Raw genomic sequence first — 55686 nt, forward strand, 5'->3', positions numbered from 1 at the left:
CCGCCGCTGACGTGATCCACTCCTGGGCCATGCCTTCCTTCGGCGTCAAGCAGGATGGCGTTCCCGGTCGTCTGGCCGAGCTGTGGTTCAAGGCTGACAAAGAAGGCATCTACTTTGGCCAGTGTTCCGAACTCTGCGGCAAGGATCACTCCTATATGCCGATCACCGTCAAAGTGGTCAGCCAGGAAGCCTATGACGCATGGCTGAAAGGCGCGATCGACGAATACGCTGGTCTGCCTCAGTCTTATCAGGTCGCCTCTAACTGAGGTTTCCTTTGAATTCCTGACCCCGGCGCTTGAGGGAGCGTTGAGGGTGAGGTTCTAAAACAAAGCAATGCGCAGATCCCTGCGCATTTCTGGTCGACAAAAGGGTCAACGATGAGCGACGCAAGCATCAACGCCAGCACACCCCGTGAAGACGAGGCCAGCTTTGGCGATTATTTCGCCCTGCTAAAGCCGCGGGTGATGTCTTTGGTGGTTTTTACCGCCTTTGTCGGGCTGATGGCAGCCCCGGTGGGTGTACATCCGGTGATTGGTTTTTGTGCCGTGCTGTTCATCGCCATTGGCGGTGGTGCTTCTGGCGCGCTGAACATGTGGTGGGATGCTGATATCGACCAGGTGATGAAACGCACCAAATCGCGCCCCATTCCTGCCGGTAAGGTCGAGTCGGGCGAAGCACTGAGCCTCGGCCTGGCGCTGTCGGGGATGTCGGTGATCATGCTGGCGCTGGCGACCAATGTTTTTGCCGGTGCCTTCCTGGCCTTCACCATCTTCTTTTATGTGGTGGTCTACACCATGTGGCTGAAGCGGGCGACGCCGCAGAACATCGTTATTGGTGGCGCGGCCGGAGCCTTCCCGCCGGTTATCGGCTGGATCGCCGCCACTGGCACCATGTCGGTGGAACCCTGGCTGATGTTTGCCCTGACCTTCATGTGGACGCCGCCACATTTTTGGGCCCTGTGCCTGTTCATGCGCTCGGATTACGATGATGCAGGTGTGCCGATGTTGACCGTGACCCATGGTCGCCCGGCCACACGGGTTCATATCCTGGTCTATACAATCCTGCTGGCCATCCTGGCTGTTGGCACCTCTTTCTCGGGAATCGGTGGACCGATCTACCTGGCCGTGGCCGTGGTGATGAACGCCCTGTTCCTGCTGGGGGCCTGGAAGATTTCGCGTCGCAACGAAGTGATGTCCGAAGAGGATGACTTCAAGGTCGAGCGCAGCTTTTTCAAACTCTCGCTGCTTTACCTGTTTTTGCACTTTGGTGCGATTTTGGTTGAAGCCAGCCTGAAACCCTACGGGCTGGGAGGCTGGTAAGATGGCTCTGAAAAAAGAACATGATCTGCACAAACGTCGCTTTGGCCGCAATATGGGTGTAGGCCTATTGCTGGGCAGCTTTGTGGTGCTGGTCCTGGCCCTGACCATGGTCAAGGTGACCTCGAACGGCTTTCAGTTCCCGCAAACCCAAGGCGAGCAGGACTGATGGCAATGCAGGGCCCACAAAAAACGGTTGTCCAGCTGGTGGCGGTTGTCATCACCATGGGCGCGCTGTCCTGGGCCTCGGTTCCGTTTTATGACTGGTTTTGCCGGGTCACCGGCTTTGGCGGCGTCACCGGCGTTGCCACTGCGGGCTCTGATACTGTTCTGGATCAGACCATAACGGTGCGCTTTGATGGCTCCAAAGAACGTGATTTTGCATGGGAGTTCAAACCCGTGCAGCGCGAGATGGAGATCAAGATCGGCGATACCGGTCTGGCCTTTTATGAAGCCTACAATCCAACGGATCGGCCCATTGCGGGTCAGGCTTCCTATAATGTGACGCCCTATGCGGCGGGCGCATTTTTTGAAAAAATCGACTGCTTCTGCTTTACCGAGCAGGTGCTGCAACCGGGGGAGCGGGTGGAAATGCCCGTGACCTTCTTTGTCGACCCGGAAATCGTAACCGACCGGGACGGAAAATTCGTGCATACGATAACGCTTTCGTACACGTTTTATGAAATCGATCTGCCCGAGGGCTATGCCGCTCTCGATACCGGGGAAAACACCGGGGCAGATCTAACCACGAACCAGGCCGACGGGTGAGGGACACTTAAATGGCGCACGCTAAAAATCACGATTTTCACATTCTTCCTCCATCGATTCTGCCACTTATGGCAGCGCTTGGTGGTTTCATCATGCTCTTCGGTGCGGTTCTTTGGATGCAAGGGATTACTGCATTCATGTTCTGGGGTGGCTTGGCCATGGTGCTGTACATCAGCTACGCTTGGTGGGCCGAGATGGTTGTTGAGGCCCGTCAGGGCGATCACGCCCCCGTCGTTCGCATCGGGCTGCGCTACGGCTTCATCCTCTTTGTGATGTCCGAAGTGATGTTCTTCTTTGCCTGGTTCTGGTCGTTCTTCAAACACGCCATCTACCCGATGGAGAGCTACATCGGCACCGAATATGTGGCCCCTGCGATCCACGCGGTTGACCCGTTTCACCTGCCGCTGATCAACACACTGGTACTGCTGCTGTCCGGCTGTGCCGTGACCTGGGCGCACCACGCGCTGGTACATGACAACGACCGCAAGTCGTTGATCCAGGGCCTGTCCATCGGTATCGTTTTGGGCATCTTCTTCACCGCGCTGCAGGGCTATGAGTACTATGAGCTGCTGGCCCATGATGGTTGGAAATTTGGCGAGGACGAGTTCTACTCGAACTTCTTCATGGCCACCGGCTTCCACGGTTTCCACGTTCTTCTGGGCACCATCTTCCTCATCGTTTGCCTGGTCCGCGCGATGAAGGGTGATTTCACCCCCGAGCAGCACGTCGGTTTTGAGGCCGCGGCCTGGTACTGGCACTTCGTTGACGTTGTCTGGCTGTTCCTGTTCTTCGCAGTCTACCTCTGGGGCACCTCGGGCATGTAAGATGCCATATGTGTCCGGTGGAATGTACCGGGTACATGTTTGAGGTTTCAAAACCGGAAAACAGACCGTATCAAGCACAGCGCATGGGGCAACTCATGCGCTGTTTTTTGTGGCAACGGAACTGACATGCAGCGACTGATCTTCCTTTCTGTCATTGGCGGGCTGGGTCTGGCGACCCTGCTGGGGCTTGGTACCTGGCAGGTTCAGCGTCTGGCCTGGAAGCAGGCCGTGCTGGATACCATCGAGACCCGTGTTGCCGCCTCCCCTGTTGCTGTTCCGCAAAACCCAACCGAGCAGGACGACCGCTACCGTGCCGTTTCTGCTGCGGGAGAGCTCGGCGGTAAGGATCTGCATGTGTTCTGGGTCACTAAGAATGCCGCCACCGGCTACCGCGTGATTACGGCCCTGGAACTCAGCGATGGGCGGCGCCTGCTGCTGGACCGGGGATTCATCCTGGCAGCCGAAAAGAACTCCGCCCGCAGGTCCGGGGCTGTATCGGTGACAGGCAATCTGCTCTGGCCGGACGAGGGCGATTGGACAACGCCTGCGCCTGAAGTTGATGCTAATATTCTATATGCCCGCGATGTCGCTTACATGGCCTCTCGCCTGGACACAGAGCCAGTTTTGATTGTTGCGCGCAGCATCTCACCTGAGACATCCGTGACACCACAGCCCGTGTCGACTGCGGGCATCCCAAACAACCACTTGCAATATGCGATCACCTGGTTTTCGCTGGCCTTTATCTGGGCCGCGATGACCGCCTCTTTCCTGTGGCGTTCCCGCGCCAAATCCGAAGGCTGAAGCGATGAAATATATCTCTACCCGTGGCCAGGCGCCCGAGCTGACATTTGAAGAGGCGATGCTGACCGGTCTCGCCCGCGATGGTGGGCTTTATGTTCCTGCCGAGATTCCAACACTTAGCCGCGATGAGATCGCCGCCCTGTCGGGGCTCTCTTATGAGGAGACCGCCTTTCGGGTGATGAAGCCCTTTATTGGCGATTGCTTCACGGATGAAGAGTTTCGCGGCATCATTTCCCGTGCCTATGCGGGTTTTAACCATGCCGCCCGCGCGCCGCTGAAGCAGCTGGCGCCAAATCATTTCCTGCTGGAGCTGTTCCACGGCCCAACCCTGGCCTTCAAAGACTTTGCCATGCAGCTGATTGGTCAGCTGTTTCAGGTGGCGCTGGAGCGTCGAAATGATCGCGTAACAATCGCCGGGGCCACCTCGGGCGATACTGGCTCTGCCGCGATGGAGGCCTTTCGTGGGCTCAGCAATGTCGATGTCTTTATTCTTTATCCCCACGGCCGTGTGTCCGAGGTTCAGCGTCGCCAGATGACCACCCCTGCGGACAAGAATGTGCATGCCTTGGCTCTGGACGGCGATTTTGACGATTGCCAGGCACGTGTCAAAGACATGTTCAACCACTTTGACTTCCGCGACGGCGTTAAACTGGCTGGGGTGAACTCGATCAACATCGCCCGGGTTCTGGCTCAGGTGGTCTATTACTTCTCCTCCGCTGTCAGCCTCGGCGCGCCGGAACATGAGGTGAGCTTTACCGTTCCCACCGGTAACTTTGGCGACATTTTTGCGGGCTACATTGCCAAGCAGATGGGCCTGCCGATCAAGGATCTGGTGGTGGCCACCAACCAAAACGACATCCTGCACCGCTGCCTGGAGGGCAAAGGCTATCATAAGGGCGATACCGTGCCGTCGATCTCTCCCTCGATGGATATTCAGGTCTCGTCGAACTTTGAGCGGGCGCTGTATTTTGCCTATGATAAGGACGCAAGCGCCGTGGCGCAGCTGATGGAAGAGCTGAAGTCCGGCGGATTTGAGGTCAGCCAGGGCGCCATGCAGGCGCTGTCGGAGACCTACAAATCCGGTCGCGCCTCGGAAGAAGAAACCCTGGCGACTATCAAATCCGAGGTTGCTGCCTCGGGGGAACTGCTGTGCCCCCATGGCGCGGTGGCGGTAAAGGTCGCGGCAGAGCAGCGCGAGGCAGATGTGCCGATGATTACGCTGGCAACAGCCCATCCCGCCAAGTTCCCGGCAGCGGTTGAAAAGGCCTCCGGCCAATATCCGGACTTGCCGACCCGTATGGCCGATCTGTATGAGCGAGATGAACGGGTTAGCCAGATCGCCAATGATCTGACTGCAATCGAAGACCATATCAGAAAGAACATCGCATAATGAGATCTATTCAGTGAGCGTCCAACAGCATCAACTGGCCAATGGCTTTCGCATCGTGACGGAGGCCATGCCGGGCTTGCAATCTGCCTCGATCGGGATCTGGGTCACCGCTGGTGGCCGCAATGAACGGCTTGAACAGAATGGCATCGCGCATTTTCTGGAGCATATGGCCTTTAAGGGTACCGAGAAACGCTCGGCCCTGCAGATCGCCGAGGCGGTTGAAGATGTGGGCGGCTATATCAACGCCTATACCTCTCGTGAAGTAACCGCCTATTACGCGCGGGTGCTGAAGGATGATGTGCCGTTGGCATTGGATGTGCTGGCGGATATTCTGCGCAATCCGGTGTTTGACCCGCGTGAGATCGAAGTCGAGCGTGGGGTGATCCTGCAGGAGATCGGTCAGGCACTGGATACGCCGGATGATGTGATCTTTGACTGGCTACAGGAAGAGAGCTACCACAATCAGCCGCTGGGACGCACTATTCTCGGTCCGGCAGAACGGGTCAGTGCCTTTAACCGCGATGACCTGACGCAATTCGTCAAGGAACACTATGGCCCTGGCCAGATGATCCTGTCGGCGGCTGGCGCGGTGGATCACGCAGAGCTGGTCAAACTGGCTGAAGATCTGTTTGGCGATATGGAGGCGCGGCCATCACTGGTGATGGAACCGGCCTCTTTCACCGGGGGCGAGGCGCGCCATGCCAAAGATCTGGAGCAGGCGCATTTTGCCCTGTCCTTTGAAAGCCCAGGCTATCGTGACGACGCCATCTATACCGCACAGATCTATTCGGCAGTGATGGGCGGGGGCATGTCGAGCCGCCTGTTCCAGGAAGTGCGTGAAAAACGTGGGCTGTGCTATACGATCTTTGCCCAGGCTGGCGCCCATGCCGATACCGGCAGCACCACGATCTATGCGGGCACCTCTGGCGATCAGGTCGAGGAGCTGGCTCATATCACCGTGGATGAGATGAAACGCGCCGCATCGGATATGTCAGATGCGGAAGTCGAGCGGGCCCGCGCCCAGATGAAGGCAGGCATGCTGATGGGGCTGGAAAGCCCTACCAACCGGGCCGAACGTCTGGCGCGTCTGGTGCAAATCTGGGACCGGGTGCCTGCGCTGGAAGAGACGGTGAAATTGATTGATGCTGTCAGCACCGAAGATGTGCGCACCATGGCAGAACAGCTTGCGGTGCACGCGCCAGCGGCAATGGCGCTTTACGGGCCTGTTGAAGGGGCTCCAAGCCTCGCGGCACTTCAGGAGCGCCGTGTTGCCTGATGCTGCTGGGCCGTCGCAAACTTCGACTTGAGACCGAGCGGCTGACGCTGCGCCCTCCGGTACATTCGGATTTTCAGGCCTGGGCGGCACTGCGGTTGCAGAGCCGTGATTACCTGACGCCCTGGGAGCCGGCCTGGGCCTCGGATCATCTGGGACGCAAGAGCTTTACCAACCGGGTCTACTGGGCGCAGCGCTCGGTCTCGGCGGGCACTGCTGTGCCGTTGTTTCTGATCCGGCGCGAGGATCAGGTCATTGTCGGGGCGATCACCCTGGATAATATCCGCCGAGGCCCGGCTATGGCTGGGACGCTGGGCTACTGGACCGGGCAGCCCTTTGGTCGTCAGGGTTACATGCGTGAGGCCATAGGCGCCGTAGTGCACTATGCATATGGCAAGCTGGATCTCAGCCGGATTGAGGCCGCCTGCCTGCCGGAAAACGCAGCTTCTCGCGGCTTGTTGGAGAAATCCGGGTTCAAATATGAGGGCGTAGCCCAGTCCTACCTGCAAATCGGTGGGCGCTGGCGCACCCATGTGCTCTATGCCGCGCTGCGCCATGATCGCCGGGGGCGTACTCAGGCAGGCTAGTTCTTGTCCTTGCGGTGCTGGTCTTTCAACTGGCACAAGTGGATCGGTAAGCGGCAGCGCTCCCGCCTCTTCCGCGACAGCCTCAGCCCTTTCGGCCCGGGGCTGTCACTCAGAGTTGGGCCGGGCGCCGCGCTGGCGCGCGGCGCGGTTGCGCCCCTTGGAAGCCCTCGGCGTGGATTCTCTAGCTGGCTCTTCTGGGGTGGGGGTGCTGGAATGACTTGCCAAGGCGCCGCGGATTGGGGATGCAAGGGGATGAGCTATAGATCCGCCGATACCGCCTTTGCCGACAGTTTGTCTTCCTCTTTGCCTGAGGGCGTTTTAGCACCCTGCGCACCCAGATATCTGGAGGAGCCGCGTGGACGTTACCAAGGGCAGGCTGGCGTATTGGCCAAACCAAACAATGTCGCAGAGGTCGCTACTTTGCTGAGGGCAGCAAATGCTGCCCGGGTGCCCGTGGTGCCCTATGGCGGCGGTACCGGGCTGGTGGGGGGGCAGGTGAAACCGGTAGGGGCTGCCCCCCTGGTGCTCTCACTCGAGCGCATGGCCAAGATACGGGCGGTCTACCCGCAGGAAAATGTCATCTTGGCTGAGGCAGGGGCGATACTGGCGGATGTGCAGCAGGCCGCTTTGGCTCAGAAACGATTGTTCCCACTGTCCCTGGCGGCAGAGGGCACCGCGCGCATCGGTGGCAATCTGGCGACCAATGCTGGCGGGGTGAATGTGCTGCGCTACGGCAATGCGCGTGATCTCTGCCTGGGGTTGGAGGCGGTTTTGCCAAATGGCGAGATCTGGAACGGTCTGACACGTCTGCGCAAGGACAACACGGGCTATGATCTGCGCAACCTTTTGATCGGCTCGGAGGGCACTCTGGGGGTAATCACGGCAGCGGCACTGAAGCTGTCTCCGATTCCGGCGCATCAAGGCGTGGCCGTCTTTGTGGTGCCCTCGCCCCAAGCGGCAATTTCACTGCTTGCGCTGGCACGGGATCAATTGGCGGAAGCGGTAAGTGCCTTTGAACTGATGCATCGCCAGGGGCTGGAGTTTCTCGCTGAGCATCTGCCGCAACTGCGACAGCCCTTTGCTCAGGCGCCGGAGTGGTCGGTACTGCTGGATCTGGGGCTGGCGCGCGGACAGGATCCGGTTGCGGCTCTATCGGATCTGTTTGAAGCAGCCGTTGAGGCCGGGCTGGCCGAGGACGGGGTGATTGCGCAGTCGAAAGCCCAGGCAGATGCGCTATGGGCGGTACGCGAGCAGATCCCGGAGGCCAATCGGTTGGTCGGTTCGATCTCAAGTCATGATATCTCGGTGCCGATCTCGGAAATCCCTGATTTTATTCGACGCGGCAAAGAAGCAATAGCAGCCCTGGGCGAAGGCGATATGCGGATCAATTGTTTTGGCCACCTCGGGGATGGTAACCTGCACTACAATGTCTTCCCGGGACATGGAAAATCCCGCAGCGACTACGAGGGGCTGCGCGGTGCGGTGAAATCCGCGGTGCATGATCTTGTGCAGGACATGGGGGGCTCATTCAGTGCGGAACATGGGGTGGGCCGGATGAAGGTTGCGGATTTGCAGCGGTATGGCGATCCGGTGAAGATCGCAACGATGCGCGCCATCAAACAAGCCCTGGATCCACGTGGAATCATGAACCCCGGCGCGGTTCTTCCCTCTGAAGATATCTAGTATCAAGAAAGGGAGGGCTCCCGCGCAGCCTGCTCCCTCCAATCAGGAGGAAGGGCTGCTTGGGCCGGGCGCCGCGCTGACGCGCGGCGCGCCTTTTTGGCTCAATGAGCCAAAAAGGCCATGCCCAACGGGAAGGGATCCATTTTAATGGAGACCTGACGGGCGGGAGGGCTATGCCTTTGAGGGCATAGTGACCAATCCGCAGGTAAGGAGCTCTTCTTGGACAGTTCTGACCTATTCGCCTTCGAACTCGCATAGAACATGCACGTCCATACCAAGGTCTTCCAATACCTTGCGGCCGCCTAGATCTGGCAGATCGACGATGAAGGCGCAGGAAATGATCTCTCCGCCCAGCCGTTCGATCAGTTTGATACCAGCGGAGGCGGTGCCACCCGTGGCCAGCAGGTCGTCTACCACCAGGACTTTCTCGCCGGGTTGGATCGCATCTTCGTGGATCTCAACAATGGCCTCACCATATTCCAGTTTGTAATCCTGGCTCAGGGTGCGGCCCGGCAGCTTGCCCTTCTTGCGGATCGGTACAAATCCGACACTCAGCTGATGGGCAATGGCCCCGCCCATGATAAAGCCACGGGCCTCGAGGCCAACCACCTTGTCGATCCGTTCTCCGGCATAGGGGTGCAACATCTGGTCGATGGCCATGCGAAATCCACGGGGATCAGCAAAAAGCGTGGTGACATCGCGGAACATGATGCCCTCATGCGGGAAATCAACGATGGTGCGGATATAGTCTTTCACAGAAGTCTTTTTGGGCATGGAGAGGCTTTCTCTTGCGTGGCGGATCTGGGCCCGATGGCTGTAGAGCGGTCATAGACTGCCAATCAGGTCCCGGCCAGCAGGGTTTGGCGCAAGGGATCACCGCTTGCAAGGGGCAAGCGGTGATCAGGTTCGAAATGTCAGGCTGCTGGGCGGCGCAGCAGCGCAGTGGCCAGACCCATGGCGACCAGGGCAGCACCGCCAACCCGGGTCAGATTGGCAATTGCTTTGGGTCGCGAAATCCAGAGCCGCAACCGATCTGCCAGCAACGCATAGGCCAGCGCGTTCAATGCGGCCAGCCCTACGAAGGTGGCAATCAGGATGACAAACTGAGGGGTCAGCGCGTCACCCGGGCGAATGAACTTCGGCACAAAGGCGATAAAAAAGGCAATGGATTTGGGGTTCAGTGCCGTCACTGTGGCTGTGTGCCCAAAGACACCAGGGGCGTTTGCTGCGTCAGTGCTGACCAGAACCTCCAAACTGCTGGCCTCAGAGGCGCTGCGCCAGAGTTTCACCCCGAGCCACAGAAGATAGGCGGCGCCGACCCATTTCAGGACGGTAAACAGCGTGGCCGAGGCCACTGCCACTTGGCGACCCTTGGAGAGCGCGTAACTCAGCACCAGCAGCACGGTTGGGCCCGGGATCAGCAGCAGAGCTGCAGAGGCAGAGGCAAAGGCAAGCCAAAGCGTGAAGTCCATGGGGTTTTCTTTCTCATTTTCCCAACCAGCACAGCAAAAACAGCGGACCTAAAGGAGGTCAACGGAAAACTTCAGAGATCCGGCGCATCAGGGCTTCGAGCGGACCGCGAGAGGAAATGAGGTTCCAGATCCAGGTGAGGAGCATGGAAAGCGCACAGAAGCCGAGGCTGAAGCCAAATATGGCCTCTGGCGTGAGCGACCCATCCAGCTGCCCCATGGCTTCAAGCGTGCCCATGCCCAGAATTATATGGGCCACATAAAGACTGAGCGCCATGCGCCCAGGGGCTGCCAGCCATTCCGCCAGGCCCAGTCTGTCCAGTGGATTTCCCAGCCGCAGCATGGCTCCGATCACCACACAGGCGCTGCCACTGGAAGCAATCAGGTAAAAGGGGCCGGGCGGTATGGAGACTGTGCCAAAAAGCTCGCGCAGTTCAGGATCCTCAACAAGCTGACCGGGGAGCGCGGCCAGCAAGGCTGCGGCCAGACCCCAAAGGATCAGGCGGTTCTGCACCTGCTTTTGAGCCAGCTCCTGCCGTCCGACCCACATCCCCAGGAAAACAAAACTCACCCAGGGAAAAACCGGATGCCAGCCGTTGAAAAACGAGTGCCGCAGAAACCCTTCCGGGGTCCAGAAGTTCGAATAGACCAGGGTCGCCCAGTTCCAGTTGGCCTCATAGTCGAGCAGGATCATTCCCACCAATCCAACAATGGCCGCACCAAGAACTGCCCATAGGAATATGCGAGAGGGTGCGGCAAGAAAGGGCAGGGCGACCAGAAAATACAGGGCATAGTAATGCAGGATATCGGCCTCAAAGGTCGTCAGGTTTGCCAGACCCAGGGCAAAGAGAACAGCCGCCCGAGCTGCAATGACCCGTTTGGGCGTGCTGGTGAGTGTGAGGCCGATCCCGGCCAGAATGACAAACAGGGCGGCGGCACGCCCCTCCAGGCCATTGGTCAGGATGGAGGCAAAATCCGTGCCGGGTGTGACCTCAGCCGCGATGCGGAAATTCACCAGAACCATGCCGCAGAAGGCAAAAAAGCGGGCAATGTCCAATCCGTGAAGGCGCATATGTTTTGTTCTCGCAGAAAACCTCTGGTTGCTTCTATCAAGGGGCGCAGTCGGGCAAAATAAAGGGGGCGGAAGAATTTTCCCGCCCCCTGTTGCATTTACCTTCCTGTGGAGGCTCAGCTCAGAACCCGTCCGGCCACAGCCTCCAGTTTTGCAAGCAGGGCAGGGTCGCGTTTTTCGGGTGCGGTCATGATGGCAAATTCCAAGGCGCGATCACAGCCATGCGGGCAGGGGGCGCGTTCAGCGCCAAGCAGGGCGGGCAGGCGGCGCACCAGTTCGCGACCATTGCTGGAGTTGCCCTGCAACGTCGCCAGGATATCGCTGATATCCACCGCTCCGTGTTCGGGGTGCCAGCTGTCGTAATCGGTGACCATGGCGATGGAGGCATAACAAAGCTCCGCCTCGCGGGCCAGTTTAGCCTCCGGCATATTGGTCATGCCAATGACATCACAGCCCCAGCTTTCGCGGTACATCTTGCTTTCGGCCATGGAGGAAAACTGAGGTCCTTCCATGCAGAGATAGGTGCCGCCGCGATGCACTTTGATCCCCGCCGCCTTGGCCGCCTGTTCTGCGGCATCGGAGAGCCGCTCACAGGTCGGATGGGCGACGCTGACATGGGCGACACAGCCGGTGCCAAAGAAGCTTTTTTCGCGGGCGAAGGTGCGGTCGATGAATTGATCGACAATGACAAAATCCCCCGGCGCCATTTCTTCGCGAAACGACCCGCAGGCGGAGACGGAAAAGACATCCGTCGCACCCAGCCGTTTCAGCGCGTCGATATTGGCGCGGTAGGGCACTTCAGTTGGGGAATGCACATGGCCGCGCCCATGACGCGGCAGAAAGGCCATTTTGACGCCCCCGAGGCTGCCGGTGAGGATCTGATCCGACGGGGCGCCCCAGGGGGTGTCGACACTGACCCATTGGGCGCCTTCCAGCCCGTCGATGTCGTAAATGCCTGAACCGCCAATGACGGCAATCATGGTGTTCTGGGGGTCGGAGATCTGTGTCACGCGCTGCACTCCTGTCTGTCGCTGCTGTCGCTACTTGGTCTCAAGGGTTGTGCCTTTCTGCGCGCGGTTTGACAACCGCGCGGCCTCCGGCGGGAATATTTTTTGAAAGTTGATAGAGCGGGCTGCGTACAATCCTATAGTTTTTGCCTGTCTGCATTGGTCCAGGTCAGGGCCTCCGTCATCATCTTGCGAAAACTGGGGCATTGGGAATGACTTGGTGCCTGACAGGTGGCAACGTGGCGCAGGGCGCGGGACAGCAGCGTGAGCTCTCGCACCCGGTGGTCGACTTCCGCCGCGCGTTCGGCAATCCGGTCACGATCGAGTTCAAACTCGGCTTGAGCCCCGCTTGCAGGTCCAAGCGTGGCCACTATTTCCTGCAGTGAAAATCCAGCACGCCGCCCCAGGGCCACCAAAGCAAGACGGTCCAGAACGGAGGCATCGTACTGACGTCTTAGGCCTTTGCGGCTATCTGCGGCAATCACGCCAAGCGTTTCATAATAGCGCAGCGCCGAGGGTTTCAAGCCGCTGCGCTGGGCAACCTCGGCGATATCCAGAGATTTCATCGAATTCATCCTTGACCTCAAGTTGGCTTTAATTCGGACAGTACAAATTCCTAACATCTACGGACAAGGAACAGGAGAGAAAGATGGAATTTGATTGGTTTATCATTCAACTGGCAGCTTTGGCGGGTGTGATCGCAACTGTCGTCATTGATCTGTTGGGTTGGATACGGCGGCGCTGGTTTGGAATATCTGGACCAGATTGGGGGTTGGTCGGGCGTTGGCTCTGGAGGTTGCCGCAGGGGGATCTGGTGCTGGAACCTCAAGATAGGGTGAGGCCCGCGATGCTGTGGGAGCAAAGTCTGGGCTGGGTGTTTCACTATGGCGTGGGGATCGTATTGGCGCAGGGTTTGACCGGGATTGTGGGGTCTAGCTGGCTGACATCTCCGGAACCGGTAGTCCCAATTCTTTTTGGGCTATCCACAGTGGTGCTGCCGCTTTGCCTGATGCAGCCCGCGATGGGCGCCGGGTTTGCAGCCCGTAAGGCGCCAAATCCAGCTCTGATGCGATTGAACAGCCTGATAACCCATGGGGTGTTTGGTGTTGGGCTATATGGGGCGAGCCTGGGGGTGCAGTTGCTTTAAGGGGCAGATGATGACGTGTGCAGGGGGGGCTGAACCCTTCTCCCTTGTGCCATTGGCGATTTTCCGCTAGGGGCGGGCTGCGAAACTAAGCTCCCCAATCACAGGTATTTCCCATGAGACGCGCCGCCATGGCCCTGCTGGCCAATCGTATTTCCCCGCCCAACCTATCGATCATGCAGGATGAGGGCTGGTCTGTTGGCCGCGTCCGCACCGAGCTCTTGTCGGGGCTGACTGTTGCGCTGGCTTTGGTGCCCGAGGCAGTGGCCTTTGCTTTTGTTGCCGGGGTGCATCCGCTGGTGGGGCTTTATGCGGCTTTTCTGGTGGGGCTGGTTACGGCACTGATCGGCGGCCGTCCGGGGATGATCTCAGGCGCGACCGGGGCATTGGCGGTGGTCATGGTGGCCCTGGTGGCACAACATGGCGTTGAGTATCTCTTTGCCACGGTAGTGCTGATGGGCGTGTTGCAGTTGATTGCCGGTGTTATGCATTGGGGCAAATTCATTCGCCTGGTGCCGCATCCGGTGATGCTGGGCTTTGTGAACGGGTTGGCAATCGTGATTTTCCTGGCTCAGATGACCCAGTTCAAAGTGCCCGGCACCGATGGGGCGGAGTGGCTGTCGGGCATGCCCATGATGCTGATGCTGGGTCTCGTAGGTCTGACCATGGTGATTATCTGGGGGACGCCAAAGATTACCTCGATCATCCCGGCACCCTTGGCTGGGATTGGCATTGTTGCCGGCATCGTGATCATTTTTGGCCTGGATGTGCCCCGGGTTGGGGATATGGCCTCCATTGAGGGCGGATTGCCCTTTATTCACAGTCCCTTTGGCGAAGGCATCGGCATCTATGGCGACGCTCTGGCGCCGCTGACCTTGGAAACCCTGTGGATCATCTTGCCCTATGCCGTAATTTTGGCGGCCATCGGATTGATTGAAAGCCTGCTGACGCTGAATCTGGTGGGAGAAATCACCGGCAAGCGCGGTGGCGCCAGCCAGGAATGCATCGCGCAGGGGACGGCAAATGTGATCACTGGTTTCTTTGGCGGCATGGGCGGCTGCGCCATGATTGGCCAGTCGATGATCAACGTGAAATCCGGCGGTCGCACGCGCATCGCGGGCATTTTTGCCGCCCTTTGCCTGCTGGCCTTTATCGTTGTGGCCTCGCCGTTGATTGAACAGATCCCGTTGGCCGCCCTGGTAGGGGTGATGTTCATGGTGGTGATCGGCACCTTTGCCTGGAACAGCCTGAAAATCATGACTAAAGTACCGCCGATGGATGCCTTTGTCATCGTGCTGGTGACCGTGGTGACAGTGATGAGCGATCTGGCGATTGCAGTTGTGGTGGGTGTGATCGTCTCGGCGCTGGCCTATGCCTGGAGCAATGCGCGCCGCATCCATGCGATCACCCGGGAGTCGGAAAGCGAGAAGGGCGCCAAGGTCTATGAGATCGAAGGGCCCCTGTTCTTTGGTTCAACAGATGGGTTCATCGAGCTGTTTGACGTGGAAAACGACCCCGACAAAGTGATTGTCGAGTTCAACCGTAGCCGGGTTGTTGATCAGTCGGCATTGCAGGCGATTGAAGCCGTGGCAGGTAAATATGAGGCGGCGGGTAAGATCTTGATGCTACGCCACCTGAGCCGCGACTGTCACCAGCTGCTGACCAAGGCGGGCCATCTGATGATCGATAGCGATGATGATCCCGAATATCAGGTAGCGGTAGATTATTCGGTCAAGACCGGGATCCTGGGCGGTCACTAACCCCCCCTATTCTTGCTGTTATCAAGCGGTCGCGCCCCTGACGGGGCGCGGCTGTTTTTTTTAGAGGGTAGCCTCTGAGGTGCTAAGCCATTGTGATCTCGCGTGCCCTTCCGGGGGAAGGGCAATCAGTCGGGGGCAAGAGCTTCCAGCATGTCGAGATCCCCAGTCAGAAGTGCCGGTTCGGCGCGGGCCAAAAGCTCTTGCGGCCAGTGCCACCATTTCAGCGACAAGAGGCGGGCGATCTGGGGTTTTGAAAAGCGGTATCGCGCAACGCTGCCAGGATTGCCGGTGACGATGCCGTAGGGCGGTATGGTGCCCCGCACCACGGCTCCGGCGCCGATAATGGCGCCATCTCCAATGCGGGCACCGGGCAGGATCAGGGCGCCATAACCGATCCAGACATCATGGCCGATCACGGTATCGCGGGTGTCTGGCTGGAAACCCGCCATCTGGGCGGGATCAAATACCGGAAAGGGATAGCAGCTGATCCCATCCTGGGCATGATTGGCGGAGGCGGTGATAAAGCGCACCCCATGGGCGATCTGGCAGAACCGTCCAATCACCAGACGTTCGCGGGCACCGGCAAAGAGATAGGGGGCCAGATGCGTTGCCCAATCTGAGGGAGGCTCAAAATCAGACGCATAGGTGAAGGCGCCAACCTGGAAGTTGGGGTGATCAAGGGCTTGTGACAGCATCACGGTGCCGGCATGGGCCTGACCATCGGGGAGCACAATTGGATTGCGTAAACTCGGGTTTGGGAGGGGCATCAGTGGGGCTCAATCGTCGGGGCGCGCCAGCGAGAAAACATCCCGCACGACGGTGTAATCACGATAGCCCATACGGGCCAGGGGCTGAAAGCTGGTCACGTCAAATATGCCATCCCGCAGGCAGTCATCGCGCAGGTGAATACCGGTGACCTCTCCAAATGCAACGCGGTTTGCTGCCCCGGGCAGGGTCACGATCTGGGTCAGCTTGCATTCCAGCGCGGCAGGCGCGCCCTCGATGCGGGCACAGTTGATGGTGTCACATTCCACTGGCGTGAGACCGGCATGGGAGAACTCATCTACCTCCTTGGGCAACATCTCGGAGCTGGTGTTCATCGCATCGCGCATCTCAAAAGCCACGATATTGACGCAGAACACGCCGGTCTCCTCGATATTGGCGAGGCTGTCCTTGGTGCCGGCCTGGTCCTCTTTGCTTCCGGTGGAGGCAAACATCACCTGCGGTGGCGTATAGGCGACGCCATTGAAGAACGAGTAGGGCGCAAGATTGTTGCTGCCATTCGCGGCGCGGGAGGAAATCCAGCCGATGGGGCGTGGGGTAATCAGGGCGTTAAAGGGGTTGTGCGGCAAGCCATGGCCGTCTTCGGGTCGGTAGAACATCGCGCGTCTCCAATTGTTTGCCCCAGGCTTACGCCCGTGCTAGGGCGATTTCCAGCCCCTTGAGAGACGGGCAGGGACGGAGGCCGCAGGGCGTGATCGAACTTATGGCAGAACAGCCCGGCGACCGCTGGGAGGTCGAGGCGCTTTATGACCTGTGCTTTGCGCCTGGGCGTGAGGCCCTGTCCTCGTACCGTTTGCGCGATGATGTGCCGCCGGTTCCAGGGTTGAGTCAGGTGGCCCGCGATGAGCTGGGTATTCTGGCCGGTGCGATCCGGTTCTGGCCAGTTCATATTGAAAGCCCGGTATCGTCTGAAGGTTCTACGCCCGCCAAAGAGCCAAACCGGGTGACGGCACTATTGCTGGGGCCAGTGGCGGTGCACCCGACCCACCAGGGCGAGGGTTTGGGAGGCTCACTGATCCGCGACAGCCTGGCCAAGGCCGCCGAACTGGGCTGGCAGAGAGTCATGCTGGTGGGCGATGCGCCCTATTATCGCCGCTTTGGCTTCGAGCGTCTGGAGCATGTGGAAATGCCCCCGCCGACCAACCCGGAACGGGTATTGGGTCTGGCCTCTGCCAGCGGGGCCTGGGAAGGGGTCTGTGGCCGGGTCACCCGCTGGCAAGAGGCGGACCTTGCCGCCGGAAGGCCTTGAAAGTTGTGACGCCTGGGCCAATCTCTTTGAGTGAGGGAGGCCATGTCGATGACCGAGATTTTGCAAGAGAAGCCCCACCTGTCTCCGGTTGAGATAGAAGCGGAGCTGGACGCGTTGGCGCGGCGGTATCAGATGGCCAGCGGTCTGGGGATCAATCTTCTCAACTTGATTGGTGGCCAGGTCGAAAACCTTCTGGTGAAATTGCCCGCCGCGCCGCGTGCCCAGCTGGGGCAGGCCACCGAACAGGCGCTGCATCTGGCGATGCAGGCGGCGTGCCAGTCCCGGCGGTTGGTGCCGGGACAGTCGCGCAGGGTGAATCGCCTGGTCAGCACCGCGATGGGCGCTGCAGGCGGTGCGGGCGGATTGCCTGGGGCGCTTGTCGAGCTGCCAGCTACCACGGCGTTTTTGTTGCGTACGATACAGGATGCCGCCGCGGCAGAAGGGTTTGACCCCAATGCCGAGAGCGTCATGTTTGATTGTCTGCGTGTCTTTGCCTCGGCAGGACCGCTGGCGCGCGATGATGGCAGCGATACGGCCTTTGTTTCGCTACGGGTCAGCCTGTCGGGCCAAGCGCTCAATCAGGTGATCACCACGGTGGCACCACGCCTTGCCACCGCGTTTGGCCACAAACTGGCGGCGCAATCAGTGCCCATTCTGGGGGCGGCGGCCGGGGCGACGGTGAACTATGTCTATTCCGGCTATTATCACGAAGTCGCCTTGGTGCATTTTGGTCTGCGCCGTTTGGCGATCGAAGCGGACCAGCCAGAGGCAGAACTGCTGGCGGATTTTGTCACACGCTTGCCTTTGAGGCCCTAACCTACGTCAGACTTCGATATTCGGCTTTTGGCAGTGTATCTAGGATCGGGTGCATCTTGGGGGTGATTTTCTGTGTCATTTTTGGACTTGATCTTGCATTTGTTGCCCCGTTAATCAGCAAAGCCTGCTACGAGTAAGAGAATGATAAACTACAGCCTTAAATGCGCCCAAGGGCATAGCTTTGACAGCTGGTTCCAATCCGCTTCCGCCTTTGACAAACTGTCGGCGGCAGGTCTGGTGGCCTGTGCCTTTTGTGGCAGCACCGAGGTCGAAAAGGCCATTATGGCGCCTCGGGTACGCACCGGGCGCAAGGCTGTTTCAGGCATCGGCGAACCTGAGTCGGCAGCAGCTCCAGCGGCCTCCCCCTCAACACACAGCACTGCACCAGATCCTGCTGCTGCGCCTGAGAGCGGCCCAGGGGCCTTGAGCACCCCTGTGAACGGTCAGGCCGCCGAGATGCAAAAGGCCCTGGGCGAGCTGCGCCGCAAGGTCGAGACAAACTCTGACTATGTAGGCAAAGATTTTGCCAGCGAGGCCCGCGCCATGCATCTGGGGGATGCGCCAGAACGTGCGATCTATGGTGAGGCCAAGCCGGAAGAGGCCAAGGCGCTGATCGACGAGGGTATTCCGGTTCTGCCGCTGCCCTTTGGGCGGGGCCGAAAAACAAATTAGAGGCTTGCACAGATGACCCCATTTGACCAATTAAGAGGCAAAATCTTATGCATGTAGTAATTACCGGTGCAAATCGTGGAATTGGCCGCGAGATGGCGTCTCAATTGACTGCGGCTGGGCATGAGGTCACAGGGACCGCGCGTGATGCCTCCTGTGATGTGGCGCTGGATGTGACCGATCCAAAACAGCAGGCGCGGCTTGCAGCGCATCTGGAGGATCGACCCATTGATCTGTTGGTTTGTAATGCGGGCGTCTATCTCGACAAGGGAATGTCGCTTGAGGATTACACTGCCGAGATCTGGAGCCAGAGTCTGGCGGCCAATGTGACTGGCGTGTTTCTGACGGTTCAGGCCTTGCTGCCCAATCTGCGCCTCGGGGCCGCACCAAAGATCGCAATCATTTCGTCGCAGATGGCCAGCCATGCCCGCGCGCCCGGTGGCAGCTATGCCTATCGGGCCTCAAAGGCGGCTGTGTTGAACCTGGGACGTAACCTCTCCACCGACCTGCAGCCAGAAGGCATCGCTGTTGGCATCTATCACCCCGGTTGGGTGCGCACCGAAATGGGCGGTGAAGAGGGGGATATCAGCGTTGAAGACTCGGCCACTGGTTTGATTCAGGAGTTTGATGCTTTAACGATTGAGACCACGGGCTGTTTTCACACCTGGGATGGCCGTATCCACGCTTACTGAGGCAGGGTGCCGTTCAATTCGGATTAAAGAAAAAGGACGCTGGTGGAGCCCCACCAGCGTCCTTTTTCTGTGGTCGTCGCCCCGGTAGGTTGCAGGGGCGGCGCATAGTCTTAGGCGTTGGCGCTTACTTCCAGCAGCTGACCAAAACGGTCATGCCCGTGGCCCGGTTCACCAGGGCCTGATTTGGCAACGGGGTGCCGGAGGGATGCGATTGCACCTCCAGCCCGACAGCTTCCAGAGCACTGCGAATTGCCTCCGCGTTGGCGGCAAAGCTTACATCGGCGGGCAGCTGACGCCCCTGAGTGCCCTGTGGCAGCAACATGCCAAGCACGGCACCGGAGGCATCCACCACCGGGCCACCTGCATCGCCGGGCTGGGCGGTCAGGGCGAGGCGGGCAACAGTGCTGTCGCCTTCCAGGCTTTTGACGTCGGCCAGTTTGCCCCAGGTGAGGCTGGGCGCTCCAAGCACACCTTCATAGGAAAAGCCGGAAACGGCAATTTCTGATTGCAGGCGGGGGCTTTGTGGGCTGAACTCCGCCACGGCCATGGGGGCCAGGGACTGGGTCGGACGCAGGATTGCCATGCCAGACTGGCTGTCTGAGGCTAGGATGTCGGCGGGGTAGCCGTGATCCAGCGTGACCCTTGTGCAGCCCTGCACCACATCTGCGGTGGTTACGACCACACCGTCACTGCTGACAAAAAAGCCAGAGCGCGACATCTTGGGTTTGCGAATTTCCAGGCCAGAGAGCAGGTCAATATCCTGCTGGATATCCGCGCCTGCGGCATCGTCAAGCACCCCATCCGCGCGCTCAAAGCTCGCCTGCATGGCAGCAAGAACACGGGTGCGGCGGGCCTCGTCATTGGCGGGCCAGATCAGGGTGAAACCTTTGATCTCACCATTTTTGAGGCTGGCCTGTGTGAAGGAGACAAAGCGGCTGTTGCGCCCCTCCAGGGTAAAGCTCTTGTCTTTGCGCTCACGGGGGCCGTCCAGAGGCACAATTTCCAAGGTCTGCATAATGTCATAAAGACCATAGAGCGTGCTCTTGTCGCCGCGCTGGCTGATCAGCAGCACCCGCACACCCAGATCGCTTGAGCTGTCGTAATGGGCAAAGGGGGGCTCATAGCGGTTGAAGGCAACTTCGCCCGCGGGGATTTCCAGCGAAATTCCGGCCTGACTGTCGGTGATGCGACGCATGCCAACCGAGATCAGCGGCGCGTTATAGTCGTCCAGCAGGATCTGCCGCTGCGCCGTGGTCAGAACACCAGTGACCTCAAAGCCTTTGGCGGTTTGCCAGTCAGACATCGAGCGGCGGGTGCCACGGCCAAAAGCGCCATCAATGGCGGAGCTGTAAAAACCGGCGGCCTTAAGGGCGATCTGCAGATCCTTGCGCTCATCTCGGCTCAACCGCTGCTCGCTGCGGCGGGCCTCGGCGCGGGTTTCATCAGGCAGGGCGGGGGCGGCAGGTTCTGCAATCACAACTGTCTCAGGTGTAGCCAGCTGTTGCGCGGTCTCACCGCCCTCAGCAGAGGCCACAGCCTCAGGAGCCTGGGCTGGCTGGTTGGCCTGTGCGGCGTCTTCACCCAGGGGGTAGAACTGGTTGCGCAGGTTGTTGGGCAGGGCGATAAAGCTGTCACGCGGGATCTGGCCCTCGGCGCGATAGACCTGCAAGACCCGATTCGCGTCTTCGCGGGTATAGGGGCCAATCAGGACACCATACCAGCCGCCGCCCAGGGAAAATCCGGCCACATCCGGGATCTTGGCGGCAAAGGCCTGGGCTTCTTGGTTGGCGCTGGCCAGGGTGGGGCGTGCAGCCACCTGAATCCAGACCGTATCCTGCGGGTTTTGCTGCGCCTGCGCCGGCGCAACTAGAAGAATGGCAAGCGCATTGAGCGACAGCACCAATGCGGCAATCAGTTTTCTCATTATCAGGACCCTATCCCGGTGAACCAAATTATTGCCGCGCAGATAAACATTTTGCAGCGGTAAAGGAAACGCCCCTTACAGGGGGGAATTCCCCACTTGATGCAGCAATCTGGTGATTATGGCCTTAATGCCACGGCAAAATGTCATGTTGAGACGCCAAGGGGGCAGCGCGGCAACGATCTGTGGCGCATTGCGCGCTTCTAGCCGTTGACCCTGCCGGGGGGCTTGCATAGGAAGAACCCCGCATGTGCTGCCAATACGAAGGATTTGGATATGACCCAGACCGCCACCCAGACCACCGGCCAGACTGGTGCAGCCGGATCCGCGCCGCGCTCCTTTCAGGAGATCATTCTGCGTCTGCAGAACTATTGGGCCGTACAGGGCTGTGCCGTGATGCAGCCCTATGACATGGAGGTCGGGGCCGGCACGTTCCACCCTGCGACCACCCTGCGCTCGCTGGGCAGCAAGCCCTGGGCGGCAGCCTATGTGCAGCCCTCGCGCCGTCCCACGGATGGGCGCTACGGCGAAAACCCCAACCGGTTGCAGCACTACTACCAGTTTCAGGCACTGATCAAACCCAGCCCCCCCAATCTGCAAGAGCTTTACCTCGGCAGTCTTGAGGCCATTGGCGTTGATATGGCGCTGCATGACATCCGCTTTGTCGAGGACGACTGGGAAAGCCCGACACTGGGCGCCTGGGGGCTGGGCTGGGAAGTCTGGTGTGACGGTATGGAAGTCAGCCAGTTCACCTATTTCCAGCAGGTTGGCGGCCATGACTGCCACCCGGTCTCGGGCGAGCTGACCTATGGTCTGGAACGTCTGGCGATGTATGTGTTGGGTGTCGATCACGTGATGGACATGCCCTTCAACGACCCGGACGCGCCGATCCCGCTGACCTATGGCGATGTCTTCAAACAGACCGAAGAAGAATATGCCCGTTGGAACTTTGACGTGGCCAATACCGACGTTCTGCTGCGTCATTTTGAAGAGGCTGAGGCCGAATGCGCCACCATTCTGGCGCAGGAATACGACGACCCCAAGACTGGCAAGCGTATCGTCATGGCACATCCCGCTTATGATCAGTGCATCAAGGCCAGCCATATCTTCAACCTGTTGGATGCGCGCGGCGTGATCTCAGTCACCGAACGCCAGGCCTATATCGGCCGGGTGCGGAACCTGGCCAAACAATGTGCGGATGCCTTTGTGCAGACCAGCGCCGGTGGCTTTGCTGGCTGATCCCTGCTTGGGGTATCAATTGAGCCCGCAGCCCCTGCGCGCCGTTGAACCGGGCGCAGGGTGTGATGCTGGCCAGAAAATGAGGGCTTTTGCCAATGTTGGGTAAGTTTCTTGCGATTGTACTTGTGGTTTCCGGCCTCGCGGCAGGTGGCGCCATGTATTACCTGCAGGTCTATGGCTATTACGATGAGGTCGCCCTGACGCCGGGCAAAGATGTGGTTTTGCTGCCTTTGGGTGAAACGGAGCCCCGTCCCATTGCCTATGGTGACTTTCAGGCGATTGATGCGGGCAGCTCACCCATTCGCTATCGCGCCTGTTTCACCACCGCACTGGCGCCTCAGGAATTGGCGCAGCTGTTTCAGGTCTCAGAGCAAAAGCACCCACGCAATGCGCCGGGATGGTTTGACTGCTTTGATGCCGAGGCCCTGGGCGCGGCACTTGATGCGGGTGCCGCAACGGCCTTTATCTCGGTCAAGAATATCTCCTACGGGGTAGACCGTATTGTGGCTGTGACCGATCAGGGGTTGGGCTTTGCCTGGCATGAGCTGAACGCCTGTGGTGAAAAGGCCTATGACGGAACCGTGGTCGGAGAAACCTGTCCGCCGCGCCCGCAGAGTAACTGACGAGGCTGAGCCGACAAGGGCCCTGCCTTAGGCGCAATAGACCTGGGCTGGTACCGGCTCAAAGAGCGCTTCGGGTCCGTTGTTGTTGCGAAAAAGAGGAAGGCTGTGATGGAAACTGCGCTCACCATTCCTGATTTTATCTCAGTGACGCTTGGCTTTGCGGTCTTTTTGCTGGGGGCGCAGCTCAACAATCAGGTGCAGTTCCTGCGTCGCTACAATATCCCCCAAGCGGTGACTGGTGGTTTGATTGCGGCTGTGGCCGTGATGATGGTCTATAGTCTGACCGGCCTGGAAATCAGTTTTGAAATGGGCAGCCGGGATATGTTTCTGGTGCTGTTCTTTGCCGCGATCGGGTTGAACGCCCGGCTGTCGGACTTGATGGCTGGGGGGAAGCCACTGGCGATCCTGCTGGTTCTGACCCTTTTGACAATTCTGGCCCAGAATGTGATTGGCGCTGCAGGGGCGGTTGCCTTTGGCTATCCGGCTCAGGCTGGTGTTCTGATGGGATCTGCCGCGCTTATTGGGGGGCATGGCACTGCAATTGCCTGGGCACCGGAGGTCGCAACAGCAACCGGATTGACCGGCGCGCCAGAGCTTGGCGTGGCGGTGGCGACCCTGGGTCTGGTGCTGGCAGCACTGGTGGGCGGGCCGGTTGCCCGCATCCTGATCAATCGCAACGGCTTGACCCCCAATCGCCCTGAAGAAGAACATACTGTTGGTGTTGCACATGAGGAGGCCGAGACAGCCGTGATTGATCATCTGGCTCTGATCCGGGTGATGCTCTACCTCAATCTGGCAATTATCCTGGGTTATGCGCTGCACGCGCTGTCGCAGGTGGTGGGGCTCAAACTGCCGCTCTTTGTGCCCTGTCTGGTGGCGGGAATCGTTCTGGCTAATCTGCGGGCCCTGATCGCACCCAATGCGCCTGCTGTGGCGCGGACACCGGCTCTGGCCCTGGTGTCGGAATTTTCCCTTGGGGCCTTTCTGGCGATGTCGCTGATGAGCCTGCAGCTTTGGACCATCGCGGATCTTGGCCTGACCATCCTTGTTATCCTGCTGGCGCAGACCCTGTTTGCCGTCGGCTTTGTGCTCTTTGTGCTGTTTCCGGTGCTGGGCAGCAACTATCGCGCCGCCGTACTGGCTGCCGGTTTTGGCGGTTTTGCTCTTGGGGCTACGCCAACAGCCATTGCAAATATGACCGCAGTGACCAAACGCTATGGACCCTCTCCTATTGCTTTTGTAGTACTGCCCCTGGTTTCCGCCTTTTTTGTGGATATCGCCAATGCCATCGTCATCCAGGCGATTGTGAACTTCTGAGGACCCGAGATGCCCGACCTGCTGATTGAACTGTTTTCCGAGGAAATCCCGGCCCGCATGCAGGGGCGTGCGGCTGAGGATCTGAAAAAGCGCATGACCGATGGTCTGGTCGAGGCGGGTCTGACCTATGCGGGGGCTGCGGCCTTCTCGACCCCGCGTCGCCTGACTCTGGCGCTGGAAGGTCTGCTGGCCGAAAGCCCCACCCTGCGCGAAGAGCGCAAGGGACCAAAAGTGGGCGCGCCGGACAAGGCGATTGAGGGCTTTTTGCGCGGCGCTGGGCTGACACGCGATCAGCTGGAAGAACGGGACACCCCCAAGGGAGCTGTTTATTTTGCTTTGATCGAAAAGCCGGGCCGTCCGGCGGCAGAAATCATCGCCGAGGTTCTGGAAGCCACCATTCGCAACTTCCCCTGGCCCAAAAGCATGCGCTGGGGCACCGGCTCGCTGCGCTGGGTGCGGCCTTTGCATTCGATCCTCTGTCAGCTGAGTGATGAGAATGGCGCTGAGGTGGTGCCGCTTGATATCGACGGGATCCAAGCGGGCAATGTGACCCAGGGCCATCGTTTTATGGCGCCGGGCGAGATCACCGTGAATGGTTTTGAGGACTACACTGCCAAATTGAAGCGTGCCAATGTGGTGCTGGACCCGGTCGAGCGTCAGCAGGCGATCTGGCAGGAGGCCGGCAATCAGGCCTTTGCCCGCGGGCTGGAACTGGTCGAGGACAAGGGGCTTCTGACCGAAGTGGCCGGTCTGGTGGAGTGGCCGGTGGTGCTGCTGGGCGATATCGATGCGGAATTCCTGGATCTGCCAGCAGAGGTGCTGCAGACCTCCATGAAGGAACACCAGAAGTTTTTCTCGGTAAAGAACCCCAAGACCGGGCGCATCGAGGGCTTTGTCACCGTTGCCAACCGCGAGACCGCGGATCAGGGCGCGACCATTCTGGCGGGCAATCAAAAGGTGCTGTCGGCGCGTTTGGCCGATGCCAAGTTCTTTTGGGAGAATGACCTGCGGGTGGCCAAATCGGAGGTCGGCATGGAGGGCTGGAGCGCGCAGCTGTCGAATGTCACCTTCCACAACAAGTTGGGCACTCAGGCCGAACGCATCGACCGCATCGCCGCCCTGGCACGCGAGATCGCGCCGGTTGTTAGCGCCGATGCCGATCTGGCAGAGCAGGCGGCCAAGGTGGCCAAGGCGGATCTCAGCTCCGAGATGGTCTATGAATTCCCCGAGCTGCAGGGCCTGATGGGGCGGTATTACGCTGAAGCCGCAGGTCTGCCGCAAGAAGTCGCCAATGCCTGCGAGATGCATTACTCGCCGCTGGGCCCCTCGGATGATGTGCCGACGGAGCCCGTCTCGGTCGCCGTGGCGCTGGCCGATAAGCTGGATACATTGACCGGGTTTTGGGCCATTGATGAAAAGCCTACAGGGTCAAAGGATCCCTTTGCCCTGCGGCGCGCTGCCCTGGGTGTGATCCGGCTGGTGTTGGAGAATGACGCCAGAAGTGAGTTAGACCGTTTGCTGCTTAAGGCATATTTCCCGCATGCAGCACGTCGTGATAGTGCAGATGGAAAAGAACATCTGGAGCGGAGAGCGGCTTACATCGCGGCTACAGGGCTCAGCGCTGACGACCTCCGAATCTTGGAGATGAAAAACATCTCTAAAGAAATTTCTGATCATGGTGTATTCGGTGCTTTGATTGAGGCGATAAAGGCAAAAGACAGCCCAATTTTCAGTGATAAAATAATTTTGGACGATCTCCTCTCCTTCTTCCATGACCGCCTCAAGGTTTTCCTGCGCGATCAGGGTATTCGCCATGATGTGATCGACGCCTGTATCGCCATGGACGGAAATGACGACCTGACTCTTCTGGTGAAACGCGCCCGCGCATTGGAAGACTTCCTGAAATCCGAAGATGGCACCAACCTGCTGCAGGGCTTCAAGCGCGCCAATAACATCCTGACCCAGGCTGAGGAAAAGGACGGGGTAGAATACTCTTACGGGGCAGATGTGAAATTTGCCGAGGACGAGAGCGAAAAGGCGCTGTTTGCGGCGCTTGGCGAGAGCGAGGGTGCGATTTCCGCGGCCATCGAGGCCGAGGATTTCGCGGCCGCCATGGGCGGCATGGCGGCCCTGCGGGCGCCGGTGGATGCGTTTTTTGAGGCGGTGCAGGTGAATTCCGACAAAGATATCGTGCGCCGCAACCGTCTGAACTTGCTGAGCCAGATCCGCAAGGTCTGTGGCCAGGTGGCGGATCTGACCCGGATCGAGGCCTGATCCCGCATAGGGAGTCCCGACATCCCAAAGGGCTGCACTGTGTCGCAGCCCTTTTTCTTTGGCTGGGGAGGCGTTTCAGGGGGCGAACTGCCCCTGAAACGCCAGATCAAGTCTGGGGCCGTTTTGCATCGCCTCAAGGCTGAACCCTGCGATGCAGGGCCGCTGGCGCGGGCCTTGACCCGGTGCAAAGCGGCAAAAGGCGCCTGTGGCCAATAGGAAGACGCGGCGGAAATTCGGCAGGGCTTTGGGGCTTCACCCTTGCGAAGGGGGCTGGCGTGATTATGCTGCGGGCAACTAAAAGGTGCCGCAGTGCAGAAAATCCATGTCTGAGATCCCACTTGCTACTTTGATCACCGCCACCGCGCCGATTGAGGCCACCAAACATGGCGGACGCGCCAAGTGCCTGCAGCGTCTGGTACGGCTGGACCTGCCAGTGCCCTGCACGGTGGCCCTGTCTTTTTCTGCGGTGCAGAAAGTGGCAGCGGGTGAAATGCCGGACATTCCTGCCATTCTTGCAGAGTTCTCTGAAGATGCGCTGCTCTGTGTTCGGCCCTCGTCTGAGGTGCCGGATTGGGGTGGACCCAGCGCGGTACTGAATATCGGCATGAATGATGCGCGCTATGTGTCCCTGAGCGAGGCTCTGGGGCAGGAGGCTGCGGCCTCGCTCTATCTGCGGTTTGTGCAATCCTATGCGGTGCATGTGGCGCGGTTGGACCCGGATGTTTTTGACGATGTCGAAGACGGTGGGCCGGATGCGTTGCGCGAGATCCTGCAGGCCTATGAGGCAGAGACCGACGAGGTTTTTCCGCAGGATCCGGGCGAACAATTGGCGGCGGTGCTGAGATCAATGGCGCGGGCCTGGGAGGGCACCTCGGCGCGGCTGTTGCGGCAGGCCAAGGGCGCGCCGGCCGATGCCGGGCTGGGGCTGGTGGTGCAGGAGATGATCCCTGGGTTGGGCCAGGGAGAATGCGGATCGGGCGTGATGCAGCTGGTGGATTCCGATACCGGCCTGCCACAGCTGACGGGGCGCTATTTGAGCCAGAGCCAGGGCCGCGAGGCACTGGGGGCGGGCACTGAAGCGCTGTTTTTGGAAAAGGACTCGCGCGGCCCCTCGCTCGAGGAGCTGGCGCCGCAGGCCTTTGCCTCGATCAAGGCGGATGCCGCCCTGATGCGGGAGCGGCTGCGCGAAGAGATGCAGGTGGAGTTTGTGATCCAGAATGGCCAGGTGCATATTCTGGATGGGGTGCGGGTGCTGCGGTCCTCCCGTGCGGCGGTGCGCATTGCCGTGGCGCTGGCGCAGGATAGTATCATCCCGCCGCATGAGGCGGTGATGCGGGTCGATGCCCATGTGTTGAACGAGCTGTTGCACCGGCAGGTGGCGCCAACGGCTGAACGTGATCTCATTGGTGCGGGCATTGCTGCCAGTCCAGGTGCCGCAACCGGGCAGCTGGTGTTTACCGCTGCCGAGGCTCAGTCCAGTGCGGCGCGCGGTGAGCCCTGTGTTCTGGTCCGCCGCGAGACCTCGCCTGAAGACGTGCGGGGCATGCACGCTTCGGTGGCGGTACTGACCGGAAAGGGCGGCATGACCAGCCACGCAGCAGTGATTGGCCGCGGGCTTGGGCTGCCCTGTATTGTGGGCGCGTCGGATATGAAGTTCGATTCCCGCAAGAAACAGCTGGTCTCTGCCAAGGGGCGGGTCTTTCGCTCCGGTGATATCGTCACCATCGATGGCAGCAGTGGCGAAGTGCTGGCAGGGGAACCGGAGATGCTGGAGGCAGCCCAGGATGATGCCTTTCAGGCTTTGCTGACCTGGGCGGATGAGGCCCGTGACATTGGTATTCGCGCCAATGCCGATACCGCGGCGGATGCGCAGACCGCGCGCAATTTCAATGCCCAGGGGATTGGACTGTGCCGGACCGAGCATATGTTTTTTGACCCAGGCCGCCTGACGGTGATGCGGGAAATGATCTTTGCTGAAACCTCCAGTGGCCGTGCTGCGGTGCTGGCGCGGCTGCTGCCAATGCAGCGCGAAGATTTTCTGGAGCTGTTTCGCATCATGGAGGGGCTGCCGGTCTGCATTCGCCTGTTCGACCCGCCGCTGCATGAATTCCTGCCGACAACAAAAACTGGCCAGCGCGAGCTGTCCGAGGCTCTGGGCATTCCGGTAAGTGATGTCACCCGCCGGGTCGAGGAAATGGCTGAGTATAACCCAATGTTGGGCCTGCGCGGGGTGCGTTTGGGCGTTACTGTTCCAGAGATCTACGACATGCAGGCGCGGGCAATTTTTGAAGCCACACTTTTGGCCTCCAGAGATGGCGCTGCGGTGGTGCCGGAGGTGATGATCCCGCTGGTCTCTGCCAAGCGCGAGGTCGAACTGGTGAAGGCACGGATCGATGCGGTTGCGGCGGCTGTTGCCTCCGAGCAGGGCGAGAGCTTTGACTACCGTCTGGGGGTCATGGTGGAAACACCCAGAGCGGCCCTGCGCGCCGATGAGATTGCGCCGCATACCTCGTTCCTGAGCTTTGGGACCAATGATCTGACGCAGATGACCTATGGGCTATCGCGTGATGATGCGGGACGCTTCATGTCCAATTATGTCCAGCAGGGGGTCTTTCCCGAAGACCCCTTCCATGTGCTTGATGTTGACGGAGTGGGTGAGCTGTTGAAGCTGGGGGTGCAACGGGGCCGCAGTGCCAATTCCGAGGTGACCCTGTCGATTTGTGGCGAGCATGGCGGCAACCCCGAATCGATAGCTTTTTGTCGTGAGGCTGGTTTTGATTATGTGTCCTGTTCCCCCTTCCGGGTTCCAGTGGTGCGATTGGCAGCAGCGCAGCTGGCAATTGGTGAGAAAACAGGCACGGTCTCCCCAACATACACATAAAATTAAGAAAAATTTGATTTTTCGAGCCACGACACAGCCAGGTCTGTGATCGTGCCTTTGGGGGCGTTTTGTGCTCGGCGGACCTGGAACTGGACGTTTTGCGGGAATGTGTTTAAAGGAAGCGATCGCATTGGACTGGGGAGGCCGTGCGCAAGTGGACAAATTGAGGATCCCTGACATGAAATTCCTGACCTTGGCTGCCCTCGCGGTAGCAACAACAATGACGGGACAAATGGCCAAGGCCGAGACGGGTTTGAGCGCCCTTTTCAAGCGTGAGCAATCGACCCTGAACTCTGTTCCCGGCTCTCGCCTGTCGGGGTTTCTGGGTTTCAAGGTGCGCCCCAAGACCACCTCCCCAGCAGAGATCACCTTTACCAAGGCCTGGCTGGATGAACAGCCGGTGGCCACTGGTGATGCAAACTTTGCCTGTCTGGCTGAAGCTCTGTACTTCGAGGCGCGCGGAGAGACCGTCAAAGGTCAGTTCGCCGTGGCTGAGGTTATCATGAACCGGGTCAAGTCGGCCCAGTTTCCCAATACGCTTTGTGGTGTGATCAATCAGGGCACCGGGCGGCGCTATCAGTGCCAGTTCACCTATACCTGTGATGGCCACGAAGAGGTGATCCGCGAGAAAAACGCCTATGTGCATGGGGCCAAGATTGCCCGCATGGTGATCGACGGTGCCGCCCCCGATCTGACACAGGGGGCGACCTATTACCACACCACGGCTGTCAGCCCGCGCTGGAGCCGTAGTTTTACCAAAACCACCCGTATCGGCGTGCATCTGTTTTACCGCGATGACCGCTATCGCACCGCCTCTACCGAATAAACGCGGTATTCCCGGTGTGCCGGCAGGGCGCTGGCGACAGTCTGAGCGGTATCAAGAGACCTGCTCAGGACGCCGCATAGCCCATTTTGCGCCGCATTCGATGCCTAGTCGGACGTAAGCGAGCCTGTTATCGCGGGGGCAACCACGTAGAATACAGTCTACGCGTCAAATGACCTTCCATCTCTTGCCAGCCAAAGGCCCGTTTTCCCATGTCATCAGATGTTCGCCTTGCCTTTGAACACCCCTCTGAACGCGCCGCCGCGACGGCCAAGCCCGGCCCCCTGGACCGGATTTCCCTGCGGGACCACATGGTCGAGGTGGAGATCGGCGCTTTTCAGGCTGAACGCGGCAATACCCAGCGGATCAGTTTCAACGTTGTTGTTGAGGTGACGCCTCTGCCTGCGGACCTGGATGATGATGTTGACCGGATTCTGTCCTATGACAAAGTGACGGAAGCCATTGCATTTGAACTCGCAGCTGAACGGCTCAACCTGTTGGAAACGCTGGCCGAACGTGTTGCGGAACGTATTTTGCAGGAACCCCAGGCCGTTCGGGTTTTTGTGCGCATCGAAAAACTTGATCGTGGTCCCGGCGCATTGGGGGTGGAAATTGCCCGGTCCAAAGATCAGGTCAGCCACTGCGTCGAAGAGGATGAGCCGCCGCATCCGCGGCTGATGTATCTGTCGAACGCGGCGATTGAGAGCGCAAATTTCAAGACCTGGATCGATCAGATGGAAAGCCGCCAGCGGCCACTGATTCTCTGCGTTGGGGCGCATCCTCTGGAGGTGCCCAAAACCGGTCACAAGATGACTCAGCGTCGAATTGATCTGCTTTCTATCGAACAAAATGCCTGGCGTCTTGCCGCCAAGGACGACCGCTGTGTGGTTGTGGCAACCCGAACTGAACTCGATTGGGCCATGAAAAATGGGCAGATCTGCGTTTGGGCTCCCTCCAAGATTGTTCTGGATGCCGTGGATGGCCCCTCGGAGGCGCCGTCTGAATCGGTTGCATTGGCCGCCTGGTTTGCGGCAACCTTTGAGGCAGGCGAGATGATTGTTATTGGCGCCGCGTCTCCTGACAGCCCGCAGGTGCCGCTGCGTGTTGTGAATGTGGAGCAAGCACAATTGTGATGTATTACCGGCCTCTGGTACGGCATGGCGAGACAAGACCCGAAGGCGCGCTGCCACTTGCAGGCGGGTCGCTCTGGTTTTCCGAAGTTGAACTGCTCAGCCGCGAGGCACCGCCCCGGATCGTGCCGGTGGGGCTGGTGCCCCCAGAGGTTCGCCACCGCCTGACCTTTCGCCGCGCTGCCATTGCCGGGCTGGACATGACCCGCCCCAAGATCATGGGCATTTTGAATGTGACCCCGGATAGTTTTTCTGACGGCGGTCGTCATGCCGGAGTCGAGGCCGGGGTAGAGGCAGCCCAGCGTATGGTGGCCGAAGGGGCCGATATTCTGGATATCGGCGGGGAATCGACTCGCCCGGGGGCGGCCTTTGTGCCCGAGGACGAAGAGATTGACCGGACTGCCCCGGTGATTGCGGCCATTCGTGCGCAATCCCAGGTGCCGATCTCGATTGATACCCGCAAAGCCTCAGTGGCGATGGAGGCTTTGGACGCGGGCGCACAGCTGATCAATGATGTCTCGGGTTTTACCTTTGATGCCGCCCTGGCGCCGCTGGCGGCACAGGCGGGCGCTCCGGTCTGTGTGATGCATTCGCAGGGTGACCCTGAAACCATGCAGAAGGATCCCAGATATGATCACGTGCTGCTGGATGTCTATGACTACCTGGAACAGCAGGTAGATCGGCTTGAGGCGACGGGTCTTCTGCGGGATCAGATTGTGGTCGATCCGGGTATTGGATTTGGCAAAACGCAGGCGCATAATCTCACCCTTCTCAAGGGGTTGAGCCTGTTTCACGGGCTGGGTTGCCCAATCCTGCTGGGGGTGTCACGCAAGCGCTTTATTGGTGATATCGGGCAGGAGCCGCAGGCTGATAAGCGTGCGCCAGGCTCGATTTCAGTGGCCCTTGCCGGAGTTGCCAAGGGGGTGCAGATGCTCCGGGTGCACGATGTTGCCGAGACGGCTCAGGCTCTGCGCCTTTGGCAGGCCATTCGCTAATCTGTCCTTTTCACTTTTGGGTTTTGCCAAATAGCCGGGTCAGGGCGCCCCATTGGCTGATGCACAACCCGCTCAGGATCAGTGCCATGGCCCATAACATCGAGGCCGGCAGGGCTTCGCCCAGAAAGACAGCCCCCAGCAAGACGGCCCAGACCGGCACCTGATAATTGGTGAGCGTCATAAAGGTTGGCCCGGCTTCGCGCACAACAATCACCCGCAGCAAATTGGCCGCTGCCGTTGGAATCAGCCCCAGCAGTGCAATCACTGCCAGGGTTTGCCCCTCGGGAATCACCGGCGGGCCTTCCACGGTCCAGGCAACGGGCAGGATGATTGCAGTGCCAATCACCAGCAGCACGGCAGCCAGGCCAACGGGATCCACCGGCGGCAGACGCCGGGTCAGGATCGAGCTCATCGCGTAGCAGCCCGCTGCCGAGAGGCAAGCAAGGCGACCCAGCAGTTCCAGCTCGGAGCTGCTGCTCTCAAAGGCTTTGCCGCCGATCAGAATTGCAACGCCGATAAATCCGATCACAAAGCCAAACACCCGGCGCAGCACCATCTGCTCTCCGGGGATAAAGACATGCGCCAAGGGCAGGACCATCAGCGGGATTGCCGCCATGCTGAGGCCGGTGAACCCAGCCGAAACATGCTGCTGTCCCCAGTTGATCAGCATAAAGGGCAGGGCGGTGCTGAAGAGGCCAATGATCAGCACTGCGGGCCAGCTGGCCGCACCTTTGAACAGGGTAAACCCGCGCCAGCCCCAGATTGCGCCGAGCAACAGGGCGGCAAAGCCAATGCGCCCAGCGGCGAGCCAGAACGGCGTGATCCCTTCAAGCGCTATTTTGATCAGCGGAAACGTCCCGCCCCAGACAAACCCAAGCGTGGCGATCATCAGCCAGTATTTTCCCATCCGCTCCGGCATTGAGTTTCCCTGTTGGTCAGATCCGCACAAGAGGGCCTTGCGCGGTTGAGGTCAATCGCAATTGCTTCGGGCTAGGCTGGGCAAGGCCGAAGTGTTTATGGGGCTAAGGGCGTTGGCGATGAGCCGGCGCGCGGCTGAGCAGCAACCCGCCAAGGATCAGGATCAGTGCCGCAAAGAGCTGTGGTGGCAGGGTCTCATTGAGCAGCAGAGCGCCAAAAAACACCGACCAGACGGGGACTTGGTAATTCACGGTCGACAGAAAGCTGGGGCCGGCACTGCGCGCCACCTGCACCAGCAGTACCTGTGCCAGCGCGGTCGGTACCAGCCCAAGATAGAACACCGCAAGCAAGGATCGCCCCTCTGGCAGGTTTGGCAGGCCTTCTTGCCACAGGGCTGTTGGGACAATCATCACTGCACCACAGCTGAGAGCTGCGGCAGAGAGCGAGAGCAGGTTCACGCTGGGGCAAAGCCGGGTAATGATCGAGCCAATGGCGTAGCACAGCGCCGCCGCCAAGCAGGCCAACCGTGCCAGGGATTCAAAGTCGCTGCCGGCCGAGGCAAAGGCTTTGAACCCGATCAGGGTCAAGACGCCACCAAAACCAATGGTGAAACCCAGGGCACGGCGCAGGGTCATGCGCTCTCCGGGCACCAGAAAATGTGCCAGTGGCAGGACAAACAGCGGCACCACGGCCATGCAGACTCCGGCAAAGCCACTGGCCACATAGGTCTGCCCCCAGCTGAGCAGAGAAAACGGCAGCGCATTGGTAAAGAACCCCATCCCCAGCGCACAAAGCCAGACAGTGCGGCCATGTCGGGTGCTGATAGAGGGCAGCTCAATCCGCATCAGTGCGGTGATGATGAGCAAAGAGACGGCTCCCAATGTGATCCGCACCGCCGCAATGCTGACTGGCCCCAGACCTTCCAGCGCCACAGTGACGGCCATAAAGGAGGATCCCCAGATCAATCCGAGAATGATCAGTTTGATCCAGTTGGTTGCACCGGGGGAGCTGGTCATCTTGTTCTCTCCGTCTCTGTTATAGTTTGGGGGCGCGAGCCATTGGGCGGCGCCTTCCGAAGGGGAGGGGCAGGCGCGGACCGGCGCTTGGGCCGGGCGGAACGGGAATGGTATGAAGTGAAACGAATAAGGCGCCCCAATTGCTTGGAGCGCCCCTTGTAGATCAAGACAGCGGCTTGAAGGCCGCGGGCGCCTTAGTTCTTGGCTTTGTCGACCATTTTACCAGCAGAGATCCAGGGCATCATGTCGCGCAGTTTCTGACCAACTACTTCGATCTGGTGCTCGTCATTGGCACGACGCGAAGCTTTGATGGTGGGCTGACCAACGGCGTTTTCCAGCATGAAGTCACGCACGAACTTACCGGACTGGATGTCCTGCAGGCTCTCTTTCATCGCTTTCTTGGTCTGCTCGTATGGCAGGATGCGTGGGCCGGTGACATACTGGCCGTATTCTGCAGTGTTGGAGATCGAGTAGTCCATGTTGGCGATGCCGCCTTCATAGATCAGGTCAACGATCAGCTTGGTTTCGTGCAGGCACTCGAAATAGGCCATCTCTGGCGCGTAGCCAGCTTCAACCAGAGTTTCAAAGCCGCAACGGATCAGCTCAACGATACCGCCACACAGAACCGCCTGCTCGCCGAACAGATCGGTTTCGCATTCTTCGCGGAAGTTGGTCTCGATGATGCCGGAGCGGCCGCCACCGATGGCGGAGCAATAGGACAGACCGATTTCCAGCGCTTTGCCGGTGGCGTCGGTGTTGACAGCAACCAGGCAGGGCACGCCGCCGCCTTTGGTGTATTCGCCGCGCACGGTGTGGCCTGGGCCTTTGGGCGCCATCATGATGACGTCGATGCCTTCTTTGGGCTCAATGAGGCCAAAGTGAACGTTCAGGCCATGGGCGAATGCGATGGCCGCGCCGGGCTTGATGTTGTCGTGGACGTATTTCTTGTAGGTCTCTGCCTGCAGCTCGTCGGGCATGGTGAACATGATCACGTCACACCAGGCAGCGGCTTCGGCGATACCCATAACCTTCAGGCCTTCGCCTTCGGCTTTTTTAGCGGAGGCAGAGCCTTCACGCAGCGCAACCACGAGGTTCTTTGCACCGGAATCACGCAGGTTCAGCGCATGGGCATGACCCTGGCTGCCGTAGCCCAGGATGGCCACTTTTTTGTCTTTGATCAGGTTAACGTCGCAATCGCGGTCATAGTATACGCGCATATCAGAGATCCTCTCGGGTTGTCGTTTGCAGGCATCATAGGGCGCGGAGCAGGATATGCACCGCTGTATTTTCCATTTCTTTCTGAAATTTTACAGTAGTCATTCGTTATTTCTATCATTTATGATGTAATCATGCTTGATGATCTGGATCGGCGCATATTGCGCCACATGCAAAGCGACCCGGAACAATCGATTCCGGATCTGGCGGAACGCCTCGGCCTAACACCATCGCGTCTGTCGCGGCGGCTGGAAAAGCTGCGCGAGGCGGGCATCTTACTGGGCAGCCGGGCGATGATCGATTGGCGCGCCCTTGGCTATAGCGTCGAAGTCTCGCTGCGGGTCACGCTGGACAAGACCAATCCGCGCGCTTTTGACGAATTCATCACCCAGGCGCGTGAGATCCCTGAGGTGCTGGAGATCCAGACCTTCCTCGGCCAGGTGGATGTGCGCCTCTCGGTGATTGCCCGTGACATGGGGCACTATCAGCAGATCTATCGCAGCGCCATTCTGACCCTGCCACATATCGCCGATATCGAGGCCCTAATGCATGTGGCCCGGATCAAAAGCAACGAAAGCCTACCGCTATGAGCGATCTGGATAAGATTGATTTTGGCCTGCTAAAGGCCCTGTCGCGTGACGCAAATCAATCCGCAGGGGCACTGGGGCGAGAGATGGGCCTCAGCCAGCCCGCCACTTGGCGGCGGATCAAACGGCTGCAGGATCTTGGCATTCTGCAGGGGCGCCGCCTGGATCTCGACCGCGAAAAGCTCGGCTTTGGGGTGACCGTCTTTTTGGGCGTCAAACTGGGCACCAAGGGGCGCGTCAGCCTGGAGGATTTTGAACGCGCGGTTTGCGCCATCCCCGAAGTCCAGACGGTGGAGCATGTGCTGGGCCTATATGACTACCGCCTGCGGGTCACAGCGCGCGACATTGCCGATTTTGAACGGGTGTTGCGCCGCCGGATTATGCTTTTGCCCGGGGTTGGATCTGTCGACGCCAATGTTCTGCTGAGCGAAGAGCGCCGCCCGGGGCCCTTGGGTTAGCTTTGCCCTGCAGAATTTGAAACAGCTTTTGCTTCAGCCTAGGTTTTCTCCAAGGAGGGGATTGGGTATCTCATAAGGGAAAACCCGGCCTCTGGCGCTGGGGCGCCCTGTACCATGATCGGAGATTGAAATGGCACTTCTGGAGACCGTAGACCCGCAGGGGATGGATGAATTCTCGGTGGTTTTCACAGACCGGTCGCTAAACCACATGTCAAAGACATTTCAGGGCGTGATGCTCGACATCAATGCCATGCTGAAGGAGGTCTACCAGGCCGAAGCCGTGGCCTTGGTTCCGGGTGGCGGCACCTATGCGATGGAGGCCGTGGCGCGTCAGTTTGCCAAGGATCAGGACGTTCTGGTGGTGCGCAATGGTTGGTTCTCCTACCGTTGGAGCCAGATCATTGAAACCGGCGGGCTGACCGCTTCGACCACCGTGATGAAGGCCCGTCAAAGCGGCAACGAAAGCCAGTCGCCCTTTGCCCCGGCTCCGATTGAAGAGGTCACGGCGACCATTCGCACGCAAAAGCCTGGTATCGTCTTTGCGCCCCATGTGGAAACCGCCGCCGGGGTGATCCTGCCTGATAACTACATTGCAGCCATGGCGGCTGCTGCGCATGAGGTAGGTGCGCTGATGGTGCTGGATTGCATCGCTTCGGGTTGCGCTTGGGTGGATATGCAGGCCAGCGGCGTTGATGTGCTGATTTCGGCACCGCAAAAGGGCTGGAGCGCCTCTCCCTCCGCCGGTCTGGTGATGTTCTCACCTCAGGCATTGGCGCGGCTGGAGGAGACCACCTCCGACAGTTTTGCGCTGAACCTCAAACAATGGCGTGCCATCATGCAGGCCTATGAGGACGGTGCTCACGCCTATCACGCTACCATGCCGACCGATGCGCTGCGCGCCTTTCGCGATACCATGCTCGAGACCAAGGAATATGGCTTTGAAAAGCTGCGTGAGGCACAATGGGCACTGGGCGATGCCGTGCGGGAGATGCTGCGCAGCAGGGGGGTGACCTCGGTTGCTGCAGATGGGTTTGGCGCCCCCGGTGTGGTGGTCAGCTATACAACAGACCCTGAAATCCAGAATGGCAAGAAATTCGCTGCGCTGGGTATGCAGATTGCGGCGGGTGTGCCGCTGCAATGCGATGAGCCCGCAGGCTTTTGCACCTTCCGCTTGGGGCTGTTTGGTCTCGACAAACTCTATGACGTTGATGCCACCTTAGAGCGTTTGTCCAAGGCTTTGGATCAAGTGCTCTAACGCATTCATCTCAGGGGCTCCGCCCGTTCAATCCTGAAACCGTCTCCCAGACGGTTTCCCAGGAAAATCCAGTACGGATCTCACTTCCTGCCGGAGGCCCTGGCTTTCCCCTTGGGAAAGCCAGTTAGTCACTTACTTCACCCCAAGCCCCATCTGCATAAGGGTGCGGCGTACTGGTGCCATCGAATAAAGGGCATTCAAACCAAAGGCGCGCAGATCTCGCAGCGGACGTGCCTCCAACATCGAACTGCGGTTGAGCAGATCAATGCCCTTCACCCGCAACATGATCTCATTGTGGCGAGCTTTGTGATAGGCGCTGAGCATCTGCGCATCCCCCAGGCCCTCAGGGCGAGCCTCGGCCAGCTCCAACAGCACCCGCAGATCACCCAGTGACATATTCAATCCCTGGGCGCCAATTGGCGGCACCACATGGGCGGCCTCTGCCATTAGCGCCAGACGTTGACCATCCAGGCGTTCGGCAGATTGGCTGATGATCGGCCAGATACTGCGGCGCGAGGCCAGGGTGAGATCGCCAAACAGGCCACAGCTGCGCCGGGTCATTTCAGCCTCGAAGGCAGTGGGCTCCATCTTTTGCAAGGCGTCAGCCCGTGGGCCCCGTTCCATCCAAACCACCGCAGAGGAGGGCTTGCCCTGATAATCCGGCAGCGGCACCAGGGTGAAAGGCCCGCCAGAGCGATGAACCTCGGTGGAGACATTGTCGTGCGGCACCGGGTGGGTGACGGCAAAGGCCAGGGCCTTTTGCCCATAGCGAGTGGTTTTTACCTCAATGCCTGCAGCCGCGCGCATGGGCGAGTCCCGGCCATCACAGGCGACAACCAGTTTGGCATGGATCCGCGTGCCATCGCTCAGCGTTACACGGGCTTCATTGGTGCGGGTGAACAGCGATTTGGTGCCGGTCCCGGCGCGAAACTCCACATTAGGCAGGGCTTTGATCCGGGTCAGGATTTCGCGTCGCAGCAGCCAGTTGGGCAGGTTCCAGCCAAAGGGTTTCTCGGAGATATCGGCGGCGTTGAAATCTTTTATCACGCGGGGCTCAGGCTCGGCGCCGCCCGCATCGACAATACGCATGATCTGCAGGGGCGCGGCGTGATCCGCCAGCCGGTCCCAGATCCCAAAGCGCTGCAACAGTTCTTGGGCGGGTTGCAAAAAGGCGGTGGTGCGCAGATCGGAGCCTTCGGCATCGCGAGTTGTTACCGGAGGGGTCGGATCGACACAGATCACCTTGAACCCGGCAGCGCCAAATGTTGCTGCTGCAGTAAGCCCGGCGACGCCGCCACCGGAAACCAGAATATCACATGTCTCAGCCATTGCCCTGCCTCTCGTCTATCCCTCTCAGATAGGCCCGGCAGCGGGGCAATGACAAGCGGCATGTCGCCCCGTCCTGGGGGCATGAGCCAAACCTGGCCGTCAGCCGCGCGAAATGGCGATCAGCAGGATAAACATCACCGGCACCATTGCCACGGCGGGCAGATAGAGGCCGGGAATGCCAAACAACAGGATAGAACTGCCCCAGAGGCAGATCAGAATGGCCAGAGCATAGTAGAAATTCTCGGCCTCGCCGTAAGCGACCTCTTTGGAAATCCGCCCCAGTAGGGGAATAGCAAAGAGAAAGCGTTGCCACAGGGGCAGGCGGTCGGGGAGAGTATAGGCAAGAGCCATGCGCGCGATCCTAATTTGGTTTTGGTCGGGCGATATATAGGGCCGTAAAGATGAGTTTTTGAGGCCTGTTCTCCAGCAAAAACAACTCGATGCCTGCGGCAGAGTGTCCGCGGGATCGCGAGGGGCTATGCCTAGAGTATCTTGGCGAGAAACCCGGCCAGATCATCGGTGTGATGATGAATGTGGCTGCTGTCTGTACCGTGCTCAAGCGCCTGCGGCGCGACATGCACAGTGCGCATTCCCATGGCATGGGGCGCGGTCAGGTTGCGAGGGTCATCCTCGAACATGGCGGCGGTTTCGGTTTGGACGCCTGCTTTGTCGAACACCATGTCAAAGGCGGCACGTTCGGGCTTAGGTCGGAATTCGGAATGTTCGACGCCGTAAATCCCATCAAACAGGCCTGACAGTCCACGCGCAGCAAGCACTCGCTTGGCATAGGGGGCGCTGCCATTGGTATAGACGATGCGCTGTCCTGGCAGGGCCTGGATACAGGCCGCCAGATCCGGGTCCTTTGGCAGATGGTCCATCGAGATATCATGCACCGCCTCAAGATAGGGCAGGGGATCCAGATCATGCTCTCGCATCAGCCCGGCTAGGGTGGTGCCATGGTCACGCCAATAGCAGTGGCGCAGGTGATCTGCCTCTGCCTGATCAACCCCCAGCTCACGCATCACATAGTTGGTCATTTTGACCTCGATCTGATCAAACAGCCGGGCCGAAGGGTGATAGAGCGTATTGTCCAGATCAAAGACCCAGTGACGCACATGAGAGAAAGATTTTTTGACCATAGGGAGGCAGTAGGCAGGCTGGGGGGCATTTGCAATGGGGGTATGGCGCCAAAAGGATCAAATTGCTTTGGCTTCGGTGCCGTTTTCTTGCTCTAAGGTCTGGCAAAGGCTTGATTGCGCAGGCCTGAGCTGTAGGAATACAAACCTACCATTCAGATGGGAAAGCAGATGAACCAGAGCCGCAACAGCCAGAAAGACGCCTATTCCCTCATTCTGGAGGCCATCGATGTGGGCGTCTACAAACCGGGTGATCGCCTGGTGGAAAGCGACTTGGCGGAGCGTCTGGGGGTGTCGCGCACGCCAATCCGCGAGGCTTTGCAGCGGTTGGAAACCCAATCCTTGCTGGAGCGGGACGGGCGTTCCTTGATTGTGGCCTCGCTGGATCACAACCAGATGGCAGAGCTCTACATGGTGCGCCGCGAGCTGGAGGGCCTGGCCGCCAGTCTGGCCGCGCGTCACGCCACCGAAGAAGAGGTGCGGGTACTGAAGGATATGGTGCAGGAAGATGATGCACTGGTGGACAGCCCCACGGATCTGGCCAAGGCCAACCGCCGCTTTCACGAACAAATCCATCTGGCCTCGCATAACCGCTATCTGGTGCAGCAGCTCAATCTTGTGCATCGCTCGATGGCGCTGATGGCAACCACCTCTCTGGCGGCAGAGGGGCGGGGGGAGATTGCCCAGGCAGAGCACAAAAAGATTGTCGCGGCGATTGAGTCCCGCGATGAAGAGGCCGCAGGTCAGGCGTTGAAGGACCATATTTCGGTGGCCTTCATGACGCGGCTGAAACAGGACGCCGGAGAGCGTGGTAAGGGGCACTAGGTGTATCTCACCCTGCCACTTCGTGACAATAAAACAAGCTTGCCTGAGACTATAAGCTAAAGCACGGTCTGCTGAGGGTCAGACTCCGAGGCAAGATGTTCCTGCGCATTGCTATCCGGGGGATGCATGCCGTGACTTGTCTTGTCCCAGAAGAACGGATCATAGAGCAACTCATACAGCGCTTTATAGACCGCAATCGGCCCCATCAGGTAGTAGAACGGCAGTATTGGAGCCCAGAACGCCAGCCTGCGGCGCCCCGAGGCAAAGGCGCCACAGAGGGCAATACCCATGCCGAGGGCTTCGAAGAACAGCAGCGATGAGACACCGAAGAACAGCAGGTACTCCGGCAAAAGTGCTGCGCTGGGATGTGGCACGCCTAGAAAAATCAGCCAGTAGGTCCACAGAAAAGGGGCCAGCAGAAACTGACCAATGGTGCCAAGAAAGAATGCCTGAAAGCCCAGAAAGCCATGCCAGCCAAGCGCCCGGGCCAGGTGTACGGGACGCCGCATATGGACCAGATACGTGGCCATAAAACCTTTGAGCCAGCGTGAACGCTGACGTATCCAGGCGCGAAAGTGACAGCTGGCTTCTTCATAGGTGGCTGTGGGCAGCATCTTGGTACGGTATCCTGCCCGATAAAGGCGCACACCAAGGTCAGCGTCTTCGGTGACATTATGGGCGTCCCACCCGCCCAGATCGTCCAGTACCGAGCGCCGCACAAACATGGTGGTTCCCCCCAAAGGCACAACCAGATCAAGCCGGGCAATGCCCTGTAATACCACGCGAAACCAGCTGGCGTATTCGAGGGTGAAACAGCGGGAAATCCAATTGGCGCGCGGGTTGTAATAGTCCAAAACCCCCTGAAAACAGGCGGTTTCGGGTGCAGCAGCGGCAAAGGCAGCAGCTACTTTTTGCAGCTGGTCCGGTTGCGGCGCGTCTTCGGCGTCCCAAACGCCAATGATATCTCCTTGGCAGAAATTTAGCGCATAGTTCATCGCACGCGGCTTGGTGCGCAGCTCCCCCCAGGCGGGGACCTCAATGGCAGAGATCCAGGGTGGCAATGTTGCCTCTGAGATGGTTTTTTGTGTGAGCCTGTCGCCCTCCTCCAATACCAAAAGGACCTCCACCCGGTCCTGCGGATAGGTGAGGCGCGCGAGTCGTTTGAGCAGTGCAGAGCTGATCGCGGCCTCTTTGTAGAGCGGCACCAAGACTGAAATAATTGGTAACGGTTCTGAGGATGGCTGATCGTCTGGCGCTGAGTTGAGGGGGCGTTTGAAGAGCAGATAGGCCAGCAAGCCGCAGAGCTTGAGCCCGGTGAACAGCAAGAGGAACAAGAGTGCGGCGCCGCAACAAAGGGAGAATATCTCTAGCGGGAAGAGTACGGCGAGGCAGACAAACGTGCTGACGGGGAGCAGTTGTTTCAACCGTTTGGAGTGTCGAAATAGGGTTCTGCTGCTGAGTTCGGGGGCGATACTGTTGCTTGCCCGTCGGGCCATGGCGGTTTTGAAATGTGCCTGCAGCAGTGGTGTGATCTGCGCGGCCGGGGCCAGGACAGGGATGAAGGGGCCAAAACACTCGGTCAGGTCCTGTTTTTGCTTTTCCGCCTCAGTCGCAGAAGCAAAGGCAATGGCGATGGTATCCCCAAGCTGCACCCAGGGAATCGCGCGGTGGCGCAGCCAAAAACTAGCAGGCATCCGGTTCAACAAGGGGGCGCTGGGCCTGTGCTTGCTGAGATCCACAGTGCGTAGGGCAAGTGCCTCGGCACGAAAGATCCCGGTGACCGCAGCGTCAGTGGCGGCAGGTTTTGAGGGGGCTACCTGATTTGCCTGCTCGACCTTACCATCCACAATAGGGGAGGGAGCTATGACCTGTTGCCCAGTGGGGGGGCGTCTCAGAGGGCGGGACAGGTCCACAGGCCGGGCGTGTTGCGAGCGAAGATAGACCTGCCGGGCGCTGTCCGGCTTGATCTCCTTTTTGCTGTCAGACGACGAACTCATCGCCCCCGGCTGTGAAGCCCAGACAGGACGGCGAAGACGTTTAAAGCCGCGAGACTGTAAACCGCGCATACGATCACTCAAAACAAAACCCCAGATGCAGTGCGCATCTGAGGCTGAAGAGGGTGGCTTAACAGTGTGTTAACCACAATATTTGTGCAGCGGTTTTAACCAGCTATTAATCGGCGCTTTACGAAGCTTTACGTTCCGCCATGGCTTCTGCAAAGCGTTCGAACAGATAGAAACTGTCCTGCGGCCCGGGGCTTGCTTCGGGGTGGTGCTGTACCGAGTAGACCGGGCGACCCGTCATGCGAATACCGCAGTTGGAGCCATCAAACAGCGAGACATGGGTCTCTTCCACGCCGTCGGGCAGGCTTTGGGAATCCACCGCAAAGCCGTGGTTCATCGAGGTGATCTCGACCTTGCCGGTGGCGTTTTCCTTGACCGGATGGTTGGCGCCGTGGTGGCCGTGGTTCATCTTGATGGTCTTGCCACCCAGCGCCAGGGCCAGCATCTGATGGCCGAGGCAAATGCCAAAGACCGGCAGGTTGGTGTCGTCCAGAATGCTCTTGATCATCGGCACGGCATATTCGCCAGTGGCCGCCGGGTCACCAGGGCCATTGGAGAGAAACACGCCGTCTGGACCATGGGCCAGGACTTCTTCGGCAGTGGCTGTGGCGGGCAGGACGGTGACATCGCAACCGGCCGAGGCCAGGCAACGCAGAATGTTGCGCTTGGCGCCATAGTCGATGGCAACGACCTTATGCGCAGGGTTTTCCTGGCGAGAATAGCCTTCGGGCCAGGCCCAACGCATCTCATCCCAGCGGTAGCTCTGGGCGCAGGTGACCTCTCTGGCCAGATCCATGCCTTCCAGTCCGGCCCAGGCGCGGGCCTCGGCGACCAGGGCCTCAACGTCGAAGTTGCCTTCGGGGTCGTGGGCCAGGGCCACATGCGGCGCACCCAGCTGGCGGATGGCGCGGGTCAGGCGGCGGGTATCAATGCCGCCAATGGCGATACGGCCAGTGCGGGTGAGCCAGGCGCCCAGCTCTTCGGTGGCGCGCCAGTTGGACGACTGTGTCGGATCCCATTTCACAACCATGCCAGCGGCAACCGGATCTGCGGTTTCGTCATCCTCGGGGGTGACGCCGGTATTGCCGATATGGGGAAAGGTGAAGGTCACGACCTGCCCGGCATAGGAGGGGTCAGTCATGATTTCCTGGTAGCCGGTCATCGCGGTGTTGAAACACAGCTCGGCTACGCATTGGCCAGTGGCGCCAAACCCGGCTCCATAAAAGACGGTGCCATCGGCGAGCGCCAGACATGCGGTTGGCTTGGACGGTGCTGTATCGGCCATGACAGAGAGTCTCCTGCGGGTGAAATTCACCGGCTTTTAGGGCCGGGCGGGCATGGGGTCAAGCCTCGCTGACAGGGCGAAGGAACAAGAAGTGCGAGACAAATTGCCCTGTGGCTGAGCAGTTACCTGCCCTCGCGTCGCCCCAAATGGCCTGGTGCTTGAAATGCGCAGGGCGATTGGATAGAGGTGCCAATTCCGGTTTCCTCTGGATGGATAAGAACGATGGATACGCGAACTCAGGTCAACCAGGCTCTGAAACAGGCGATGAAAGACAAGGCAGCCCAGCGGATTAGTACGCTGCGCCTGATCAACGCCGCAATCAAGGATAAGGAAATCGCCGCGCGCGGTGGGGATGGAGAAGTCACCATCGGCGATAGCGAAGTGCTGGCGATTCTTGGCAAAATGACCAAGCAGCGCAATGAAAGTGCCCGCGCATATGAAGAGGCCAGCCGCCTGGATCTGGCCGAACGCGAATTGGAAGAAATTGCGATTATCGAAGAGTTCCTGCCCAAGCAACTCGACGCAGATGAGGTCCGCGCTGCGGTAAAGGCCGCAGTGACTGAAAGCGGTGCAGCCTCGATTCGCGACATGGGCAAGGTAATGGGTGCCCTGAAGGCAAAATTCACCGGCCAGATGGATTTTGGCAAGGTCGGCCCGATGGTCAAGGACGAGTTGTGTAAGGACGGCGGCTGCTGAGGCCGGCGACGTAAGCAGAAATGAGATGTAGAAAGGGATCCGCTGGCCGGATGCCTTTTTTTGGTGACCGACCGCTGTGAGGCGATCTTAGGCATTGAGTTTGTTATCGTGCCAGATCATCGTACACAGAATCTGACTATTGCTGGACACCATGTCAAACGCTGAACAACGCATCCACCAACGACTGAGAGGTTTTGAACGCGAGCTGGACAGGCTTGCTCAGATTGCGGATCGGAACTGGTATCAAGGTGGAATGACTTGGCGCGCCGAATATCTTAAAAGGAAAGGCAAGACATCACCGGTCGACGGTGATCTGAAATCCCATTTTGAACAACACCTACAACAATGGGCCATTTTTCTTTGGTACATCCATGGTTGCCCTCACCACAACGAGGACCTGATGGGCGATATTTCAATTAATCTAGACGATGTTAGCCCCTTTGAAGCGCAAGCAAGAAAGATGTTGGAAGATATTTGTCCGAAAGATGGGACAGAACAAAGCATGTTAGTCATTGAGAATGATGAGGACGGTCAGGTGAGTTTTGAACTCGTTTTCGCGTCCGGTCCCAACGCGATGAGAGTAACTGGAATGTGGTCAGTTGACTGAAGGTCTTTTAGGTCTAGCCAACGGCAGCTTCGTCCGCTCAGCTGACATTCAATGACCGAAACAGTTAAGTGTTGCATAAATTGCCAAAGCGCCCGCCCCGTGGCAGCGCCCGAACCGCCCCCACGGGGCGGGCGCTTTGCTTCCCCCCCTCGGTTCGGACGCGGTGGCTTTGTGATAGGGGGCAAAAGCCGCCATTCGTCGCGGGTTAGAATACGCGCGCCAGCTCATCATACAGTGCCTTGCGCTCATCCTCAGAAAGGAAGGCACCGATCTCGACCTCTCGGCCGCCCCCACGCAGAGTGACGTAGTTGGTCACCGGGCCATCCATGGGGTGGAGCTCGACCGTCACCCAGTAGCGGTTGCACTGCCAGCTCTGCTGCGTGCCATTTGCATTGCGCCGCTCCAGCCGGGCCTCTGTGACGTCTAGGGTCAGAACCTCGATCACCTGCGCATCGCGGCGGTTGCGGTCCAGCGCGTATTTCAGGCCAAAGAGCGCCAGCAGCAGAAACGGCAGTAGCCCCCAGAACACCACCGATCCCGCAAAAGACAGCAGCGGCAGGGCGATCAGCAGGGCTGTGCCCCCTATAAACCGCGCGTAGCCCTTGGGGGGCAGGGATTGATGCGGCCAAAGGTGCATCTCACAAGCGGCCTCAGCCTCGGATGCTGCTGGGGGATGGGTGATCCAGGAATAGGGCATGAAGAGTCTTTGGCAGTGGGGGGCTGAACAGATGGTTTGGGTATTTATGTATGTTGCAGGCAGGTTTTCAAGCGGGCAATTGCGCGTGGTGAGCGGCAAAAGAAAAGGGCCCCAAAGCAGCTGCTCGGGGGGCCCTTCTTTAGATCTGTCACGTCACCTTAGTGCGCGTGGGGTTTGTCCCAGTCTTCCTGCTTGGGCAGGATCTCGAAGGTGTGCTCTGGGGGTGGGCAGGGCAGGGTCCATTCGAGGGTGTCGGCATATTCATTCCAGTAGTTGTTCTGGGTGATCTTCGCGCCGCGCAGCAGCGAGTAGATCATCACCCCAAAGAACAGAATGAAGGATGCGAAGGACAGGAAGGCGCCATAGGACGAGATCTTGTTCCAGTAGGCAAAGCCTTCGGGATAGTCGATGTAACGACGTGGCATGCCCTGACGACCCAGGAAGTGCTGGGGGAAGAAGGTCAGGTTGGCGCCGATGAAAAACATCCAGAAGTGAATCTGTGCGCCCAGCTCGTTGTACTGACGGCCGGTCATCTTGCCGAAGTAGAAGTAGATACCCGAGAAGATCGCAAATACGGCGCCGAGGGACATAACATAGTGGAAGTGTGCAACCACGTAGTAGGTGTCATGATAGGCGCGGTCGATGGAGGCCTGGGACAGAACCACCCCTGTGACACCACCAACGGTGAACAGGAAGAGGAAGCCGAATGCAAACATCATTGGCGCTTTGAACTCGATGGAGCCGCCCCACATGGTGGCAATCCAGGAGAAGACCTTAACGCCGGTGGGAACCGCGATGACCATGGTTGCCAGCATGAAGTAGGCCTGTTGGTTCAGCGACATGCCAACAGTGTACATGTGGTGCGCCCAAACGACGAAGCCCAAGACACCAATGGCGATGATCGCCCAGACCATGGGCAGGTAGCCAAAGACGGGCTTGCGCGCGAAAGTGGCGATCACGTGGGAGATGATACCAAAACCAGGCAGGATCACGATGTAGACTTCGGGGTGACCAAAGAACCACAGGATGTGCTGATACAGAATTGGATCGCCGCCACCGGCAGGATCAAAGAAGGTGAAGCCAAAGTTGCGGTCCATCAGCAACATGGTGATGGCGCCGGCCAGAACAGGCAGGGACAACAGGATCAGCCAGGAGGTCACAAAGATAGACCAGCTGAACAGCGGCACCTTGAACAGGGTCATGCCAGGGGCACGCATGTTCAGGAAGGTGGTGATCATGTTGATCGCGCCGAGGATCGACGAGGCGCCCGAGACGTGAACGGCAAAGATCGCCAGATCCATCGAGTAGCCGCCCTCATTGACCGAGAGCGGTGGGTAGAGAACCCAGCCCACACCAGAGCCAAGCTGGTCGTTACCGCCGGGAGACAGAACCGAAGCAACCGCCAGCGAGGTACCAGCTACATAGAGCCAGAAGCTGAGGTTGTTCATCCGCGGGAAGGCCATGTCAGGCGCGCCGATCTGCAGTGGCATGAAGTAGTTGCCAAAGCCGCCGAACAGCGCCGGGATCACCACGAAGAACATCATCAAGATGCCGTGGGCGGTGATCAACACGTTCCACAGGTGCCCATTGGGGGTACATTCGCTGGAAGCATCCGCAACAAAGCGGGCGCCTTCCGCGCACATGTACTGAACGCCTGGATCCATCAGCTCAAGCCGCATGTAAACGGTGAACGCGACGGAGATGAAACCTACAAGCGCCGAAACGATGAGGTAGAGAATGCCGATATCTTTATGGTTCGTGCTCATGAACCAGCGGGTGAAAAATCCGCGCTCGTCTTCGTGGCCGTGACCATGAATGGCTGCGTCTGCCATTAGGTGCCTCCTGTTGCATAACTTTCGGCCACAGGAGTACTCCAGATGGCCATAGACTCACATGCGGTTTTAGTGTGCCGTGTGGTGGCCTTCAATGGCGGAGTTTGATCTGGATCAAGATTAATTGTCGCGGGCACTTGTTTTTTCCGGCGTTTTTCCCATTTCATGCGGGGTTTGAGCTGATCTGGTTGGGTTTCCCGGCGGGTGAGGTGGGCACAGCGACGGGCCTGTCGTCTTGATCTGGCTCAGTTCAAAGGCTTGACCATGGCTGAGATGAGCCGCAAAACCCTTGGTAAATCAGTGCCACACCGATCTGTGCAACCAAGGAGGCCAGCAAAATGACTGCCTATGATCCCGAAAACATCTTTGCCAAGCTCCTGCGCGGAGAAATTCCGGCAGCGCGCGTGTACGAAGATGAGCAGACCCTGGCCTTTATGGATATCATGCCCCGCGCCGATGGCCATCTGTTGGTCATTCCCAAAACCCCCTGCCGCAATGTGCTGGATGCCAGCCCGGAACAGCTGGCGGCGGTGATGCAAACGGTGCAGAAGCTGAGCAATGCAGTGCTCAAGGCCTTCTCGGCGGATGGGGTCACTTTGCAGCAGTTCAATGAGGCGGCCGGCGGACAAGAGGTCTTTCATTTGCATTTCCACATCCTGCCACGCCACGAGGGGGACAAGCTGCGCCCGCCCGGAAAAATGGCGGAGCGTGAAGTCATTGAATACCACGCCGCCAAGATCCGGGAGGCCGTTGCAGGCCTGTAATTCCCAATCCAGTTTACCCCGTGAATAGAGCCTCAAGGCCCGTCTCTGTCTGCCTGGCCCTGAGGCGTGGGGGCGGAATGGGGGCTCTGTGGCGGCTGAACCCCGGCTCGTCTGTGGGGGAGGCTGCCGGGGGATCCAAGCATTTGGCTTTTGATATGAGTTTGACGAGTTCCGCTGCCAGAGTTGATTTTATTCTCTGGATGCGTAGTATTTCTCAAATTGAAACTACATTTTTTTGAAATTCGGCGCCGCTGAAGAGTGACACTGAATTTGAGACTGAATGTGACCATTTTGGACCAGTGACCTGAATTTTCGTAGTTTCGTCACTGGCTCCGTTTATCCGATTGAAGGCGTCAAATTTTGGGCACTTCACGGCTGATGCGATGAACAAGTTTGAACCCAGAAGCTGCGTTTGTTTGACTTCTCTGGCGTTGGGACGCTGCCCGATTTTGTGTTGAGGGTCTGTATGAGTAACGAGGTGCAATGTGACCAATTTGCAGCCAGATATCCTGCCCTCAAAAGAGCAGATTGTTGCGGCAATCTATGAAACTACCTTGCGTCCGCAGCTGTTTGACAGGTTCTCGACCGAGCAAAAACAAAACACATTCGCGCGTGAAAAACCCATGTCGAGTGGGCCCAGCCCTGTCATTGAAGCGCCAGAACTCCAGGCACATTTTGCCCGGGCATTGGATATTCTGGAACAGCAGTGGGTTCAGATGGACCGGCCAAGCCCAGTGAAAATTTGGGAGGATCCCTCTGTTCCTGGATGGGAGGATAGTTCCGCCAAAGAGGAGGATCTCTGGATCCTGGTCGCCATTGATGGCGAGCTTTTGCACAGGCGAATGAGGCCAAGCGCGGAGCCGGACCTACGGGAGCGGGCAGAACAGGAAATGCTGTCTTGGGTGGCCCGGGCGCAGGTTGCAAATGGGAGTTGGTACAGGTTTGTAGAGCGAATTGGATCGCAGAATTTTTCCTGGCAGGATATTTTGATCCTTGAAACCTCGGTGCAAAATAAAAAGCTCCTGTGCCGCCCGATCTGGATTGGTACGGGTGCGACGGCAGGGGGCCAGCCCATTGCGATATTGGTCGAGCTCTTGGATGTTTACTGGCCTGCCAGCGCCAATTTTTTCATAGCGGAGACATTTGGGCTGACCCCGCGAGAAGTCAGCCATCTGCGTGCCTTTGTGCTGGCTCTGGAGGCAGGCCAGTTGCAGACGCAGGGGTTGACGGAAATTGCGGCCAAGGCAGGCGCGCCTGGGATCGTCGAATTCATCCGTCTTGTTGGTTTTTTATTGCAGGAACATGCGCGCGATATGGCAATTGCCAGTGGTGCTGTTTTGCCGCCAAGCCTGCAATTACGAGACAGGACAGGGCGCAAAACCCAAGTCTTCAGACTGGGAGCAGAGACCGGGCAGCCGGTTATCTTTGTGCATGGCATGATGGATGGCATTGCTGGGGTGCAGCATCTGCAACCACAGTTGCGCTCTGGTGGCTTTCGGGTCTATGCGCCTTTGCGCGGGGGCTATGGGGCCTCATCTCCGCCACCACAAAAACACCAGCAGGTCGATGCTTTTGTGGCACAGATCGAAGCACTTATCGAACAGGAAAACCTGCGTCGACCACTTCTTTTGGGGCATCGCAGCGGGGTAATTTTTGCCAGGGTTGCCGCGCTGCGTTTGCGGGGTCGCATCGGTGGCTTGGTTGGGGTCGCACCAACGCCGCCGTTAAAACAGGCGCGCGACTATCGCAGCCTTCACCGGTTTCACCGTTCCCTCGCGCTCTGTACCCGGTTTGCCCCATTTCTTGCCCCTTTGGCTCTGAAGAGGTGGAGCAAATCAATTCGACAGCAAGGCGCTTCGGCCTTGGTACACAGTCAGGCGCGGCCTGGCAGCAAGGGCTGGGAGCAGCTCCAGGGGATGGAGCTGGATGCGCTGCTTTCTTTGAGTCTGTCTTTGATGATGGAGCAGGGCGGGGAAGGGGTTCTGGCCGACCTGATGCTGACGTCAGAGGATTGGCGCGAGCAAGTGATTGGCCATGCGGAGCAGACGATTTTTCTGTGTGGTTCAAAGGAGGCTCTGGTGCGACAGCAAGGGCTGTACCCTCAGGTGCTGGGGGCCGACAAGATCCAGCTTCGTGTCTGCTCGGGGATGGGGGATGTTCTGCTCTATGTCTGCCCGGAACTGGTGCTGGCGGCGCTTGAGGACTTGTCGGAGGTGCAATAACCTAAGTTCAACCTGCTTTGCTAAAGGCGCGGGGGGGTATATGGTGCAGAGCCCGTCCGCCTGAACGCGCAGAGTTTATCGCAGCCCTGTGATCAGGGACAAGCGCAAAGGAAGCTCACCCAATCTCTGCCGCAAAGACCTCGTAAAAGCTGCGTTTGAGGGCGACATCCACATCGGCGAGAGAAACGGGCAAGCCGAGATCTACCAGGCTGGTGACACCGTGTTCCTGAATGCCGCAGGGCACAATGCCGCCAAAGTGGTCGAGGTCAGGTTCGACATTGATCGAAATACCATGGAAGCTCACCCATTTGCGCAGCCGAATACCAATGGCAGCAACCTTGTCTTCCGTCAGGCCACCGTCTGCCCGGCGCGGTTTGTCCGGCCGTTCGATCCAAACGCCAACACGCCCTGTTCTGATATGGCCGGTGAGGTTGAACTCAGCCAGAGCCAAAATCACCCAGGCTTCTAGCTCCTGCACAAAGCGGCGCACATCATGGCCGCGTTTGGCGACATTCAGCATGACATAGACCACACGTTGGCCGGGGCCATGATAGGTGTATTGGCCACCACGTTTGGAGGGGTAAACCGGAAAGCGATCCGGGTCCGTCAGGTCTTCGATCTTGGCAGAGGTTCCCGCCGTATAGAGTGGCGGATGTTCCAGTAACCAGATGCATTCTTCGGCTTCACCAGCGGCGATTGCCGCGGCGCGGGTTTCCATAAAGGAAACAGCACTGTCATAGTCGACCAGATTGTCAGACGTGACCCATTCTACCATCAAAGATCTCGTCGATTAGGTAAGGCAATTAGCCTTAGAGGTGATTTTTTGCCAAAATGACTCGTGCGAGAGGCGTGAGCTGGTCTAGGCTGATTCCATATTGCTTGTTTTATAAAGGGGTGTGACATGTTTTCAAAGTCACTAAAGTCTGTCTTGGCAGCCGCGATGTTCACCACGTCATCTGTGGGCCCGGTGTTTGCAGACAATTTAGGTGCCGCGCTGATCGGCGGGTTGATTGGCGGCGCCATCGTCAGTGGAGCCAATCGCAATAGACGCGCCACCACCACACGACGATCCTCCGGAAATTCTGCGGCTCGGACCCAGAATAAGGAGACCCAGACCTCTTTGAACTACTTTGGTTTCCCGGCTGGTTCACCCGATGGCGTGATGGGGCGCAAATCGCGCGCAGCCATCAGCCAGTATCAGGCCTATATGGGATACCCCGCCACTGGACAGCTCACAGAATATGAGCGTGGGTTTCTCACCTCCTCGCGCCAGCGCGCCCTGGCCAGCGGGTTTCAGGCCACCCAGCAGGCCAATTCGCATCCCGATGGCTCCAAGATCCTTTTGAAAATCTATTTGAATGAACAATTGCAACAGCAGCAGCAGGTTCCCGCTCCACAGATGGCCGGTGTGCCGACAACCACCATGGTTGGGGTGCCGCAGCAATATGGCCAACAGATCCAGCCGCAGGGAGGATATGTCGGACAGGCTCCGGTTACGATGCAAACCTATGGCGTGCAGCCACAGGTGAATGGCCAGTTAATCCAGGGGCAGGGCCAGCCTGTGCAGGGCTATGTTGGTCAGGTCGCCCAGGGACAAGTCTACCAGGGGCAGCAGGTCTACCAGAGACAGGTGCCACAGGGGCAGGTCTATCAAGGTCAGCAGATGCAGGGGCAGCAGGTCTTCCAGGGCCAAGTTTACCAGAGGCTGCCAGTTCCGGGTCAGCAGCTTCAGGGTCAAGCCGCGCAGGGGCAGTTGGTTCAGGGCCAACAAATACAGGGCCAAGTGTATCAGGGGCAGAATGGACAGCAACCCACGGCGCCGCAGGGCGTAGCCGTCGCGGCGCTCAGCTCACCTGCGGCTGCAGCGGTGACAGCCGCAGTGGCTGAGCCAGAGCCAAGTCAGAATGTCTACACCGGCCCACAGATCCAGCGCCGCGCCCTGGTGATTGGGGTGGATGGCTATGAGAACCTTGAATCCCTGCAAAAGGCACGCAATGACGCACTGGCCGTGAGCAACGCCTTGGTCGACCTCGGTTTTGATGTGCTGACTCTCTATGACGCCAGTCGCCGTGACATCAACAGTGCTGTGTCGACCATGGCAGGCCAGATCGAGCCGGGAGATGAGGTTCTGTTCTACTTTGCCGGCCATGGCATCGAAGTGGATGGGCGCAACTACCTGCTGCCCTCGGACGTACCTGTGGTAAACTACGGCGATGAGAGCTTCCTGACAGGGGAGAGTATCCCTGCCGGTCGCATTCTGGACACCTTCCAGCGCCGGGGCGCCCGGACCACGGTGATGGTTCTGGATGCCTGCCGTAACAATCCCTTTGCGCAGGATGGTAAGCGGGCCGTTGGTGGTGCTCGTGGATTGGTTCGGATGGACCCTCCAGAAGGGGCTTTCATCCTCTATTCCGCAGGTGCTGGTCAAACTGCGCTGGACCGCCTGTCGGATGATGATGAGAACCCCAATTCGGTCTTCACCCGGGCCTTGCTGCCACGGCTTCAAGAGCCGGGCATGTCGCTGCATGACTTGGCCAAGCAGGTGCGGCGGGATGTGCAGAAACTGGCCTCTACCGTAAATCACGAGCAGTTCCCGGCCTATTACGACCAGATGTCCGGGGACCTATTCCTGTCGTCGCAAGTGGCGGATCAATAACCGTTTTCTCCTATATAGGGGAGGATGATTGCGCGGGGGAGTGGGCTTGTTCCACGCCCCCGAACGCTCTTTTAAAGCGGGTAGTTCTTTTGTGTTTCGAAGAGAGGTCGTGAAAACGCACTTTCTTTGATTTTGCCTCTTCACATCTCGTCATGGCTCGTCTAATACCGCCACACCAAGCCTAGACAGTGCGGTCGTGGCGGAATTGGTAGACGCGCAGCGTTGAGGTCGCTGTGGGGTAACACCCGTGGAAGTTCGAGTCTTCTCGACCGCACCAAATTATCATTGAAAAGATTGGATAATTTCTAGTTCTAGAGATTTTGGCCCCCACTTTGGCCCCCACTTTTCTCTTCGCTTGAAATCGCGTACAGACCGTCGATTTGAGCGACTGAATAGACCGGGCGGGAGCCTGGGTATGGGTGGTGCTTTACGATTCTTCCCGCACGGACCATCTTGTAAAATGTGTCACGTCCAAAGGGCCAGCGAGGTGAACGGATCGCCTGAACCCCAGTCACGAATTTTGCTTCTTCAGGAATGTGGACAGAAGTCATAGGGCCTCCGGTGGTTGGGGTAGGTTGGAATTAGGATTATGTGAGGTGAGATCGGGCTGCTTCTTCAAAGGCCTGGATGAACTCTTTCGCTGCCCACGGACAGATTGCATTGCCGTAGCCCCGCAGGAGCCCCACTCTGCCGGGTAGCCCATGAGCCAACGGGAATGATCCGGGTTCAACTGGCCGCCACTTTCCATCCCGGCATCCAAGCCAGTCTGCATTTTTCCAGAAGCCTTTAAGCGGGTAGGGGTGGCCAACATTGTTGCAACCGTCTGGAGATCCTGACCTCCGTTGCCGTGCAGGCCTGGGCTGTTCGCGTTCTGCGCCTTGCATGTCGGCCAGCCCGCCAGTACTGCGGCGTGGTTTAGTGTAATGTTCGGTGTCATGAACTCCTGCGACGGGTGGCGCAGTGAATCTGTCGCAGTAGCTGATGGCCAGCCCGCAAGGTGGCACTGCCGCCCCAGCTGATCCATTCGGTTCCGAGTTGACCCGTCCGGGTTCGTGCCCGTTTGAGACATGCCCTCTGTGTCTTTCCAGTCCCGTGCTGACGTCGTTGACCAGCCCGCTTGTGGGAGATCGCAGATTGTAGGCCCCGAAAAAGGTTCTTTGCCGGATGTGCGGSGCGCCGAYGCCCGCAGCCGGAATATCTGACGCCCCAACGGCGTAGTGTGWGCTTTCCAGGCGGTCTGATAAATCRTCCCACCATGCCCACTCAGGCGCGCTTGCATGGCCGCGTTTAGCTTTTGCTGCAATYTTTCCGAAGACTGCCGCGCTAGCGACTTGCTCGCCRAACAACACTGCGGGGCGGGCGGYCCCGACCAGGCTTGCAAATTTGGGGGATAGGTGCCGGGGGTCGTCCCGTCCAAGGCCCTCTCCAGCAACGCTRAGGGGTTGGCAGGGRGGCGACCCGGTCCACGCTGGCTTGTCGTCCGGCCATCCTGCAAGACGGAGGGCGTAGGACCATCCTCCAATTCCTGCGAAGAAGTGGCATTGAGTAAATCCAGAAAGTTCATCTGCTCTAACATCAAGAATACTCCTTTCGTCCACCTCGCCTGGCGCAATTAATCC

At 58.9% G+C, this 55686-nt stretch carries 52 protein-coding genes, 1 tRNA gene and 2 pseudogenes (2 of these 55 cut by a window edge); 35 read left to right on the forward strand and 20 right to left on the reverse strand.

Annotated elements, in window-relative coordinates; all coding sequences use genetic code 11:
• The 10 genes from coxB to ED661_RS05385 all read left to right on the forward strand — a co-directional run.
• Positions 1–266: the 3' end of a cytochrome c oxidase subunit II gene (gene coxB / locus ED661_RS05340; RefSeq protein WP_122072902.1), read on the forward strand. The gene continues 574 nt to the left of window position 1, outside the view; 266 of the gene's 840 nt are visible here — the last part of the coding sequence; its start codon lies beyond the left edge, outside the window; the stop codon is at positions 264–266.
• 111 nt (positions 267–377) lie between these two features.
• Positions 378–1319: a heme o synthase gene (gene cyoE / locus ED661_RS05345; RefSeq protein WP_122072903.1), complete on the forward strand. Its 942-nt coding sequence runs from the start codon at positions 378–380 to the stop codon at positions 1317–1319.
• 1 nt (position 1320) lies between these two features.
• Complete coding sequence (locus ED661_RS05350; protein ID WP_122072904.1) at positions 1321–1485, forward strand: cytochrome C oxidase assembly protein; 165 nt, start codon at positions 1321–1323, stop codon at positions 1483–1485.
• The gene (locus tag ED661_RS05355) at positions 1485–2084 is read left to right on the forward strand and encodes a cytochrome c oxidase assembly protein (RefSeq protein WP_122072905.1); all 600 of its coding nucleotides are present in this window, start codon (positions 1485–1487) and stop codon (positions 2082–2084) included. The genes ED661_RS05350 and ED661_RS05355 overlap by 1 nt, the downstream gene beginning before the upstream one ends.
• 11 nt (positions 2085–2095) lie before the next feature.
• The gene (locus ED661_RS05360) at positions 2096–2908 is read left to right on the forward strand and encodes a cytochrome c oxidase subunit 3 (RefSeq protein ID WP_122072906.1); all 813 of its coding nucleotides are present in this window, start codon (positions 2096–2098) and stop codon (positions 2906–2908) included.
• Positions 2909–3034: 126 nt separating this feature from the next.
• The gene (locus ED661_RS05365) at positions 3035–3709 is read left to right on the forward strand and encodes an SURF1 family protein (protein WP_122072907.1); all 675 of its coding nucleotides are present in this window, start codon (positions 3035–3037) and stop codon (positions 3707–3709) included.
• A 4-nt stretch (positions 3710–3713) separates the two neighbouring features.
• Positions 3714–5099: a threonine synthase gene (gene thrC / locus ED661_RS05370; RefSeq protein WP_122072908.1), complete on the forward strand. Its 1386-nt coding sequence runs from the start codon at positions 3714–3716 to the stop codon at positions 5097–5099.
• A 13-nt stretch (positions 5100–5112) separates the two neighbouring features.
• On the forward strand, positions 5113–6375 hold the full coding sequence (locus ED661_RS05375; protein WP_122072909.1) for a pitrilysin family protein: 1263 nt from the start codon (positions 5113–5115) through the stop codon (positions 6373–6375).
• A complete protein-coding gene (locus ED661_RS05380; RefSeq protein ID WP_122072910.1) occupies positions 6375–6959 on the forward strand; it encodes a GNAT family N-acetyltransferase in 585 nt (194 codons plus the stop codon). Before ED661_RS05375 ends, ED661_RS05380 begins: the two co-directional genes overlap by 1 nt.
• Before the next feature lie 252 nt (positions 6960–7211).
• Complete coding sequence (locus tag ED661_RS05385) at positions 7212–8642, forward strand: FAD-binding oxidoreductase (protein ID WP_122072911.1); 1431 nt, start codon at positions 7212–7214, stop codon at positions 8640–8642.
• A 234-nt stretch (positions 8643–8876) separates the two neighbouring features.
• On the opposite strand, the gene ED661_RS05390 is transcribed toward ED661_RS05385, so the two are convergent.
• From ED661_RS05390 to ED661_RS05410, 5 genes are all read right to left on the reverse strand, one after another.
• Positions 8877–9416 (reverse strand): adenine phosphoribosyltransferase, encoded by a 540-nt coding sequence (locus ED661_RS05390; RefSeq protein ID WP_122072912.1) that lies wholly within the window; start codon positions 9414–9416, stop codon positions 8877–8879.
• Between the two features lie 140 nt (positions 9417–9556).
• Complete coding sequence (locus ED661_RS05395) at positions 9557–10114, reverse strand: LysE family translocator (RefSeq protein WP_122072913.1); 558 nt, start codon at positions 10112–10114, stop codon at positions 9557–9559.
• Between the two features lie 58 nt (positions 10115–10172).
• Positions 10173–11183 (reverse strand): DUF418 domain-containing protein, encoded by a 1011-nt coding sequence (locus ED661_RS05400; protein WP_122072914.1) that lies wholly within the window; start codon positions 11181–11183, stop codon positions 10173–10175.
• A 116-nt stretch (positions 11184–11299) separates the two neighbouring features.
• Positions 11300–12163: an S-methyl-5'-thioadenosine phosphorylase gene (locus tag ED661_RS05405; protein ID WP_122073342.1), complete on the reverse strand. Its 864-nt coding sequence runs from the start codon at positions 12161–12163 to the stop codon at positions 11300–11302.
• 164 nt (positions 12164–12327) lie between these two features.
• Positions 12328–12756, reverse strand: a complete 429-nt coding sequence (locus ED661_RS05410; RefSeq protein ID WP_122073343.1) for a helix-turn-helix domain-containing protein — start codon at positions 12754–12756, stop codon at positions 12328–12330.
• Between the two features lie 83 nt (positions 12757–12839).
• Between ED661_RS05410 and ED661_RS05415 the strand changes: the two genes are divergently transcribed.
• Both ED661_RS05415 and ED661_RS05420 read left to right on the forward strand, forming a co-directional pair.
• The gene (locus tag ED661_RS05415; protein ID WP_122072915.1) at positions 12840–13337 is read left to right on the forward strand and encodes a DUF2938 family protein; all 498 of its coding nucleotides are present in this window, start codon (positions 12840–12842) and stop codon (positions 13335–13337) included.
• 113 nt (positions 13338–13450) lie between these two features.
• Positions 13451–15094: a SulP family inorganic anion transporter gene (locus ED661_RS05420; RefSeq protein WP_122072916.1), complete on the forward strand. Its 1644-nt coding sequence runs from the start codon at positions 13451–13453 to the stop codon at positions 15092–15094.
• Between the two features lie 125 nt (positions 15095–15219).
• On the opposite strand, the gene ED661_RS05425 is transcribed toward ED661_RS05420, so the two are convergent.
• Complete coding sequence (locus ED661_RS05425) at positions 15220–15861, reverse strand: CatB-related O-acetyltransferase (protein ID WP_122072917.1); 642 nt, start codon at positions 15859–15861, stop codon at positions 15220–15222.
• A gap of 9 nt (positions 15862–15870) precedes the next feature.
• Entirely contained in the window at positions 15871–16476 is a 606-nt protein-coding gene (locus ED661_RS05430; protein WP_122072918.1) for a flavin reductase family protein, read from the reverse strand.
• A 92-nt stretch (positions 16477–16568) separates the two neighbouring features.
• Here ED661_RS05430 and ED661_RS05435 point away from each other — a divergent pair, with 92 nt between their 5' ends.
• The 4 genes from ED661_RS05435 (at position 16569) to ED661_RS05450 (ending at position 19303) form a co-directional block, all read left to right on the forward strand.
• Positions 16569–17126, forward strand: a complete 558-nt coding sequence (locus ED661_RS05435) for a GNAT family N-acetyltransferase (protein ID WP_122072919.1) — start codon at positions 16569–16571, stop codon at positions 17124–17126.
• Positions 17127–17174: 48 nt separating this feature from the next.
• Positions 17175–17942: an EcsC family protein gene (locus ED661_RS05440; RefSeq protein WP_122073344.1), complete on the forward strand. Its 768-nt coding sequence runs from the start codon at positions 17175–17177 to the stop codon at positions 17940–17942.
• Between the two features lie 141 nt (positions 17943–18083).
• Positions 18084–18614: a DUF1178 family protein gene (locus tag ED661_RS05445; protein ID WP_122072920.1), complete on the forward strand. Its 531-nt coding sequence runs from the start codon at positions 18084–18086 to the stop codon at positions 18612–18614.
• 47 nt (positions 18615–18661) lie between these two features.
• Positions 18662–19303, forward strand: coding sequence for an SDR family oxidoreductase (locus ED661_RS05450; protein ID WP_122072921.1), 642 nt, complete (start codon positions 18662–18664; stop codon positions 19301–19303).
• A 124-nt stretch (positions 19304–19427) separates the two neighbouring features.
• Here the strand turns inward: ED661_RS05450 and ED661_RS05455 are convergent, their stop codons facing one another.
• Positions 19428–21227, reverse strand: a complete 1800-nt coding sequence (locus ED661_RS05455; RefSeq protein WP_122072922.1) for a trypsin-like peptidase domain-containing protein — start codon at positions 21225–21227, stop codon at positions 19428–19430.
• Between the two features lie 273 nt (positions 21228–21500).
• On the opposite strand from ED661_RS05455, the gene ED661_RS05460 reads away from it, so the two are divergent.
• The 9 genes and pseudogenes from ED661_RS05460 to folP all read left to right on the forward strand — a co-directional run bounded on the left by ED661_RS05460 (position 21501) and on the right by folP (position 32506).
• Positions 21501–22463 (forward strand): glycine--tRNA ligase subunit alpha, encoded by a 963-nt coding sequence (locus ED661_RS05460; protein WP_122073345.1) that lies wholly within the window; start codon positions 21501–21503, stop codon positions 22461–22463.
• A 95-nt stretch (positions 22464–22558) separates the two neighbouring features.
• The gene (locus ED661_RS05465) at positions 22559–23086 is read left to right on the forward strand and encodes a DUF6446 family protein (protein ID WP_122072923.1); all 528 of its coding nucleotides are present in this window, start codon (positions 22559–22561) and stop codon (positions 23084–23086) included.
• A 108-nt stretch (positions 23087–23194) separates the two neighbouring features.
• The gene (gene gltS, locus ED661_RS05470) at positions 23195–24403 is read left to right on the forward strand and encodes a sodium/glutamate symporter (RefSeq protein ID WP_122072924.1); all 1209 of its coding nucleotides are present in this window, start codon (positions 23195–23197) and stop codon (positions 24401–24403) included.
• 57 nt (positions 24404–24460) lie between these two features.
• Positions 24461–26179 (forward strand): annotated as a pseudogene (gene glyS, locus ED661_RS05475) (glycine--tRNA ligase subunit beta); the annotation flags it as partial.
• Positions 26153–26677 (forward strand): annotated as a pseudogene (locus ED661_RS22390) (DALR anticodon-binding domain-containing protein); the annotation flags it as partial. The pseudogenes glyS and ED661_RS22390, both read left to right, overlap by 27 nt.
• 322 nt (positions 26678–26999) lie before the next feature.
• Entirely contained in the window at positions 27000–29558 is a 2559-nt protein-coding gene (locus tag ED661_RS05480) for a putative PEP-binding protein (RefSeq protein WP_122072926.1), read from the forward strand.
• 178 nt (positions 29559–29736) lie between these two features.
• Complete coding sequence (locus ED661_RS05485) at positions 29737–30384, forward strand: cell wall hydrolase (protein ID WP_122072927.1); 648 nt, start codon at positions 29737–29739, stop codon at positions 30382–30384.
• 209 nt (positions 30385–30593) lie between these two features.
• Positions 30594–31514, forward strand: coding sequence for a dihydroneopterin aldolase (locus tag ED661_RS05490; protein ID WP_122072928.1), 921 nt, complete (start codon positions 30594–30596; stop codon positions 31512–31514).
• Entirely contained in the window at positions 31511–32506 is a 996-nt protein-coding gene (gene folP, locus ED661_RS05495) for a dihydropteroate synthase (protein WP_122072929.1), read from the forward strand. The genes ED661_RS05490 and folP overlap by 4 nt, the downstream gene beginning before the upstream one ends.
• Positions 32507–32516: 10 nt before the next feature.
• Here folP and ED661_RS05500 read toward each other — a convergent pair whose 3' ends face one another.
• The 3 genes from ED661_RS05500 to ilvC form a co-directional block, all read right to left on the reverse strand.
• On the reverse strand, positions 32517–33425 hold the full coding sequence (locus ED661_RS05500) for a DMT family transporter (RefSeq protein WP_122072930.1): 909 nt from the start codon (positions 33423–33425) through the stop codon (positions 32517–32519).
• A gap of 103 nt (positions 33426–33528) precedes the next feature.
• Positions 33529–34440, reverse strand: coding sequence for a DMT family transporter (locus ED661_RS05505; protein WP_122072931.1), 912 nt, complete (start codon positions 34438–34440; stop codon positions 33529–33531).
• A 194-nt stretch (positions 34441–34634) separates the two neighbouring features.
• Positions 34635–35657 carry a ketol-acid reductoisomerase gene (gene ilvC, locus ED661_RS05510; protein ID WP_009809277.1) on the reverse strand — a complete coding sequence of 341 codons (1023 nt, stop codon included), beginning with the start codon at positions 35655–35657 and terminating at the stop codon, positions 34635–34637.
• Between the two features lie 132 nt (positions 35658–35789).
• On the opposite strand from ilvC, the gene ED661_RS05515 reads away from it, so the two are divergent.
• The 3 genes from ED661_RS05515 (at position 35790) to ED661_RS05525 (ending at position 37955) form a co-directional block, all read left to right on the forward strand.
• Positions 35790–36245 carry an Lrp/AsnC family transcriptional regulator gene (locus ED661_RS05515; protein ID WP_122072932.1) on the forward strand — a complete coding sequence of 152 codons (456 nt, stop codon included), beginning with the start codon at positions 35790–35792 and terminating at the stop codon, positions 36243–36245.
• Positions 36242–36700: an Lrp/AsnC family transcriptional regulator gene (locus ED661_RS05520; protein ID WP_122072933.1), complete on the forward strand. Its 459-nt coding sequence runs from the start codon at positions 36242–36244 to the stop codon at positions 36698–36700. Before ED661_RS05515 ends, ED661_RS05520 begins: the two co-directional genes overlap by 4 nt.
• Before the next feature lie 130 nt (positions 36701–36830).
• Positions 36831–37955 (forward strand): aminotransferase class V-fold PLP-dependent enzyme, encoded by a 1125-nt coding sequence (locus ED661_RS05525; RefSeq protein WP_122072934.1) that lies wholly within the window; start codon positions 36831–36833, stop codon positions 37953–37955.
• Between the two features lie 132 nt (positions 37956–38087).
• Here ED661_RS05525 and ED661_RS05530 read toward each other — a convergent pair whose 3' ends face one another.
• The 3 genes from ED661_RS05530 to ED661_RS05540 form a co-directional block, all read right to left on the reverse strand.
• Positions 38088–39284 carry a UbiH/UbiF family hydroxylase gene (locus tag ED661_RS05530; protein WP_122072935.1) on the reverse strand — a complete coding sequence of 399 codons (1197 nt, stop codon included), beginning with the start codon at positions 39282–39284 and terminating at the stop codon, positions 38088–38090.
• A 99-nt stretch (positions 39285–39383) separates the two neighbouring features.
• Entirely contained in the window at positions 39384–39635 is a 252-nt protein-coding gene (locus tag ED661_RS05535) for a hypothetical protein (RefSeq protein ID WP_122072936.1), read from the reverse strand.
• Between the two features lie 131 nt (positions 39636–39766).
• Positions 39767–40423 (reverse strand): pyrimidine 5'-nucleotidase, encoded by a 657-nt coding sequence (locus ED661_RS05540; RefSeq protein ID WP_122072937.1) that lies wholly within the window; start codon positions 40421–40423, stop codon positions 39767–39769.
• A 168-nt stretch (positions 40424–40591) separates the two neighbouring features.
• Here ED661_RS05540 and ED661_RS05545 point away from each other — a divergent pair, with 168 nt between their 5' ends.
• Positions 40592–41245, forward strand: coding sequence for a GntR family transcriptional regulator (locus tag ED661_RS05545; RefSeq protein ID WP_122072938.1), 654 nt, complete (start codon positions 40592–40594; stop codon positions 41243–41245).
• A gap of 56 nt (positions 41246–41301) precedes the next feature.
• Here ED661_RS05545 and ED661_RS05550 read toward each other — a convergent pair whose 3' ends face one another.
• Positions 41302–43242 carry a glycosyltransferase gene (locus ED661_RS05550; protein ID WP_254054774.1) on the reverse strand — a complete coding sequence of 647 codons (1941 nt, stop codon included), beginning with the start codon at positions 43240–43242 and terminating at the stop codon, positions 41302–41304.
• Positions 43243–43429: 187 nt separating this feature from the next.
• Positions 43430–44593 carry a glutamine-hydrolyzing carbamoyl-phosphate synthase small subunit gene (carA, locus tag ED661_RS05555; protein ID WP_122072939.1) on the reverse strand — a complete coding sequence of 388 codons (1164 nt, stop codon included), beginning with the start codon at positions 44591–44593 and terminating at the stop codon, positions 43430–43432.
• A 222-nt stretch (positions 44594–44815) separates the two neighbouring features.
• Here carA and ED661_RS05560 point away from each other — a divergent pair, with 222 nt between their 5' ends.
• Positions 44816–45289 carry a GatB/YqeY domain-containing protein gene (locus ED661_RS05560; protein ID WP_122072940.1) on the forward strand — a complete coding sequence of 158 codons (474 nt, stop codon included), beginning with the start codon at positions 44816–44818 and terminating at the stop codon, positions 45287–45289.
• 151 nt (positions 45290–45440) lie between these two features.
• Positions 45441–45896 carry a hypothetical protein gene (locus ED661_RS05565; protein ID WP_162930044.1) on the forward strand — a complete coding sequence of 152 codons (456 nt, stop codon included), beginning with the start codon at positions 45441–45443 and terminating at the stop codon, positions 45894–45896.
• A gap of 205 nt (positions 45897–46101) precedes the next feature.
• Here ED661_RS05565 and ED661_RS05570 read toward each other — a convergent pair whose 3' ends face one another.
• Positions 46102–46593, reverse strand: a complete 492-nt coding sequence (locus ED661_RS05570; protein WP_122072942.1) for a DUF2244 domain-containing protein — start codon at positions 46591–46593, stop codon at positions 46102–46104.
• A 158-nt stretch (positions 46594–46751) separates the two neighbouring features.
• On the reverse strand, positions 46752–48425 hold the full coding sequence (gene ctaD / locus ED661_RS05575) for a cytochrome c oxidase subunit I (RefSeq protein ID WP_122072943.1): 1674 nt from the start codon (positions 48423–48425) through the stop codon (positions 46752–46754).
• A gap of 338 nt (positions 48426–48763) precedes the next feature.
• Between ctaD and ED661_RS05580 the strand changes: the two genes are divergently transcribed.
• Together ED661_RS05580 and ED661_RS05585 are read left to right on the forward strand one after the other, a co-directional pair.
• The gene (locus tag ED661_RS05580; RefSeq protein ID WP_122072944.1) at positions 48764–49189 is read left to right on the forward strand and encodes an HIT family protein; all 426 of its coding nucleotides are present in this window, start codon (positions 48764–48766) and stop codon (positions 49187–49189) included.
• A 485-nt stretch (positions 49190–49674) separates the two neighbouring features.
• On the forward strand, positions 49675–51411 hold the full coding sequence (locus tag ED661_RS05585) for an alpha/beta fold hydrolase (RefSeq protein ID WP_122072945.1): 1737 nt from the start codon (positions 49675–49677) through the stop codon (positions 51409–51411).
• 115 nt (positions 51412–51526) lie between these two features.
• On the opposite strand, the gene lipB is transcribed toward ED661_RS05585, so the two are convergent.
• Complete coding sequence (gene lipB, locus ED661_RS05590) at positions 51527–52186, reverse strand: lipoyl(octanoyl) transferase LipB (RefSeq protein ID WP_122072946.1); 660 nt, start codon at positions 52184–52186, stop codon at positions 51527–51529.
• Positions 52187–52312: 126 nt separating this feature from the next.
• On the opposite strand from lipB, the gene ED661_RS05595 reads away from it, so the two are divergent.
• Both ED661_RS05595 and ED661_RS05600 read left to right on the forward strand, forming a co-directional pair.
• Positions 52313–54067, forward strand: a complete 1755-nt coding sequence (locus ED661_RS05595) for a caspase family protein (RefSeq protein WP_122072947.1) — start codon at positions 52313–52315, stop codon at positions 54065–54067.
• A gap of 190 nt (positions 54068–54257) precedes the next feature.
• Positions 54258–54344 (forward strand) — tRNA-Leu (locus ED661_RS05600).
• A gap of 310 nt (positions 54345–54654) precedes the next feature.
• Here ED661_RS05600 and ED661_RS22395 read toward each other — a convergent pair.
• Positions 54655–55686, reverse strand: partial view of a DNA cytosine methyltransferase gene (locus tag ED661_RS22395; protein WP_122072948.1) — the 3' portion only. The gene runs 66 nt beyond the window's last position; 1032 of the gene's 1098 nt are visible here — the last part of the coding sequence; its start codon lies beyond the right edge, outside the window — the gene reads right to left on this strand; its stop codon occupies positions 54655–54657.

The organism is Pseudophaeobacter sp. EL27, from assembly GCF_900313025.1.
Taxonomy (GTDB): Bacteria; Pseudomonadota; Alphaproteobacteria; order Rhodobacterales; family Rhodobacteraceae; genus Pseudophaeobacter.

Bases quoted from the DNA above. Each gene is read 5' to 3' on its own strand.
- cyoE (WP_122072903.1), top strand. From the start codon at position 378: ATGAGCGACGCAAGCATCAACGCCAGCACACCCCGTGAAGACGAGGCC.
- ED661_RS05350 (WP_122072904.1), top strand. From the start codon at position 1,321: ATGGCTCTGAAAAAAGAACATGATCTGCACAAACGTCGCTTTGGCCGC.
- ED661_RS05355 (WP_122072905.1), top strand. From the start codon at position 1,485: ATGGCAATGCAGGGCCCACAAAAAACGGTTGTCCAGCTGGTGGCGGTT.
- ED661_RS05360 (WP_122072906.1), top strand. From the start codon at position 2,096: ATGGCGCACGCTAAAAATCACGATTTTCACATTCTTCCTCCATCGATT.
- ED661_RS05365 (WP_122072907.1), top strand. From the start codon at position 3,035: ATGCAGCGACTGATCTTCCTTTCTGTCATTGGCGGGCTGGGTCTGGCG.
- thrC (WP_122072908.1), top strand. From the start codon at position 3,714: ATGAAATATATCTCTACCCGTGGCCAGGCGCCCGAGCTGACATTTGAA.
- ED661_RS05380 (WP_122072910.1), top strand. From the start codon at position 6,375: ATGCTGCTGGGCCGTCGCAAACTTCGACTTGAGACCGAGCGGCTGACG.
- ED661_RS05385 (WP_122072911.1), top strand. From the start codon at position 7,212: ATGAGCTATAGATCCGCCGATACCGCCTTTGCCGACAGTTTGTCTTCC.
- ED661_RS05390 (WP_122072912.1), bottom strand. From the start codon at position 9,416: ATGCCCAAAAAGACTTCTGTGAAAGACTATATCCGCACCATCGTTGAT.
- ED661_RS05395 (WP_122072913.1), bottom strand. From the start codon at position 10,114: ATGGACTTCACGCTTTGGCTTGCCTTTGCCTCTGCCTCTGCAGCTCTG.
- ED661_RS05400 (WP_122072914.1), bottom strand. From the start codon at position 11,183: ATGCGCCTTCACGGATTGGACATTGCCCGCTTTTTTGCCTTCTGCGGC.
- ED661_RS05405 (WP_122073342.1), bottom strand. From the start codon at position 12,163: ATGATTGCCGTCATTGGCGGTTCAGGCATTTACGACATCGACGGGCTG.
- ED661_RS05410 (WP_122073343.1), bottom strand. From the start codon at position 12,756: ATGAAATCTCTGGATATCGCCGAGGTTGCCCAGCGCAGCGGCTTGAAA.
- ED661_RS05415 (WP_122072915.1), top strand. From the start codon at position 12,840: ATGGAATTTGATTGGTTTATCATTCAACTGGCAGCTTTGGCGGGTGTG.
- ED661_RS05420 (WP_122072916.1), top strand. From the start codon at position 13,451: ATGAGACGCGCCGCCATGGCCCTGCTGGCCAATCGTATTTCCCCGCCC.
- ED661_RS05425 (WP_122072917.1), bottom strand. From the start codon at position 15,861: ATGCCCCTCCCAAACCCGAGTTTACGCAATCCAATTGTGCTCCCCGAT.
- ED661_RS05430 (WP_122072918.1), bottom strand. From the start codon at position 16,476: ATGTTCTACCGACCCGAAGACGGCCATGGCTTGCCGCACAACCCCTTT.
- ED661_RS05440 (WP_122073344.1), top strand. From the start codon at position 17,175: ATGACCGAGATTTTGCAAGAGAAGCCCCACCTGTCTCCGGTTGAGATA.
- ED661_RS05445 (WP_122072920.1), top strand. From the start codon at position 18,084: ATGATAAACTACAGCCTTAAATGCGCCCAAGGGCATAGCTTTGACAGC.
- ED661_RS05450 (WP_122072921.1), top strand. From the start codon at position 18,662: ATGCATGTAGTAATTACCGGTGCAAATCGTGGAATTGGCCGCGAGATG.
- ED661_RS05455 (WP_122072922.1), bottom strand. From the start codon at position 21,227: ATGAGAAAACTGATTGCCGCATTGGTGCTGTCGCTCAATGCGCTTGCC.
- ED661_RS05460 (WP_122073345.1), top strand. From the start codon at position 21,501: ATGACCCAGACCGCCACCCAGACCACCGGCCAGACTGGTGCAGCCGGA.
- ED661_RS05465 (WP_122072923.1), top strand. From the start codon at position 22,559: ATGTTGGGTAAGTTTCTTGCGATTGTACTTGTGGTTTCCGGCCTCGCG.
- gltS (WP_122072924.1), top strand. From the start codon at position 23,195: ATGGAAACTGCGCTCACCATTCCTGATTTTATCTCAGTGACGCTTGGC.
- ED661_RS05480 (WP_122072926.1), top strand. From the start codon at position 27,000: ATGTCTGAGATCCCACTTGCTACTTTGATCACCGCCACCGCGCCGATT.
- ED661_RS05485 (WP_122072927.1), top strand. From the start codon at position 29,737: ATGAAATTCCTGACCTTGGCTGCCCTCGCGGTAGCAACAACAATGACG.
- ED661_RS05490 (WP_122072928.1), top strand. From the start codon at position 30,594: ATGTCATCAGATGTTCGCCTTGCCTTTGAACACCCCTCTGAACGCGCC.
- ED661_RS05500 (WP_122072930.1), bottom strand. From the start codon at position 33,425: ATGCCGGAGCGGATGGGAAAATACTGGCTGATGATCGCCACGCTTGGG.
- ED661_RS05505 (WP_122072931.1), bottom strand. From the start codon at position 34,440: ATGACCAGCTCCCCCGGTGCAACCAACTGGATCAAACTGATCATTCTC.
- ilvC (WP_009809277.1), bottom strand. From the start codon at position 35,657: ATGCGCGTATACTATGACCGCGATTGCGACGTTAACCTGATCAAAGAC.
- ED661_RS05515 (WP_122072932.1), top strand. From the start codon at position 35,790: ATGCTTGATGATCTGGATCGGCGCATATTGCGCCACATGCAAAGCGAC.
- ED661_RS05520 (WP_122072933.1), top strand. From the start codon at position 36,242: ATGAGCGATCTGGATAAGATTGATTTTGGCCTGCTAAAGGCCCTGTCG.
- ED661_RS05525 (WP_122072934.1), top strand. From the start codon at position 36,831: ATGGCACTTCTGGAGACCGTAGACCCGCAGGGGATGGATGAATTCTCG.
- ED661_RS05530 (WP_122072935.1), bottom strand. From the start codon at position 39,284: ATGGCTGAGACATGTGATATTCTGGTTTCCGGTGGCGGCGTCGCCGGG.
- ED661_RS05535 (WP_122072936.1), bottom strand. From the start codon at position 39,635: ATGGCTCTTGCCTATACTCTCCCCGACCGCCTGCCCCTGTGGCAACGC.
- ED661_RS05540 (WP_122072937.1), bottom strand. From the start codon at position 40,423: ATGGTCAAAAAATCTTTCTCTCATGTGCGTCACTGGGTCTTTGATCTG.
- ED661_RS05545 (WP_122072938.1), top strand. From the start codon at position 40,592: ATGAACCAGAGCCGCAACAGCCAGAAAGACGCCTATTCCCTCATTCTG.
- ED661_RS05550 (WP_254054774.1), bottom strand. From the start codon at position 43,242: ATGAGTTCGTCGTCTGACAGCAAAAAGGAGATCAAGCCGGACAGCGCC.
- carA (WP_122072939.1), bottom strand. From the start codon at position 44,593: ATGGCCGATACAGCACCGTCCAAGCCAACCGCATGTCTGGCGCTCGCC.
- ED661_RS05560 (WP_122072940.1), top strand. From the start codon at position 44,816: ATGGATACGCGAACTCAGGTCAACCAGGCTCTGAAACAGGCGATGAAA.
- ED661_RS05565 (WP_162930044.1), top strand. From the start codon at position 45,441: ATGTCAAACGCTGAACAACGCATCCACCAACGACTGAGAGGTTTTGAA.
- ED661_RS05570 (WP_122072942.1), bottom strand. From the start codon at position 46,593: ATGCCCTATTCCTGGATCACCCATCCCCCAGCAGCATCCGAGGCTGAG.
- ctaD (WP_122072943.1), bottom strand. From the start codon at position 48,425: ATGGCAGACGCAGCCATTCATGGTCACGGCCACGAAGACGAGCGCGGA.
- ED661_RS05580 (WP_122072944.1), top strand. From the start codon at position 48,764: ATGACTGCCTATGATCCCGAAAACATCTTTGCCAAGCTCCTGCGCGGA.
- lipB (WP_122072946.1), bottom strand. From the start codon at position 52,186: ATGGTAGAATGGGTCACGTCTGACAATCTGGTCGACTATGACAGTGCT.
- ED661_RS05595 (WP_122072947.1), top strand. From the start codon at position 52,313: ATGTTTTCAAAGTCACTAAAGTCTGTCTTGGCAGCCGCGATGTTCACC.